At 46.2% G+C, this 57,671-nt stretch carries 52 protein-coding genes (2 of these 52 running past the window's edge); 13 read left to right on the top strand and 39 right to left on the bottom strand.

Features of this window, described 5'->3' with window-relative positions; translation table 11 throughout:
* From AC4OGX_RS18240 to AC4OGX_RS18105, 28 genes are all read right to left on the bottom strand, one after another.
* Nucleotides 1-1,075, bottom strand: partial view of an ABC transporter substrate-binding protein gene (locus tag AC4OGX_RS18240; protein ID WP_493332104.1) — the 5' portion only. The gene continues 233 nt to the left of window position 1, outside the view; only the first 1,075 of its 1,308 coding nucleotides appear in the window; the start codon lies at nt 1,073-1,075; its stop codon lies off the left edge, out of view.
* A 49-nt stretch (nt 1,076-1,124) separates the two neighbouring features.
* On the bottom strand, nt 1,125-2,066 hold the full coding sequence (locus AC4OGX_RS18235; RefSeq protein ID WP_493332103.1) for a dihydrodipicolinate synthase family protein: 942 nt from the start codon (nt 2,064-2,066) through the stop codon (nt 1,125-1,127).
* Between the two features lie 304 nt (nt 2,067-2,370).
* Nucleotides 2,371-3,111, bottom strand: coding sequence for a tRNA pseudouridine(38-40) synthase TruA (gene truA / locus AC4OGX_RS18230; RefSeq protein ID WP_493332101.1), 741 nt, complete (start codon nt 3,109-3,111; stop codon nt 2,371-2,373).
* Nucleotides 3,112-3,196: 85 nt separating this feature from the next.
* Nucleotides 3,197-4,021, bottom strand: a complete 825-nt coding sequence (locus AC4OGX_RS18225) for an energy-coupling factor transporter transmembrane component T family protein (RefSeq protein WP_493332100.1) — start codon at nt 4,019-4,021, stop codon at nt 3,197-3,199.
* Complete coding sequence (locus AC4OGX_RS18220) at nt 4,014-4,862, bottom strand: energy-coupling factor transporter ATPase (RefSeq protein WP_493332099.1); 849 nt, start codon at nt 4,860-4,862, stop codon at nt 4,014-4,016. The genes AC4OGX_RS18225 and AC4OGX_RS18220 overlap by 8 nt, the downstream gene beginning before the upstream one ends.
* Nucleotides 4,847-5,698 (bottom strand): energy-coupling factor transporter ATPase, encoded by an 852-nt coding sequence (locus AC4OGX_RS18215; RefSeq protein ID WP_493332098.1) that lies wholly within the window; start codon nt 5,696-5,698, stop codon nt 4,847-4,849. The genes AC4OGX_RS18220 and AC4OGX_RS18215 overlap by 16 nt, the downstream gene beginning before the upstream one ends.
* 197 nt (nt 5,699-5,895) lie before the next feature.
* Entirely contained in the window at nt 5,896-6,813 is a 918-nt protein-coding gene (locus AC4OGX_RS18210) for a DMT family transporter (protein WP_493332097.1), read from the bottom strand.
* A 23-nt stretch (nt 6,814-6,836) separates the two neighbouring features.
* Nucleotides 6,837-7,355: a peptidylprolyl isomerase gene (locus tag AC4OGX_RS18205; RefSeq protein ID WP_493332096.1), complete on the bottom strand. Its 519-nt coding sequence runs from the start codon at nt 7,353-7,355 to the stop codon at nt 6,837-6,839.
* Between the two features lie 137 nt (nt 7,356-7,492).
* Nucleotides 7,493-8,572, bottom strand: coding sequence for a 2-dehydro-3-deoxygalactonokinase (locus tag AC4OGX_RS18200; RefSeq protein ID WP_493332095.1), 1,080 nt, complete (start codon nt 8,570-8,572; stop codon nt 7,493-7,495).
* Between the two features lie 15 nt (nt 8,573-8,587).
* Nucleotides 8,588-9,703 carry a glycerol dehydrogenase gene (locus AC4OGX_RS18195; RefSeq protein WP_493332094.1) on the bottom strand — a complete coding sequence of 372 codons (1,116 nt, stop codon included), beginning with the start codon at nt 9,701-9,703 and terminating at the stop codon, nt 8,588-8,590.
* 2 nt (nt 9,704-9,705) lie between these two features.
* Nucleotides 9,706-11,232, bottom strand: a complete 1,527-nt coding sequence (gene xylB, locus AC4OGX_RS18190) for a xylulokinase (RefSeq protein ID WP_493332093.1) — start codon at nt 11,230-11,232, stop codon at nt 9,706-9,708.
* A gap of 17 nt (nt 11,233-11,249) precedes the next feature.
* The gene (locus tag AC4OGX_RS18185; protein ID WP_493332091.1) at nt 11,250-12,281 is read right to left on the bottom strand and encodes a zinc-dependent alcohol dehydrogenase; all 1,032 of its coding nucleotides are present in this window, start codon (nt 12,279-12,281) and stop codon (nt 11,250-11,252) included.
* A 29-nt stretch (nt 12,282-12,310) separates the two neighbouring features.
* Complete coding sequence (locus AC4OGX_RS18180; protein WP_493332090.1) at nt 12,311-14,611, bottom strand: pyruvate formate lyase family protein; 2,301 nt, start codon at nt 14,609-14,611, stop codon at nt 12,311-12,313.
* Between the two features lie 12 nt (nt 14,612-14,623).
* Nucleotides 14,624-15,511, bottom strand: coding sequence for a glycyl-radical enzyme activating protein (locus AC4OGX_RS18175; RefSeq protein ID WP_493332089.1), 888 nt, complete (start codon nt 15,509-15,511; stop codon nt 14,624-14,626).
* Between the two features lie 109 nt (nt 15,512-15,620).
* Nucleotides 15,621-16,370 carry a GntR family transcriptional regulator gene (locus AC4OGX_RS18170; RefSeq protein ID WP_493332087.1) on the bottom strand — a complete coding sequence of 250 codons (750 nt, stop codon included), beginning with the start codon at nt 16,368-16,370 and terminating at the stop codon, nt 15,621-15,623.
* A 236-nt stretch (nt 16,371-16,606) separates the two neighbouring features.
* Entirely contained in the window at nt 16,607-17,755 is a 1,149-nt protein-coding gene (gene dgoD, locus AC4OGX_RS18165; RefSeq protein ID WP_493332086.1) for a galactonate dehydratase, read from the bottom strand.
* Between the two features lie 16 nt (nt 17,756-17,771).
* Nucleotides 17,772-18,728, bottom strand: a complete 957-nt coding sequence (locus AC4OGX_RS18160; protein WP_493332085.1) for a phosphotriesterase family protein — start codon at nt 18,726-18,728, stop codon at nt 17,772-17,774.
* Between the two features lie 36 nt (nt 18,729-18,764).
* On the bottom strand, nt 18,765-19,433 hold the full coding sequence (locus AC4OGX_RS18155; RefSeq protein ID WP_493332084.1) for a bifunctional 4-hydroxy-2-oxoglutarate aldolase/2-dehydro-3-deoxy-phosphogluconate aldolase: 669 nt from the start codon (nt 19,431-19,433) through the stop codon (nt 18,765-18,767).
* The gene (locus AC4OGX_RS18150; protein ID WP_493332083.1) at nt 19,434-20,723 is read right to left on the bottom strand and encodes an AGE family epimerase/isomerase; all 1,290 of its coding nucleotides are present in this window, start codon (nt 20,721-20,723) and stop codon (nt 19,434-19,436) included.
* A gap of 33 nt (nt 20,724-20,756) precedes the next feature.
* The gene (locus AC4OGX_RS18145; RefSeq protein WP_493332082.1) at nt 20,757-22,535 is read right to left on the bottom strand and encodes a glycoside hydrolase family 2 protein; all 1,779 of its coding nucleotides are present in this window, start codon (nt 22,533-22,535) and stop codon (nt 20,757-20,759) included.
* A 28-nt stretch (nt 22,536-22,563) separates the two neighbouring features.
* The gene (locus AC4OGX_RS18140) at nt 22,564-23,166 is read right to left on the bottom strand and encodes a phosphoheptose isomerase family protein (RefSeq protein ID WP_493332081.1); all 603 of its coding nucleotides are present in this window, start codon (nt 23,164-23,166) and stop codon (nt 22,564-22,566) included.
* A 33-nt stretch (nt 23,167-23,199) separates the two neighbouring features.
* Nucleotides 23,200-24,282: a zinc-binding dehydrogenase gene (locus AC4OGX_RS18135; protein ID WP_493332080.1), complete on the bottom strand. Its 1,083-nt coding sequence runs from the start codon at nt 24,280-24,282 to the stop codon at nt 23,200-23,202.
* Nucleotides 24,283-24,320: 38 nt separating this feature from the next.
* On the bottom strand, nt 24,321-25,313 hold the full coding sequence (locus tag AC4OGX_RS18130) for an ABC transporter permease (protein ID WP_493332079.1): 993 nt from the start codon (nt 25,311-25,313) through the stop codon (nt 24,321-24,323).
* Nucleotides 25,314-25,325: 12 nt separating this feature from the next.
* Entirely contained in the window at nt 25,326-26,282 is a 957-nt protein-coding gene (locus tag AC4OGX_RS18125) for an ABC transporter permease (protein WP_493332077.1), read from the bottom strand.
* The gene (locus AC4OGX_RS18120; RefSeq protein ID WP_493332076.1) at nt 26,275-27,816 is read right to left on the bottom strand and encodes a sugar ABC transporter ATP-binding protein; all 1,542 of its coding nucleotides are present in this window, start codon (nt 27,814-27,816) and stop codon (nt 26,275-26,277) included. Before AC4OGX_RS18120 ends, AC4OGX_RS18125 begins: the two co-directional genes overlap by 8 nt.
* A 113-nt stretch (nt 27,817-27,929) precedes the next feature.
* The gene (locus tag AC4OGX_RS18115) at nt 27,930-28,967 is read right to left on the bottom strand and encodes a substrate-binding domain-containing protein (RefSeq protein ID WP_493332075.1); all 1,038 of its coding nucleotides are present in this window, start codon (nt 28,965-28,967) and stop codon (nt 27,930-27,932) included.
* Nucleotides 28,968-29,098: 131 nt separating this feature from the next.
* Nucleotides 29,099-30,742, bottom strand: coding sequence for a response regulator transcription factor (locus tag AC4OGX_RS18110; RefSeq protein ID WP_493332074.1), 1,644 nt, complete (start codon nt 30,740-30,742; stop codon nt 29,099-29,101).
* The gene (locus tag AC4OGX_RS18105; RefSeq protein WP_493332073.1) at nt 30,720-32,519 is read right to left on the bottom strand and encodes a cache domain-containing sensor histidine kinase; all 1,800 of its coding nucleotides are present in this window, start codon (nt 32,517-32,519) and stop codon (nt 30,720-30,722) included. The genes AC4OGX_RS18110 and AC4OGX_RS18105 overlap by 23 nt, the downstream gene beginning before the upstream one ends.
* 287 nt (nt 32,520-32,806) lie before the next feature.
* Between AC4OGX_RS18105 and AC4OGX_RS18100 the strand changes: the two genes are divergently transcribed.
* The 5 genes from AC4OGX_RS18100 to AC4OGX_RS18080 all read left to right on the top strand — a co-directional run bounded on the left by AC4OGX_RS18100 (nt 32,807) and on the right by AC4OGX_RS18080 (nt 36,969).
* Nucleotides 32,807-33,745 carry a shikimate dehydrogenase family protein gene (locus AC4OGX_RS18100; RefSeq protein ID WP_493332072.1) on the top strand — a complete coding sequence of 313 codons (939 nt, stop codon included), beginning with the start codon at nt 32,807-32,809 and terminating at the stop codon, nt 33,743-33,745.
* Between the two features lie 16 nt (nt 33,746-33,761).
* Nucleotides 33,762-34,340, top strand: coding sequence for a glucose-6-phosphate isomerase family protein (locus AC4OGX_RS18095; RefSeq protein WP_493332071.1), 579 nt, complete (start codon nt 33,762-33,764; stop codon nt 34,338-34,340).
* A gap of 28 nt (nt 34,341-34,368) precedes the next feature.
* Entirely contained in the window at nt 34,369-35,310 is a 942-nt protein-coding gene (locus AC4OGX_RS18090; protein WP_493332069.1) for a phosphotriesterase family protein, read from the top strand.
* Nucleotides 35,229-35,954, top strand: a complete 726-nt coding sequence (locus tag AC4OGX_RS18085) for a bifunctional 4-hydroxy-2-oxoglutarate aldolase/2-dehydro-3-deoxy-phosphogluconate aldolase (RefSeq protein ID WP_493332139.1) — start codon at nt 35,229-35,231, stop codon at nt 35,952-35,954. The genes AC4OGX_RS18090 and AC4OGX_RS18085 overlap by 82 nt, the downstream gene beginning before the upstream one ends.
* 61 nt (nt 35,955-36,015) lie before the next feature.
* The gene (locus AC4OGX_RS18080; RefSeq protein ID WP_493332068.1) at nt 36,016-36,969 is read left to right on the top strand and encodes a phosphoglycerate dehydrogenase; all 954 of its coding nucleotides are present in this window, start codon (nt 36,016-36,018) and stop codon (nt 36,967-36,969) included.
* Nucleotides 36,970-37,046: 77 nt separating this feature from the next.
* Here the strand turns inward: AC4OGX_RS18080 and AC4OGX_RS18075 are convergent, their stop codons facing one another.
* The 3 genes from AC4OGX_RS18075 to AC4OGX_RS18065 form a co-directional block, all read right to left on the bottom strand.
* Nucleotides 37,047-38,696 carry an aryl-sulfate sulfotransferase gene (locus AC4OGX_RS18075; protein ID WP_493332067.1) on the bottom strand — a complete coding sequence of 550 codons (1,650 nt, stop codon included), beginning with the start codon at nt 38,694-38,696 and terminating at the stop codon, nt 37,047-37,049.
* Nucleotides 38,697-38,792: 96 nt separating this feature from the next.
* A complete protein-coding gene (locus AC4OGX_RS18070) occupies nt 38,793-39,395 on the bottom strand; it encodes a hypothetical protein (RefSeq protein WP_493332066.1) in 603 nt (200 codons plus the stop codon).
* Between the two features lie 20 nt (nt 39,396-39,415).
* Nucleotides 39,416-40,294 (bottom strand): DMT family transporter, encoded by an 879-nt coding sequence (locus tag AC4OGX_RS18065; RefSeq protein WP_493332065.1) that lies wholly within the window; start codon nt 40,292-40,294, stop codon nt 39,416-39,418.
* A gap of 225 nt (nt 40,295-40,519) precedes the next feature.
* Between AC4OGX_RS18065 and AC4OGX_RS18060 the strand changes: the two genes are divergently transcribed.
* From AC4OGX_RS18060 to AC4OGX_RS18050, 3 genes are all read left to right on the top strand, one after another.
* A complete protein-coding gene (locus AC4OGX_RS18060) occupies nt 40,520-41,632 on the top strand; it encodes an ABC transporter ATP-binding protein (protein ID WP_493332064.1) in 1,113 nt (370 codons plus the stop codon).
* A gap of 104 nt (nt 41,633-41,736) precedes the next feature.
* The gene (locus AC4OGX_RS18055; protein WP_493332063.1) at nt 41,737-42,645 is read left to right on the top strand and encodes a PucR family transcriptional regulator; all 909 of its coding nucleotides are present in this window, start codon (nt 41,737-41,739) and stop codon (nt 42,643-42,645) included.
* Nucleotide 42,646: 1 nt separating this feature from the next.
* Complete coding sequence (locus AC4OGX_RS18050) at nt 42,647-43,147, top strand: DUF6106 family protein (RefSeq protein WP_493332062.1); 501 nt, start codon at nt 42,647-42,649, stop codon at nt 43,145-43,147.
* A 91-nt stretch (nt 43,148-43,238) separates the two neighbouring features.
* Here AC4OGX_RS18050 and AC4OGX_RS18045 read toward each other — a convergent pair whose 3' ends face one another.
* The 5 genes from AC4OGX_RS18045 to AC4OGX_RS18025 form a co-directional block, all read right to left on the bottom strand.
* Nucleotides 43,239-45,605 carry a ribonucleoside triphosphate reductase gene (locus AC4OGX_RS18045; RefSeq protein WP_493332061.1) on the bottom strand — a complete coding sequence of 789 codons (2,367 nt, stop codon included), beginning with the start codon at nt 45,603-45,605 and terminating at the stop codon, nt 43,239-43,241.
* 215 nt (nt 45,606-45,820) lie between these two features.
* On the bottom strand, nt 45,821-46,516 hold the full coding sequence (locus AC4OGX_RS18040) for an anaerobic ribonucleoside-triphosphate reductase activating protein (protein WP_493332059.1): 696 nt from the start codon (nt 46,514-46,516) through the stop codon (nt 45,821-45,823).
* Nucleotides 46,517-46,566: 50 nt separating this feature from the next.
* The gene (locus tag AC4OGX_RS18035; protein WP_493332058.1) at nt 46,567-47,148 is read right to left on the bottom strand and encodes a TetR/AcrR family transcriptional regulator; all 582 of its coding nucleotides are present in this window, start codon (nt 47,146-47,148) and stop codon (nt 46,567-46,569) included.
* Nucleotides 47,149-47,337: 189 nt separating this feature from the next.
* Nucleotides 47,338-48,132, bottom strand: a complete 795-nt coding sequence (proC, locus tag AC4OGX_RS18030) for a pyrroline-5-carboxylate reductase (protein ID WP_493332057.1) — start codon at nt 48,130-48,132, stop codon at nt 47,338-47,340.
* Nucleotides 48,133-48,304: 172 nt separating this feature from the next.
* Nucleotides 48,305-48,574, bottom strand: a complete 270-nt coding sequence (locus AC4OGX_RS18025) for an acylphosphatase (protein ID WP_493332056.1) — start codon at nt 48,572-48,574, stop codon at nt 48,305-48,307.
* 121 nt (nt 48,575-48,695) lie between these two features.
* Between AC4OGX_RS18025 and AC4OGX_RS18020 the strand changes: the two genes are divergently transcribed.
* Nucleotides 48,696-49,331 (top strand): GntR family transcriptional regulator, encoded by a 636-nt coding sequence (locus AC4OGX_RS18020; protein ID WP_493332055.1) that lies wholly within the window; start codon nt 48,696-48,698, stop codon nt 49,329-49,331.
* 24 nt (nt 49,332-49,355) lie between these two features.
* Here the strand turns inward: AC4OGX_RS18020 and hypD are convergent, their stop codons facing one another.
* The 3 genes from hypD to AC4OGX_RS18005 form a co-directional block, all read right to left on the bottom strand.
* Nucleotides 49,356-51,731 carry a trans-4-hydroxy-L-proline dehydratase gene (hypD, locus tag AC4OGX_RS18015; protein ID WP_493332054.1) on the bottom strand — a complete coding sequence of 792 codons (2,376 nt, stop codon included), beginning with the start codon at nt 51,729-51,731 and terminating at the stop codon, nt 49,356-49,358.
* Between the two features lie 4 nt (nt 51,732-51,735).
* Nucleotides 51,736-52,644: a trans-4-hydroxy-L-proline dehydratase activase gene (locus AC4OGX_RS18010; protein WP_493332053.1), complete on the bottom strand. Its 909-nt coding sequence runs from the start codon at nt 52,642-52,644 to the stop codon at nt 51,736-51,738.
* Nucleotides 52,645-52,770: 126 nt separating this feature from the next.
* Nucleotides 52,771-53,484 carry a pentapeptide repeat-containing protein gene (locus AC4OGX_RS18005; protein ID WP_493332052.1) on the bottom strand — a complete coding sequence of 238 codons (714 nt, stop codon included), beginning with the start codon at nt 53,482-53,484 and terminating at the stop codon, nt 52,771-52,773.
* A 387-nt stretch (nt 53,485-53,871) separates the two neighbouring features.
* Here AC4OGX_RS18005 and AC4OGX_RS18000 point away from each other — a divergent pair, with 387 nt between their 5' ends.
* The 4 genes from AC4OGX_RS18000 to hydF form a co-directional block, all read left to right on the top strand.
* Nucleotides 53,872-54,120, top strand: coding sequence for a TM1266 family iron-only hydrogenase system putative regulator (locus AC4OGX_RS18000; protein ID WP_493332051.1), 249 nt, complete (start codon nt 53,872-53,874; stop codon nt 54,118-54,120).
* Between the two features lie 72 nt (nt 54,121-54,192).
* On the top strand, nt 54,193-55,245 hold the full coding sequence (hydE, locus tag AC4OGX_RS17995) for a [FeFe] hydrogenase H-cluster radical SAM maturase HydE (RefSeq protein ID WP_493332138.1): 1,053 nt from the start codon (nt 54,193-54,195) through the stop codon (nt 55,243-55,245).
* 44 nt (nt 55,246-55,289) lie between these two features.
* Nucleotides 55,290-56,711, top strand: coding sequence for a [FeFe] hydrogenase H-cluster radical SAM maturase HydG (hydG, locus tag AC4OGX_RS17990; RefSeq protein ID WP_493332050.1), 1,422 nt, complete (start codon nt 55,290-55,292; stop codon nt 56,709-56,711).
* Nucleotides 56,712-56,784: 73 nt separating this feature from the next.
* Nucleotides 56,785-57,671: the 5' portion of a [FeFe] hydrogenase H-cluster maturation GTPase HydF gene (gene hydF, locus AC4OGX_RS17985; protein ID WP_493332049.1), read on the top strand. It continues 331 nt past the right edge of the window; 887 of the gene's 1,218 nt are visible here — the first part of the coding sequence; its start codon is at nt 56,785-56,787; its stop codon lies off the right edge, out of view.

Here is a 57,671-nt window from a genome sequence, read left to right as displayed (position 1 = left end):
CGTATGCACTGTGGGCCTTCTGATTTTCAGTATCCATTAAATAACGGAGGAATTTCCATGCTTCTTCTTTATGTTCACAATTCGTAGGAATAAAGAATCCACCCATATTGACCGCAGATGTCTGAACACCGCTTGCTCCAGCCGGGAGCTGAGCAACTTTAAACTTTCCGCTGTCCATTCCTTCCTGGATCTGGTTTTCAATATTAACTGCATCCAGTACCATCCCGACGTTTCCATCCCTCAATAAGGTTCTGACATCAAAACGTCCAAATTCTTCTACATTTCCCTGAGAGTACTTTGTCATTTCCTGCATGAAGTTTAAAGTATTGAGCGCTGCCTGCTTATTCTCCTCTTTATCATAGGTATACATCTTACCGTCCCATGTCGGGCCATTGATCTCACTTGCAAACAAGGATTCAAAAAGAAATGAAGTTTCTCCTCCTGCTGCTTTTGCATAAACTGCCGCTCCTGCTGCATCTGTTTTCTCTTCGATCGCCTTCTCTGCCGCTAAAAATTCGTCCCATGTCGCCGGCGGGCTGTCAGGATCTAATCCTGCCTGTTCGAATAGTTCTGTATTGTACCAAAGCAGCAGTGTCGTTGCACCACAGGGGATTACATATTGCTTGCCATCATACTGGCCTGCTTCTAACAGAGCCGGATACATATCTTCCTTTAATTCATCATCCATATATGGAGTTAGATCTTCAATCAAACCTTTATCCGCCATATCAAAGATAGTTGCCGGCAAGTGATACATAATATCCGGCAGGGTTTGCGACGATGCCATTACCTGTAATGTCTTCTCTGCATCTGCCCAGCCAAGATCCTGCATATCGATCGTGACGTTTGGGTTTTCCTTTTCATATTTTTCAATGATTGGTTGAAAGATTTCCCTTAATATTTCCGGTGTTCCGGTTCTCATAAAGGTGATCGTCACTTTTTCATCGGAACTCTTATCTTTCTTTTCTGTCTTGGCGTCTTTACCTGATCCCGATCCGCACCCTGCGAGTAAGCTCATTGTCATGGTTGCCGCTAATAAACAACTTGCAATTTTTTTCACATTTTTTATTTTCATACAGGCACCTTCCTATCTACTTTTTTAGAATCAAAATATTTTTCAATCATCAGATAATTCCACACTGTTTCGCTGCTTCTCTTGCTTCTGCCTTTTCTGCTTCACTCAGCGGCACTGTCGGGATACGCACATATCCACCACAAGATCCGGCCAAGTCTGCCATGTATTTCAGGAGTGCGATCACTTTATACTCTCCTCCCATTCCTGAATACTTTACTGCCAGATCCATATAAGGGATCATGGTATTTCTGATTCGCTTTGCCTCTTCATAATTTCCTGTTGAACGTGCATTCCATATTGCGACACTTCGATCAGGCACGATATTACACATACTTGAGATAAATCCTGTCGTTCCTGCTAAAGCTGCATATGGTTCAAGAAATTCACCATGTCCATTTACTACAGAAACCTTATCACCGATCTCCTGTACAACTCTTGTCATCTTAAAGAAAGCCGGTGTACACTCTTTCATACCAACAACATTAGGGAATTCCTTTAATCTCTTTAAAACGGAAATCGGACAGTCTATATTCATAACCTCAAAGTTGTTATACAATAGAATCCCTAAATCTGTATTTTTTGATAATTTTTCATAAAATGCATAAATACAGTTTTCATCCTTCGCCGGATAATAATATGGTGAAAGTGCCATTACACCGGATGCTCCATGCTCCTGTGCGTGCTGTGCGAGTTCAATCGACTCATTTACGTTTGTACTATTGCAGCCTTGAATAATCGGGATCGCATCACCTATCGTATCATAGACCATCTCCAGGATCATCTTCCGTTCATCTGTCGCCATCGCACCGCATTCACCTGTACTTCCGCAGATTACGATAACAGAATTATCTCTGTTCAAGCCTCCATTCAATAAGAATTTCAGGTTCTTTTCATATCCCACTGCATCAAAGTCACCATTCTCTTTAAATGGTGTGATGCTAATTGCTGTAATTCCTTTTAAATGCTCCCTTAGTTCTTCTGGTTTCATCATTTTCCATTTCCTCCTTTTGTTTCCCTTTTGAATCACTCCGCCGCTCTTTCTTTTAATGTCGTTTTGTTTTTTGTTATTTTCATAATATCACCGTTGTGAAAAATTACAATGCTTTTTAGGAAAAAATTTCTTTTTTGTTGAAATTAAATAAAAAATCTTTTCTTTTTTGTGCATAATTATTTTTCATTTCTTTATTTTCTGAAAATTTTTCCAAATCTGTTTATATTTTAGTTTAATCGTCATATTTTTAACAACTCCACTGCCATTCAGGCACAAAAAAAGAACCAGCGTTCACTGATCCTTTTTATCTTTCATATTCAATTCCCACCAGCATCAGTCCCTGCGGAGGTGCCGTCACCCCTGCTGCCTGCCGGTCTTTTGCCTCTAATATATCTTTCACTTGTCCGGGAGTGTAAAAGTTTCTTCCGACACGCAATAGTGTACCGACAATGATTCGGACCATATTATACAAAAATCCATTTCCCCGGATACGGATCGTAATCTCATCTCCGCTTTTTAAAACGTCCAGATCATAGATCGTGCGCACCGTATCCTCAACATTGGTCCGCACATTACAGAAGCTGGCAAAATCATGCTCGCCCACAAGGTATCCTGCTGCCTCACGCATCTTCTCCAGATCCAGATCATAAGAGACAAAATATCTCGTCAATCTCCTGGTCGGATCCGGTACTTTTGCATTCAGTATGTGATACTCATATGTCTTCGTACAATTGCAGTACCTGGGATGCCAGTCAAGAGGAACTTCCTCTGATTTCACCACCACGATATCCTCCGGCATACGCTGATTCAGAGCATAGGCCATCCTCTCCGGCGGAATGCCCGTCTCAGAATCAAACACCGCGACGTTTCCCAGAGCATGCACCCCGGAGTCTGTGCGGCTCGCACCGATCACCCGAATTTCCTCCCCGGTCAGCTTTGACAGCTTTTTATTCAATACTTCTTCGATCGTGATCCCATTCGGCTGAATCTGCCATCCACAGTAATTCGTACCGTCATAGGCGACCGTCAACTTTATTCTTTTCATAAACCCTCTTCTACTTATTTTGTACATAAACAGATCACTGATTCTAATGCCAAATAATAGCTCAAATAATAGCTATTTGAATCATTTAAAAGATCCAGAGATGAAACGGTATATACCGGCCTGCATAAAAGATCACAGCCATATACAAGACCATCACTACATAGGCCATCCGGTCCCGCCTTTCATATATCAGCGGTTTCATCTTGGTCCTGCCGTCTCCTCCTCGGTAGCATCTCGACTCCATTGCCATTGCCAGATCATTAGCCCGCCTAAACGCAGAGACAAATAAAGGCACAAGGATCGGGATCATCGCTTTCGCCTTCTGAATGACATTTCCGCTTTCCAGGTCTGCCCCTCTGGCGATCTGTGCCTTCATGATCTTGTCTGTCTCTTCCAGCAGGATCGGGATAAAACGCAGTGCGATCGACATCATCATCGCAACCTCATGCACCGGAACCTTGATCTTATTCAAAGGGTGGAGCAGTTTTTCAATCCCGTCAGTCAGGGAATTGGGAGTTGTTGTGAATGTCATAATGGATGATCCCATGATCAGGTAGGTAAGACGGACTGCCATAAACACAGTGACCCTCAATCCCTTATCCGTAATGCGGAAGATCCAGACATGCACCAGCTCATTTCCCTCCCTTGTCAAAAACAGGTTAAACAATACCGTGATCATAAGGAGCATAATGACCGGTTTCAATCCCTTTATGATAAACCTCAAAGGCACTCTGCTCACAAAAATGACCAGCCCCAGGAACAAAGTTGCGATCACATATCCCAGGATACTGTTCTGTATAAAAAGAGAGACCAGAAAGAAGAGGGTACAGACAATCTTCACCCTCGGGTCCAGTCTGTGAATCACACTTTTTGCCGGATAATATTGTCCGATCGTAATATCTCTAATCATGGAAACTCCTCATTATCTCTTCTGCTGCTTCTTCCACCGTTGTTGCATTTGTGTTAACATCCATCCCCCTGGCTTTTAGCGCATGCATGATATAGGTTACCTGGGGGGCTGCAAGTCCCACCTCTTCCAGTTCCCTATAATGGGCAAATACCTCCTTGGGCGCATCATCAAACATCTTTTCCCCATGGTTCATCACGATGATCCGGTCCACATATCTGGCAATATCCTCCATGCTGTGTGAGACCAGAATGACCGTCATGTTTGTATTCTTATGCAGATATTCAATCTGGTCCAGGATCTCATCCCTGCCCTTGGGATCCAAACCTGCCGTCGGTTCATCCAGAACAAGTACCTTAGGCCGCATTGCCAGGACTCCTGCGATAGCTGCCCGCCGTTTCTGCCCGCCGGAGAGTTCGAACGGGGACTGCTTATAATACTTTTCAGGAAAACCTACCAGTTCCAACGCTTCCTTAGCCCGCTTTTCACACTCTTTTGAGGAAAGACCTTGATTCTTAGGGCCAAAGCAGACATCACTTAATACGTCCACCTCAAAAAGCTGATGTTCCGGGTACTGGAATACGAGTCCCACCTGGCTCCTTAATTCCTTCATATCATACCCGGCATCATAGATATTTTTCCCATCATAATACAGTGCTCCCGATGTGGCCTTCATCAGGCCGTTAAAATGCTGGATCAGTGTGGACTTTCCTGAGCCTGTATGACCGATGATTCCCACGAATTCCCCCTGCGTGATCTCCAGGCTGATATCCTTTAGCGCCTGCTTTTCATACGCAGTGCCGGGGCTGTATATATAGTTGATATGCTCTAACTTAATTGACATAATGCCTCCACCAACTCCTGAGTCCTTAGGATCCCTTTCGGCAGATCCAGACCTCTTTTCCTCAATTCTTCCGCCAGCATCGTGACCTGCGGCACATCCAGCCGGTACTTTTTCAAAGTATCCACCTGGCTGAAAATCTCCCTCGGCGTCCCATGCATCACAACATGTCCGCTGTCCATCACATAAACCTGGTCTGCATCAATGACTTCTTCCATGTAGTGCGTGATCAGGATGACGGTCACCTTCTTCCGCTTCCGCAGCTCCTGCACGGTTCTGATGACTTCCTTCCTGCCATTCGGGTCCAGCATTGCTGTCGGCTCATCCAGGACGATACACTGTGGTTCCATCGCAATCACACCTGCAATCGCAACACGCTGCTTCTGCCCGCCGGAAAGCTTATTCGGTGAATTGCTGCGGTATTCCAGCATCCCCACTGCCTTTAGGCTGTCCTCGACCCGTTTCCAGATCTCTTCTGTCGGGACGCCTAAGTTCTCCGGGCCAAAACCCACATCCTCCTCAACCACCGTACCAATGATCTGGTTGTCCGGATTCTGGAAAACCATACCTGCCGACTGTCTGACATTCCATAGCTCTGCCGGGTCTTTGGTATCCCTGCCGCCGACCCACATCGTCCCCCCTGTCGGAACAAGGATAGCATTCATATGCTTGGCAAGCGTAGATTTCCCGGAACCGTTGTGTCCCAGGATGGCCACAAACTCTCCCGGGGTAACGTGGATGTCCACGCCGTCAATGGCACGGTTCGTCCCGATCACATTTCCCTCTTCATCCCGTTTCTCATATTCAAAAATCAGATCCTCTGACTGAATCATATCCATATCGGCTCTGCCTCCGTGACTGCCCGTTTACTGTAACAAAAATACTTCACTGTTCATTATTGTACGTTATCAGGTTATTTTTTACAAGACAAATTTCCTGGCGGCACCTCTGACACTGAAAAAGGATGAGAGCTTTTTCTTCTGCGCTCTCATCCTTTTTTCCTCTGACTTGTCACTCGCTGTCCTTTGCACCCTTGCTATGATTTCACAGCTTTCGTGCTGTTGACGATCAGAATCCCCACACTGACCAGGATCAATGCGGATAGATTTTTCAGGGAAAAGATCTCCTCTCCCAGAAAAATTGCCGAAAGTGCGACCCCGAATACCGGAATCGTAAATCCGTAAATAGCCACTCTTCCCACCGGATTATACTTTAAAAGCATCGTCCAGATACTGAATGCCACCGTCGATATCAGTGCCATATAGATCAAAAGAAGCGTAGATTTTACCGTAAATCCTTCTACATGTCCGCCGAGTGCCCATCCGATCACGATCAAAAGGATACTTCCGAACAGGATCTGATAGGACGTGATCGTCATCGGGCTTTCCATGTCGGAGATCATTTTCAACACCACTGTACTGATTCCGTAGGCAATCGTGCAGATCAAAACCATGCCCTCTCCCTGGATCGAAAAGCCGGTTCCCCAGGCACCGGGGGCTAAGTTGATCACTACTACACCTGCCAGTCCCAGGATACAGCCCAGCCCCTTCTGCCAGGTCATCTTTTCATTCTTAAGCATAAAATGTGCCGCCACGATCGAGACAAATGCATTGGATGCGTTGATGATGGAGCCTTTTGTCCCCGTCGTATTGGCCAGACCTACATAGAAGAAAAAATACTGCACTGTAGTCTGTAAAAACCCCTGCCGCAGGATATAAGGAATGGAAGAACGCTTCATTGTCAGAATCCGTTTTTCCAGGATGCATCCGAATATAAAAGTAAGTACGCCGGCGAGGAAAAACCGGTAGCCAGCAAATAATATCTGACTCCCGGTCCCTTCTATTCCAAACCACTCATATCCAACTTTGATACATGGAAATGCACTCCCCCATAACGCACAGCAGATTAAGGCAAGCAGGCAGACAACTGCCGGCTTCTGTAATCTCTTTTCCATCTGTGGTTTTCTCCTATGCCTTTCTATGCCATCTCCGGCTCGTCGTATTCCTCACCGAAGGTATCAACCGTCACTTTTTTCATGACCTGTGCCTCTAACGGCTTGTCACTGTAATCTGTTGCTGTCTCAGCGATCTTGTTCACAACATCCATTCCTTCTGTGATCTTGCCGAATGCAGCATAAGCCCCGTTCAGATGCGGAGAGTTCTTGTGCATGATAAAGAACTGTGATCCTGCGGAATCCGGGTGCATCGCACGTGCCATGGAAAGAACTCCCGGCTCATGAGTCAGATCATTCTGAAAACCGTTCTGGCTAAACTCACCTTTGATCGTATATCCCGGACCGCCCATGCCTGTCCCGTCCGGGCATCCGCCCTGGATCATGAATCCGCTGATCACGCGGTGGAAGATCAGGCCGTCATAGAAGCCTTTCTTTACAAGTGAAATAAAGTTCTTCACTGTGTTCGGTGCGATCTTAGGATATAACTCCGCTTTCATGATATCTCCATTTTCCATTTCAAATGTAACAACTGGATTTGCCATAGTAAATTCCCCTTTTCTTTTAAATTCAATATGACTATTGTAGCGGATAATGGCGGATTCGTCAATCAACTGCGGCAAGGATCCTCAACTCTGATAAGGATTGTATTAAGGATTTCCTGCATAAATAAGGGCATGTATCACAAACCCACCCGCGTAATACATGCCCGTTTTTCTGCTATCACACACATCCCATAGCCAGACAGCGGGATGTGCTCCTCATTCTGGAAGGCTGTCACCTCTTTAAATGTCCCATCCTGTATAAATAATTCTTTCAACGCACTTTTCAGCGGCTCTTTTCCTGCAATTACGACTTTCGTATTCTTGGTCATTGTTAAGGCACGGCTTCTTTTTACCGCAAGAATATCCGCAGCTAATACAGCTCCCATTAGAAAACTAGAACACGCCTCCTGCCTGCCATCCATAAACTGATTCACGATCCTGGTTAAAAAGACGGCACGTGACAGGCTGGTAGCCCACGTTTCCTTCGCTCCGGCTATGAACATCTCTCTGTCATATGTTTCCGGGGCAAACTGCCCTTTTACAGCATCGGTCAACACACTGCCGCAGGTCAGCATAAAGAGCAGCTCACCCGCCATAGAAGTCAGGCAGCCGGTCATCTGCCCTTTCCCGTTGACCGATACAAATTTCGTATGTGATCCGGGCAGGACATACAATGCTTCCTGGGGGAATACCTCCTGCCTTATCCGCCTGATATCAGATCCAGAGGCATCTGTGACAGAATTCTCTGACTTGCACAGCTCCATCAATGCAATCGTCTCTGTCTCCTCCCCTCTCATAATATCCATCTGTTCCAGGTTATCCCGGCCGACCTCTCCCGAAAAATTTTTCATTCCCGGAATAAAGCTGATAGGGATAGAACATATATCCGGCATCAGAACATCCTCTACCCCCTTTGCAAATTCCCTCAAACCTGCCGGGGCTGTCAGATGGGGAACCTCAAGGATGCCGACATTAGATGTCAGCATCCCGCAGGCATAAACCGCATTGACCTGTGCATGTGCAGCCTCAGCTCCCTGCATCATTTCTTTTACCATAGAACTTATGGCAGTCTTCAAGCTGCTGCTATTTCCCTCTTTCGCGGCATCTCTTACACCCACTTCGGCTTTTGCAGCATAAATAAGCTCCTTCTTCTCATTCCATAAAGCAACTCTGGTATTAGTTGTTCCCCCATCGATCGTGATCATATAGTTTTTCATGGCATGCCCCACTGTTTACATTCCCTGATACTTTTGTCCCAGTACATCAGCCATGATAATCGCATCATAGATCATCTGCGCCGTCACCGGGAATGGTTCTACATCCCAGTAGGATTTCAGTGATTCCTGTGCAACTCTCATGATATCCTCTTTTGATGCATCTTTGATCCCCAGCATCTCAAAATTAGAAGGAAGCCCTACCGCATCGAAGAAGTCATAGATCTCCTCGATCTCATCCATACTGCGCCCTTCGATAATCAGCTGTACGAGAATGCCAAAAGCAACTACCTCGCCGTGAAGAAGCTTTGCACAAGCCGGAAGGATCGTGATCCCCTCTGCGATTGAATGCGCCCCTGCACAGCTTGAGTTTTGGACACCAAGACCACTCAGAAGTGTATTTGCCTCAATTACGTCCTCCACATCGATCGTACATAATCCCTTTTCTGCAGCAAGCTTGGCGCTGTACCCCTTTTTCAGTATCGTCTCATGGCACGCCTTTGCAATTGCTTCTACCGCAACTGTAGCGCAGAAACCTTTTCCCACATAGTTTGGAGAATGCGATTCTAAGTTTGCCCTTGTCTCAATAAAGGTAGCCAATGCATCTCCCATGCCTGCAACAAGGAAACGGACAGGAGCCTTAGAGATAATCTCTGTATCAAGCAGGACAAGGTCCGGGTTCTTTACATAATGTCTTGCGCCCACATGCTCTCCACTTTCTGTATAGATAACAGACAGTCCGATCGTCGGCGCATCCGTTGATGCGGTCGTCGGAATAATAATTGTTGCTGCCTTAAATTTATCAGCCACAGCTTTCGCAGTATCCATTGTCTTGCCTCCGCCCATGCCTGCAACAACATTCGGTGCGAACTCTTTTACACTGTCTGCGATCTCATCGATCTTTTCAGAAGTAATCTCACCGCTGAACTCCTGTACGATTACTCTGCTTTCCCCCTCTGCATACATTGCCTCGAATTTCTTGCTGTATGTATCATAGAAAAAGGCATCGACCAGAATAAATACTCTGTCGCCGTAAGCGTCTGTATATTCTTTTAACAGATCCAGCTCGTACTGTCCCTGTACATATCTGCTCGGTGCTCCAAAAGCTCTTGTTTTGTGTGAAATCATTGACATAATTAAATCCTCCTTGACATTTTTTTGTATACATCCTCTAATGCAAAATAGCATGCATCAAAAAGTTCCTTTACAGGCTTATATGCCTCTGCCGCCTTCTTGTCCGACTCCTGTGTCTCATTAACTGATATAAACCTCTCGATTGCCGTAAAATCCTTGAATATCCCAGCACCTACACCTCCGATCACTGCCGCTCCCATAGAACCGGCCTCCTCCAGAAGATCCGGCACAGAGATCTTTGCGTTATAGATATCCGCCATCATCTGGCGCCAGACCTGTCCCTTTGCGCCGCCTCCTATGACAAGAATCTCCTCAATATCCACCTGTGTCCTTAAGATATCAAGGCAGATGCTTAAATTCATGGTGATCCCTTCCAGTACACTTCTTAAAATATCTCCCCGGGTATTTTCAGGTTTTAGCCCGATCCACGCCCCCTTCGCATCCGGATTCCAGCGCGGGGCCCTTTCTCCCAGCATATAAGGAAGAAAGATCACACCATTTGCACCCACCGGACTTTTTTGTATCTGACTGTTCATATACTCATATGGAGAAGTTCCAGCTGCAGCGGCATCACAGCATTCTTTCAGACAGATTGTCTCTTTCAGCCAATTATATGCGCCTCCGGCATACTGCATGGTTCCGTTAGGGGCATATAGACCGGGAATCACATGTGCCCACGTAACAGTCCTCATCTTTTCATCAAAGACCGGCTTCTTGGATGTAGTAGTGATCCAGGCAGAGGTCCCCATACAGCAGTATGTCTTTCCTGGGGCGATAGAGCCGCACCCTATATTTGCAACGGATCCGTCGCCGCCTCCCATAACAACAGGAGTCCCCGGATAAAGCCCTGTCAGCTTTGCGGCCTCCTCTGTCACACCCCCTGCAACAAACGTGGACTTCTGTATTTGGGGCAGTTTATCCCCATCGATCCCGGCATATTCTATCAGCTCCTCTGACCACTTACATTTCTCAAGATCAAAACATGCCATGCTGTTAGCATCCGAGGGTTCCGTAAAAAATTCTCCTGTCAGCTTAAATACGATATAATCCTTTGCATTTAGTACTTTATAAGTCTGTTCGTAGATCTCAGGCTCATGCTCCTTGATCCACATTAACTTCTGTACGCCATATGAGGCGGTATTCCGATGTCCTACGATATGATAAAAATCCCACTGGCTGATATGCTCCCCGATCTGCGCAGCCTGTTTCTGCGCACGCTGATCCGCCCATATGATTGACGGCCTCAAAGGATGCCCCTTGCGGTCCACACAAAGACAGCCCATCATCTGACCACTAAAGCTGACTGCCCCGATCTGGGAGGGATCGATCCCGGAAGATGTGATCAGCCTTTTGCTGGTCTTACATACTGCCTCCCACCAGTCATTGGCATCCTGTTCTACCCATGTATCGTTAAAATAATGTGCCGGATATCCCTGGACCTCACTTTTTATCAGTTGTCCTGATTCCGAGAATAAGGTCGCCTTATTCCCGGATGTTCCTAAATCATGTGCAAGTATATACTTTGCCATGCCTGCCTCCTGTTCATTTAGAAAGTTATGATCCCTTTTTTCATAACTTCGCGGTTAAGCAGCTTCTCGTAAGCTTCCACAGAATCTTCGAACTTAAAGTAATCCGATATAAATTCCTTGATCTCTAATTCCCCTGAACGGATCCACTCCATAACCTGCGCATGGGCTTCCCCTTCTTCTTTTTTACGCGGCATCTGCTGGTATACAACGCTCCAGTTATAGGATGCTTTACTAAAGTCGATCGTAATCTCTTCCTTTTCCGGTACACCATAACAGAGGACCTGCCCCCGGTCCTTGATAAGGGACATTGCCTGATTCACAACAAACGGCAGCCCTACTGCGTCCAGAACATAGTCAACGCCTTCTTCGAAGACCGCATGGATCTCCTTATCCAGATCCTGGGTCTTACTGTTGATCACAATACTTGCCCCCTTCTCCTTGGCAAGCATAAGTTTTTCATCGAAAATATCTACAGCCACGATATTTTTTACCCTGGCAAGGCTTAAAAATTTTATGAAGGTCAATCCAACAGGCCCGCATCCGAACACTGCCACCGAATCCTCAGGCTTGATACCAAAGTAACGGATATTACTCAACACTTCACGGAAGGTTACGATCATGACCGCATCCACCGGATCCAGATCATCATCTAAAACTGTCTGTGCATATGCACAATCCGGTGCCTCCCCATCCGCATATGCCAGAGGATCATGTACAACTGCATATTCGCTCATAGCACCCCAGCCAGATCCCAGATCCCCATATAACTCCGGGTCCGGGTCAACGAAAGGAAGCAGCACTTTATCGCCGGGCTTTAACCCCTTTACATCGGCTCCGGTCTCTACGACCTCCCCAACCCCTTCATGCCCCAGCATGATGGGATAAATATCCTCCGGAAATCCCTTGAATGTCTTGTGGATCAGCTTTACGTCTGTTCCGCACATCCCACATGCGATGGTCTTAACCAATGCCTGCTTTTCGTTGATCCTTGGCTTTGCGATCTCTTGGATCTCCAGTCTGCCTTCCTTGTTTACAATGAGTGTTTTCATCTTCCATCCTCCTATTAATTTAGTCTGAACTAATTTACGTGTTCCGTCCTTCTGATCATCTCATCCTGTGCCTTCCTGCCCATCTCTACAAAAAATGCACTATATCCGGTCACTCTGACGCATAAGCTTCTGTACCTGTCCGGATCCTTCTGCGCCTTTTTCAAAGTCTCAGAGTCCATCACATTTACTTGAAGCTGCATCCCTCCCTTCTGCATATATGTCTTTAACAGTGCACACATTGCTTCAAGCCCATCGCTTCCACTTACCGCAGACGGATGCAGCCTTAGATTAAGCGGACCTCCGGTAATCCTGTCAAAAGGAACTTTGCTCAAAGAGTTTAACATTGCTGTAAGTCCTGAAATATCAGTACCTTCAGCCGGGGACTGGTTTTCACTTAACTGTTCCGCTTCGAAACGTCCGTCCGGTGTAGCCCCTACATATTTCCCCATTGTAGTAAAATCACGGTCTGTAGAATAAGTCGGCCACATCTGATATAAATATTGGGGACCGTTGTATTTGTCAATGGCACGGATAAACATGTCCGTTACGATCTTGGCGTATTTATCTACTTCGTCTATATCATTACCGAACTTTCCCAGCTTCACCTTCCATTTCCTGGCCAAATGCTCTCTGCCGGAATAGTTATCCCTTAACAGCTCTGCCAGCTCTAAAAGGCTCATCTCACCGTTTTTGAATACGATCTGTTCTATCGCATACAATGCATTGATGACTGTGGCAAGCCCGCAGCCCTGCGCTACTATCTTGTGATATTTTGTTCCTCCTTCTGTCCATGTAACAGCATTCTCAACTGTTCCCTTCAAGAAGCAGTCCTCGATCCTGATCTTGCCAAAGGTACATTCTCTCTCCGCTTCCATGTCCATCTCGAAGCCTCGCCGGTACTCACCCATAAGGTAATTAAGCTGCTGTTCATATGCCTCAAGGAAGTCCTCCATGGATTTCATTTCTGTAACGGGCTTAGTCTTCACTCCATAATAGGGTCCTGTCATGAGTCCGATCATTCTGTCTGACAGGCCAAACTCGCAGTCCGTCTCGTACCCATCCGGCTTTGGCTCCATCGGATAATCCCCCTGGTTCAATGCCAGTTCCAAAGGCTTTGCCAGATTCATCCAGAGCTGCCTCAGCCCGCCCTCATATGCCGGGATATTCGGGTCATTGCATCCCCAAAAACCGTAGTCGTATACTTCCGGCTCCTGTACGTTGTAATATTTTAGCGCCGGAATCATCGTATCATCATTGTAAAACACAAGCGTTGTATTATCTCTCATAGCCTCACAGCACAGCTTCCAGAATTCTTCCGGGATTCCCTCGTGATACCGGACAATAATGAATGGATTCCTGAGCTTCAAATCCCATGCTGCTTCCACCATGACGTGTGATAGTTCGCATACTGCAGAGGTTCCGTCTGCGTTGATCCCTCCCAGAGTCAGGTAATTCGGATCATCGAATGCCACCTCCAAAGTCAGTGCTGTAGCATCCAGTTCCGTAGACATATGATCTGTCTGTGCCATGATCTCATTATTTCTGTAATAGAATTCCTCAAGCAGCTCCTTCGCTGTATCCCTGGTCAGGCTTCCCTCCCCGATCCCTTTCTCATATAAGGGGCGAAGGTACTTATCCATCCGGCTGTAATTCAGAACACCACAGCCGCATACCTTCTGCAGGATCAATACAAGCAGCCAGATCTGCTGGAGTGCCTGCTCAAATGTCTCAGCCGGGCCTCTGCTTACCTGACGAAGGTTCTCTGCCAAATGATCCATCCCTGCTCTTTCTGCCTCTTTGGCATAACGTTCATAGAAGTCCATGACTGCGTCATAACAGATAACCGCACCCTCAAGAAAATATCTCTGGTTTTCATTACAGCTCATTTGAAGACGTGCCTGCGCTTTTTCCTTTAATGCCCCGAATCCTTCATTGATGACAGCTTCCCAGTCCGGTGCGAGATGTCCGAAGCTTACAAACCAGTATGGTCTGCAGCGCAGCCATGTCTCCGAATAATAGAATAGTGCCTTTCTGTGACGCTCTTCCAGAGGGATATCCCACCAACGCTTATAAGCCGCCAAAATCTCCTCTTTTTCTTCCTTTGCCGGCATCCGTACCTTTACACTCCCGGCAATCTTCATATCTTTCTCTATAACGACTGAAATATTAGAAAGTATATGACTGAGTGTATGCCCATAACGGACAGCATCCTGCTCGTTCTCGAAAAGCTCTTCACTCTCTAATGTATACTGAATGCGTTCCATAAAGGTTTCATTCGGATCTCTTTTAAACCATGCATCCAGCTTTTCCTCTAAATGTTTTGCAATCATCCTCGTCCCTCCTTATCTTGTTCTCGAACATGTCCCCAAAATCTGCCGGATACGTTCCATACTGGCTTCCTCTGGAGCTTCAAAGGTCTTTAAATCTATTCCTATACTTTCTGCTTTTGGAATTCCCATGGAATGGTATGGCAGCAGCTTTATTTCTACAATGTTAGAATATCCTTTTGTAAATTCCTTTAACAAATATGCATTCTCTTCACTGTCATTGATCCCCTTTATGAGCGGAACTCTGATATGTATTGGAATTCCGCTTTTAAACAGACGCTCTGCATTCTTCAATATCTGATCATTCGAAACACCTGTATATTGTTTATGCACATCTGCATCCATGATCTTCAGATCCAGAAGCACAAGGTCCGTATAAGGGAGAACCTTCTCAAAATGTCCATATGGTACACTTGCTGCGGTATCCAGTGCCGTATGGATCTTCTCTTCTTTAGCCCGCCTGAATAATTCTCCTACAAAGTCCGGCTGTAAAAGAGGCTCTCCGCCAGAGACTGTCACGCCTCCATTTGAATTCCGAAAATAATCGATGTCCCTTCGGACGATTCGGAGTACTTCCTCTGCCTCTTTATCTTCGCCCCATAAGTTCAAGGCGCCACACGGGCATTCCTCTACACATCTTTTGCATACTGTGCACGCCTCCTGGTTCACTCTCTTCTTGTCCCGGACATATACTCCATTGGGACATACGTGCGTACACATCCCACATTCTACACATCTCTCCGGCTGGTATCTGATCTGAATTCCAGTCTCAAACGACTCCGGGTTGTGACACCATGCACACCTTAGACTGCATCCCTTTAGAAATACCGTTGTCCGTATCCCCGGTCCATCATGTACGCTGAATCTCTGTATATTAAAGATTCTTCCCATATTCTGTTCCATTTTTATCCCGCCCTTCGCACGGTATTATGTCACTATGTCATGACATAAGTATATTATAACATATCCTTGCTGTCAACATTATCACACGTTTTTCTGCAAGGATTTCTCACTATTCCGGAAAGACAGTCACCTCAAAATAATTGCGGTCACCGCGGTATCTCGCCAGTGAATATTCGATCACATCTCCAAACACATTGTAACCGGTGGACTCAAAAAACTGTATGGGCTTACCCTGCTTAATCTTAAGCAGCTCTACATCTTCCTTTTCTGCCTCCACTGCCTCGATCCGCCTCTCAACCCGGTATACCGCTGTCTCTGTTGAACTCCCCAAAATCGTATACAGCCGTTCTTTTTCTAAATCATGTTCCAGGATGAAACCACAGGATGAATATGGCAGATAGGTTCGGATCGTTACGATGGGTTCTCCATCCGCCATCCGCTTGCGGAACAAATATACTACCTGATCTTTTTCGTTGATCTTTAATCCCTTTGCGACCTTGGGGCCGGCAGTTATGATCTTTAAATCCAATACTTCTGTGGATGGCACCATGCCTATCCGGGTCATTTCGTCATTAAAGCTCTCCACTTTTTTGATGAAGCTGTGCTCGATCTTCGGCCTTGTAACAAAGGTTCCTTTCCCTTTAACCCGGTAGAGCCATCCTTCCTGCACAAGCTCCGTGATCGCCTGCCTTATGGTGGTTCTGCTGATCTCAAATATGTTACTGATCTCCTCTTCCGTTGGTATCATGTCGCCTGCTTTATAATGATCCTGCTTGATTTCATCGAGTATTAGTGTTTTTAATTGATAAAAAAGAGGCACCGGAATGGTTTTGTCTATTGCCTTATCTCGTAATCCCATTGCTGTTCTCCTTCCTTTATATATAATTTTTGCTTCACACATACACTATACTCGATTTGTCATGATAAAACAACATTTTTAGTACTATAACCCTTGCAAAACTGTGCATATTGTCATGTTTAATCTCTAATTTTTCAAGGTGCAGTCATACCATGGTATACATTATTCTGCAGCTTTTGCTGCAGACCCGCCCCGTTAGGGGCATGTATTGCGGTGTGCCCTTTGGGTATGTTTTTCTACCATTCGGCAATGGAGCCGTCCTGATGGCGCCATACCGGATTTTTCCATTGATGTGGATTCTTATTTTCTTCCAAAATAAGTTCTTTATTTATCTTAAGACCCAGGCCTGCTTCCGAAGGGAACTTTACATATCCGTCCTCAAAAGCATAGACCTCAGGGTTCTTGATGAAGTCAAGGACACCATGCCCCTGATTGTAATGGATCCCCATGCTCTGCTCCTGGATCACAGCATTGTAGCTGACCGCATCTACCTGCAGACAGGAGCTAAGTGCAACCGGCCCAAGCGGACAGTGAGGTGCCAGTGCAACATCATATGCCTCGGCCATTGCTGCGATCTTTAAAACCTCCGTGATACCGCCTGCATGCGACAGATCCGGCTGTATGATATCCACACCTCCGGCATTCAACAGCCGTTTAAAATCATATTTAGAATACAGACGTTCCCCCGTAGCAATAGGGATATTCGCAACCCGCGCAATTTCCCTGAATTCTTCCATGTTCTCACTCAGTACCGGCTCCTCTATAAACATTGGATCGAATTCCTCCAGCTTCTTTGCTAAAATCTTCGCCATAGGCTTATGGACCCGGCCATGGAAATCGATGGCAATACCAAAATATTTTCCACATGCTTCCCGGATGGATGCAACTCTTTCAAGCACTGCATCGATCTTTTCATAGCTGTCGATCATCTGCAGTTCTTCCGTAGCATTCATTTTTACTGCTGTAAAGCCCGCATCCTTTCGTTCCTTAGCTGCCTGTGCCACGTCGCTCGGGCGGTCACCGCCTATCCAGGAATACACCCGCATCTTCTGCCTGCATCTGCCGCCCAGCAGTTCATATACCGGTACATTATACCGCTTTCCTTTGAGATCCCAGAGTGCCTGGTCTATCCCGGCGATCGCACTCATGAGAACCGGACCGCCCCGATAGAACCCTGCCCGGTACAGTTTATTCCAGACATCCTCAATATTGCCGGGATCCTCTCCGATCAGATATGGAACCATTTCTTTTACGCAGGCCAAAACGGTGGCTGCTTTTCCTTCAATGACAGGCTCGCCCCAGCCGCTTAAGCCATCCTCTGTTTCGATTTCTACAAATCCCCATCTGGGGCGCACGAGGTAAGTATGGATCGCTTTTATTTTCATAGTGTCTTCCCTTCTTTCAATCCTCCGCAAAATATGACCGCGGATTTTCCACCAGCAGTATATTGACCTCATCCTCTGTAAAACCACAATCTCTTAGCATCGGGAGGACATAACGATGTATATAGCGGCTGTTATACTTCACATCGTCCGGATCCTGATTGCATTTTGTCTCCCACTCAAAATCCCCCAGATCCACAAAGCTTACATAATCATGGGATATCATCAACTGCCGGATAAAGCCCCGGCTGCACAGCTCCATCAATGTATTTACTCTGTCTTCCAGTGGATTTTTAGCGTCATCACCAAAACGGTCAAGACCAATGTAGCAGCCCCTCTTCAAAAGTTCTACAAGATATGGGATGTTGTTGGTATCGCCGCAATGCCCGATCAAAATCTTTTTCGGGTTGAGACCAGCCTTTTCAAATATCTCCATCTGCGAGATCCCGCTTCTGTTCTTGTACCAGCTATGAGTCGCTACCGGCAGGCCGCTTAACCGTGCGGCCTTAGCATGAGCCTTCAACAGGGTTCTGTTTAATTCTGTCACTCCGGGCCGGTCCGTTCCGCATTTGATCAGACCTGGTCTGATATCTGTGTCTTGAATCCCTTCTTCTATATCCTTCATGAGCCACTTTACAAAATTTCCCTCTGTACGCCGGAACATCCATTGGTTCTCTGTATAGAAAAAACCAGTGCTTGCAATTATCTGCATCCCCGTGCGGTCTGCAACGTCTTTGATTGCATGAATATCTCTTCCCAGACATACCGGTGTCTGTTCCACCATCGTCTGCACACCGGTTTTCTTTGTACGCATTACATCTTCTGAGGCCCACTCTATGAAAGAATCATAATCAAACCATTCCTCAAAAGACATCCTCATGGACCAGTTTGCCTGAAGGACATGTTCATGCATAAGCGTTGTTCCCAATGCATCAACCGATAATGGTCCATTGACACTCTGAATCATCTTTGGCATCCAATACCATCCCCTTTCCCAAGTGCAGCCTGCCTTTTATATAGAGATCCTTTCAACATTCACATTCTCCACATATTGACGGGCAAGTCTTGTGATCTTTTCAAATTCCTCATTTTCCACAAGCTCCTTTCTGGTAAGCAGCCCGCCGACCCCGGCTCCCACAGCACCCGCTTTTATAAAGTCTCTGATATTCTCCGGTGATACTCCTCCTACCGCCAGAAATTCAATGTGCTTTAATGGTGCCTTGACAGCAGACAGGTACGCCGCCCCCAGGTCTGCTATCGGAAAAAGCTTTACCATATCCGCGCCTGCCCGGTGTGCATATGCAGCTTCTGTCGGGGTCATCGCCCCGGGAAGTGATACGAGGCAGGATTTCCGGGTATGGCGGATCACTTCTTCATTTGTGTCCGGCGATATAATATACAATGCTCCCGCTTCCTTCGCCAGCTCCACCTGCTTTGGCGTCATCACAGTTCCGGCACCTGGGATCACTTTCCCTGCAAATTGGGTTTTTACTGCATGGATCGCTTTTATCGTCTCAGGGAAGGACTCCGGGCGGGATTGGTCAAACGTAACCTCCAGCATACGGATCCCTCCTGCATACAGCGCCTCTGCAAGCTTTACACATTGTTCGGCATCAAATCCCCGGGCGATCGCGATCACCTTATGTTCTCTTATGCTGGAAAGCACCTCTTCTCTGGTCATTTACTTTCCTTCCTTTCCCACAGCAGACTGTCTGATCTCAAGGATCTCCTCGAGTCTAAGCAGTGTCTCAAGCATAGCTCGTCCCGTGTGATACATTGCCTTCCACGGATTTCCGATCTGTGCCTCTATCGGTGTCCCGTCATGTTTTAAAAGCTGTCTCCATTCTCCGATCTCGTGGTTGATCATGTATGTTGTATCAAACTCCCACGTCTTAGCAAATGCCTCTGCATAACGTTCCTTAGCCTCATGCTGGTACGCATCTAAGAAACCAACCAGAACTTCACAGTTCTGCCACCATTCCTTATCCTTAACAAATGGCGCTCCTATGTGAGGCCCATCCCGGTATACGCCTCCTAACTCATGATCAAAACCATATTCCAAAGCATGGTCCACAAGCCTTCGAGTGATTTTCAAAAAATGATCCTGTTGATACCCCAGTATCTGCCCTGCCCGATTCAAGAGCCATGCCAGTTCTACATTGTGCCCGTAGGAAGTCGTATCTGCGTTAGCAGCAAGTACTTCTCCTGTTTCACGTTCCGCATTCCAGGTCCGTTTTATCTGAATTGCCGGCCTCCTGTTAAAATGAATATCAAATTGATTACATCCGCATCCGTTTTCCAGATCTACCATTTTAGTCAGGATAACATCCGCCACTTCCTCCAGCTTTCTTCTATGTATTTCAAGCCCTGAACATTCATAGAGTGTGGTGAATGCCTCCAGCATATGCATATGGATATCCAGAGACTTCAGGTCTCCGGCCTCAGCACCTGTCCCTGACAGCCTGAAGTCCTGTTCCAGATTCTCATAGTATCCGCCATTCGCTGTATCTGTGCAGTACTTCTGCAGCAGGTCAAATGTCCGCGAAGCATACTCAAGGCCTGTCAGATCCCCGCCTGCCAATGTATATTCTGAAAGTGCATAGATCGCAAAGGTCTGTCCGTATACCACTTTTCCCCTGTCCCGCACCTCACCGTCACGCTTCGTCCTCCAGAACCAGCCTCCAAATTCTGGGTCCCAGAAATGAGTGATCAAAAATTGCACACCCTGCTCTGCCCTGGTCAGGTATTCCGCTTTTCCATACTTTCTTGCATAGGCAGAATATGCCCAGATCATCCTTGTCTGTGTGACAATATATTTATCCTCATCTTCTTTGACATTCCCTTTACTGTCGTAACATACCAGGTAGCCCCCGTACTCTTTGTCGACCCCGTTTTTCTCCCAGAACGGCAGCAGCTCATGATCAACATGCGTTTTTACCTGCTGGTATTTTTCCATCAAAAGTTCTCTCATAGACATCCCTTTCCTTCCCGGTATCCCCAAGAATCATTCTGCCGACGTACAGTTTTTAAATACCTGATAAATTTCTCTATTGAGCTGCCTGACTGTCTTTTCTTCTACTTTTACGATCTCGCGGTCATATGTCAAAAGGCCATTCACCTCTTCTTCAATGTCACTGACCTGTGTATATACCGCCGCACTAAGGCCTCTCGGTATATTAGGGATGATATCTCTGCGTATCAGCTTCTGGAAGCCTGCAGTCAGTTCTTTTTTTGTCTGATAGGTCCGGTATCCATAAACCTCGCTGCAGAAGCTGTGACCCGCAACCGGTTGTGAATACCCTCCGTACTCTGTCAAGGCTATGGCACGGTCCTTCTTCTTTCTCACCCGCAGCTTCCTCCAATAATTGTGGATACTGAACATATCTCCGCCACCCTGGTCAAACCATCCGCTGGCCTCGTCGATCAGCCTGGAGGGATCCATCTTCCGTATCCTCAGTACAGCCTCACCGGCATCGAACTGTCCCCACCCCTCATTAAAAGGGACCCAGGCAGCGATACAGGGAGCATTATAAAGCCATGCGATCATTCCCTTAAGTTCCCTGTAATACTGTTTTCTCCCAGCCTTGTTCTTACGGGCAAATGCCCTGTATTTATTGTCCTTTACAAGCCGGCCGAAGGGCATCCACAGATTCGGCATGGTACAGATGAAATGCATATGATATCTGCTTCCCCCGTTTACCATGTCCTGCCATACCAGCATTCCGATCCGGTCACAGTGATAATACCACCTCAGCGGCTCGATCTTAATATGTTTACGGATCATATTAAACCCCAATGACTTCATCTGAAGAATATCAAAGCTTAGTGCTTCATCCGTCGGTGCCGTATACAAGCCGTCAGGCCAATATCCCTGGTCCAAAAGCCCATTGTGGAAGTACGGCTTATTATTTAACATAAAACGCAGGATTCCTCTTACATCCTTTTCCATAGAAAACTTACGCATTGCGAAATAGGTGCGGATACGATCCTCTCCTGCCTTGATCTCTGCATCATATAGATGCGGGCTTTCGGGTGACCAGCTCTTAAACTGCGGGATTTGTATCGCACACTTTTCCCCTGCTTTAAAGGATTCTGATAGGATCTCCCTTCCATCGTCAAATATCTTTACCCGCACATCTTTCTTACAAGGAACGCTTGTGAATATTTGGAAAGCAACTGAACCATTATCATATAAAGGCTCTATCTTCATGTACTTGACGTAACACCTCGGTACGCTTTCCAGCCAAACAGTCTGCCAGATCCCACTCTGTGCCGTATACCACATGCCGCCGCGCTCCAGCTTCTGCTTCCCCCTGGAAAACCAGGATGTGTCTGAATAATCTTTTACGGTGAGTGTTAATAGATTACGGCCTTCCTTTACAAAGTTTGTAATATCAAAATCAAATGGAAGATATCCTCCTTCATGTCGTCCCACCAGTCTTTTATTCAAAAAAACTTCACAGATCTGATCCACCGCTCCAAAATGAAGCAGAACCCGGTCTATCTGGAAATCCTTTGGAAGTTCAAATTCTTTTCTGTAATGAAGAAATTCTTCTGGCTTCACCTGCCTATGTACACCGGAAAGGAAGGCTTCCGGGGAAAATGGCACCAGGATCTTTCCGTCATACTTCTGTGGTTCTTTTTCTTCCTCATTGATCGCATAATCCCAATAGCCGTTCAGATTCAAATAACTGTCTCTTACCATCTGCGGACGAGGATACTCCTGCAGGGGCTTGTCTGTATCCGGCTCCTTTGCAGATCTGGTGAATAGCTGATGATTCATCTGTCTACCTCCTGCACCAGGGCTTTTTCTATTCCACATTTCTGTGGTTTGCTTCCATGTCCTCATAGGTCAATCCCAGCTCATCTTTGATTAAGATGGAAACAATGTCCATCAGCAGATACAGATGCTGTTCATACAGGTTTCCCATCGGCTGTATCGTAGGAACTACATCCTTTTGTCGTGGTGTATCGGGATCATTGTTATCTGTTCCCATGTATACGGTGGCTGGGATAAAAAGTACATAATCTGCATAATTCTTTACGTTACTGCCATCTGGAAGCCCTGTTATCATTGCCACCTTTGCCCCGGTCTGCGCAGCCCGCTCTTCAATACGCCTGTGAATCCCGACATCACCAAAACCATCGGATATGATAAGCAGGTCGTTCTTATGCATTCCGACTGTCGTATCATCCATCAGCCAATATGCAGACTTTCCCAGATGAGCAAGACGCATTGCAAACCCACGCAGTGAGATTCCCTCACGTCCTGCACCATGAACAAAAATCTTGTCTGACTTTACGATCAGATCAACAAACCCTTTCAGCTGTTCCAGATCAAGTTTTTCAAATACGGCCCTATGCTCATCCAGGATCGCCTTGTAATATTTTTGGTATGTATCAATATAATTCATGATAGCCCCCTTACCGGATAGATCTCGTATCCTCTAATCTAAGACAGACAGGCTGTCCTCATCCTTTGTGACAATGATCTTGACTGCCTTCCTGCTGCGAACAAGTTCAAATCCTTTCTTCCAGTCCTCTAATCTGATATGATGGGAAATCATTCCCTTAAGGTCTACTTTGCCAAGCTCCAGCAGACGCATTACATTTTTCCATGAATTATAATCATACCCAAAATGTCCGATCAAAGAGACTCCTCTGTCTGTAAAAGGATCCAGCGTCTGTGCATAAGGGCGTTTATCATACCCGATCCTTACGATCCTGCCTCCGGTCTGAACGAGCTTTACAGCCTCATACATAACTGCATTGACCCCCGCAGCATCGATACAGACTGCTGCCATATCCCCTTTTGTAATCCGTCTTACCTCTTGACAGACATCCTGTTCATCAGACTTTATGATGTGGTTTGCACCATATTTCTCAGCAATCTCAAACCTTTCTGCATCCGCAGCAAGACCGACTGCAATGATATTCGCACATCCGGCGGCTGCCGCAATCTGGATCGCAAAAAGTCCAAGGGGTCCCACACCATACACGATGATATCTTCGCCCGGAAGAACTCTTCCCTCCTGTACCACAGCCTTATAGGCATTACAGATCGGATCTAAAATCGCAGCTTCCTCAAAGCTTACATTTTCCGGTATTGCAAATAGAGCATTCGGATTCCTTGCAAGCAGAGTGCCGGAAATCTTCACATAATCCGTAAAGCCTCCGTCCATTCCATAGCCCATCCCAAGACGGTCGGGACAGCTTAAGAACTGTCCGTTTGCACAGGCATGGCATTTTCCGCAGACATACCCTGTGTTATCAGAGACGACCCTGTCTCCCACCTTCCAGTCCTTCACATTCTTTCCAGTCTTTGCAACAATGCCGGAGAACTCATGCCCCAGGATCACCGGACAATTCAGATGGTTGGGATGGTCTCCGTTATCGTACGCAATGTCTGACCCACAGATTCCGGCAGCCTTAATTTCAATCAGGAGGTCCTCCTCTCCAATTTCAGGGACCGGTACTTCTTTAAGCTCTGTTTCCCCTGGTCCCGTTCCATATTTTACTAATGCTAACATTTGGCATCCCTCCTGCTCTTTACAGATCTCTTAAAGTTTTATGCAGCTTCTTTCTCTTCCTTATGAACGTGTTTTTTCCCTCTCCTGATCTTTAAGACATCAGATTGAACGCCTATAGAAATCAGTACGAGGATTCCCATGATAATATTCTGCCACCAGGAATTCAGATTTCCTGCATAGTTAAATATAGTGTTTATCGTAGCAATTACCAAAATTCCAAAAAATGTACCGCTGAACTTTCCCTCTCCGCCCGAAAGCTTAATTCCTCCCAGCGCGCACATAGCGATCGCAGTCGTCTCCCAGGTATCGCCGGCCGTAGGCTGTGCCGTATAAAGCCGGTCAGCCAGCAGCATTCCCGCCAGAGCGGCAAAGAACCCGCACATGACATAGCAGAGGATCTTGATCTTATCGACCTTAAGTCCCATCATCTTCGCTGCTTCCTCATTACCGCCGACTGCATAGATCCCCATGCCGAACTTTGTATTATGTGCCACATGCATACAGATCAGCGTAGCGATAACCAAAAAATAAACCAGGATATTGATCCCAAAGATCTTTGCGTTTCCCAATGCGATCAGCACATCATTCCCGACTGGCACAGGTTTTTTATTCGTCATCAGGAGCACGATCCCTCTGACTCCAAGCATCGTAGCAAGAGTCGCCACCCAGGAGGAGATCCTCATCTTCGCCACCATGAGCCCGTTTAAGAGCCCGCAGAAGATTCCAGAAGCCAGCCCGAGAATGATTCCAAGCACCGGATTATCTGCCCCATAGATCGCCATCACAACTCCACCCAATGCAAGCACCGCACCGACAGACAAGTCGATCTGGGCCAGCAGGATAACAAATGTCATTCCTAGTGCCAGGAAGCCTCCATCGCTGGCAGCCTTGCGGAACAGGTTAGCAACCGAATCAAACGAAGCAAAGCTCCTGTTTGAAAATACGATGCTGGAGAAAATAAACAGAATCAAAAACGCTGCAATAGAACTTTTTGAACTGAACCTGTTGTAGATATTTTTTACCTTATTCATTTCGCGCCCTCCTTATGCAGCCTTCTCTCGTTGAATATATACAGCGAAGATGATAATGATCGCTTTCAGCACCTGTGCATATTCATACGTGATGTTGTTCATGTTGACTGTGATGGTAATTAAAAGCATGATCAAGGCTCCGATCACTGTACCAAATATCTTGGCACGGCCTCCTGACATGCTCGTCCCTCCTACTGCGACTGCTGCGATAGCATCCAGCTCTGCAAGAAGTCCAAGGGAATTCCCATCGGCTGCACCGATCTTCGCTGTGGCAAAAATGCCTGCAATTGCTGCAAGCACAGCACTGGAAATATAAACGACCATCAGTGTCTTAGTGGAATTGATCCCCGCAAGATGTGCAGAATATGGATTATCTCCCACAGCCTGTATATGTCTGCCCAGAATCGTTTTTTCCAGCACAAACCAGACGATCGCTACCGCCAGAACGATGGGGATGATCTGGATGGGGATCCCGCCTATTTTTGCAGTGCCAAGTGTCTTAAATGCATCACCGTTACTGCCGGAGATATAGATGATCTTTGCATCATTTAATATCTGCGCAACACCCCGCACACCTATCATTAACGCAAGTGTTACGACCATGGCCTGTACGCGCAGCTTTCCAACCATGAAGCCTGCGATCACGCCAGAGACCGAACATACTAAAATAGCTGTTATGCAGGCGATCCCCACACCAAAGGGAAGCATTTTTACTGTTACGATCCCGGCCAGTGCCATGACAGCTCCTACAGAAATATCAATTCCGCCAGTAGAAATAACCATCGTCATGCCCATACCTGTCAGAATGATCGTACAGGACTGGATAATGATATTCCTGATCGTGCCCATGCTAAAGAAATTAGGTGTAATCACCGCATTCAAGACAAGAAATACGAGCAAAAGAATCGCCGCGCTGTACTTTTTTAAGACAGCAACTGTATCTGCCTTTGTCCTTACTGTATTATTCATTTGCTGCACCTCCAATACGCTCCAATTCTCCGCCGCCTTTCGCAATGATCTCCATCACCTTGTCCTGATGGATATCATCTCCGATCAATTCGCCTAATTTTCTGCCTTCCCTCATCACGACGACACGGTCACAATTTCTCTCCAGCTCTGCGATCTCTGATGATATCATCAGGATACTGATTCCCTGGGATGCAAGCTCCTGGATCAGCTCCTCTATCTCCGCTTTTGCACCAACATCGATCCCGCGGGTAGGCTCATCCATGATCACCAGTTTCGGATTCATGCACAGCCATCTTGCCAGCAGTACCTTCTGCTGATTTCCCCCGCTTAAATTTCTGATGGGCTGATTCTGTGACGGTGTCTTGATCGCCAGCCGTTTAATATACTCGTCTACGATCTGCTTCTGCTTCACAGCAGATACAACTCCCCATTTACTGATCTGCGGAAGCAGGGCTATCGTCATATTCTCGCGTACTGACAGATGGGGGATGATCCCTTCCACCTTTCTGTCCTCTGTGCAAAAGCCCATGCCGAGCTTAATCGCATCCTTTGGATTCTTAAACTTCTGCTCTTTTCCCATCCAAAAGATCTCCCCCTCATCTGGCTGTGATGCCCCGAACAGAACTTTTCCTAATTCAGTCCGCCCTGATCCCAGTAATCCTGCAAGACCTAGTACCTCGCCTCTTTTAATGGTGATTCCCAGTCCGTTCAGACGGGTTCCCTGCTCTATGCCCTTTAGTTCAGTAAGGGTTTCCGCCTCTTCAAGGGCATATCCCTGCTTCGTACGCTCAAGCTGTTTTGCTTCTTTTCCGATCATATGATTGATCAGCCTGAGCTGGTCGATCTCATCGATGCTTACTTCCCCGGATAATGTACCATCCTTTAAAATGGTAACATGCTCGCAGATTTCGAAAATTTCATCAAGACGGTGACTGATAAATATAACAGCGATATTTCTTGCTTTTAACTTACGGATAATATCAAATAGAACACGCACCTCTTTTGTATCAAGTGAAGAAGTAGGCTCATCCATAATCACCAGCTTTGCATTTACTGAGATCGCACGTCCGATCGCTACCATCTGCTGGATGGCAGTACCATAAGTAGAAAGCGGGACGGTCACATCAATATGAATTCCCAGATCTGCCAGCACATGCTCGCAGCCCTCGATCATTGCCTTGCGGTCCACCAGTCCCATTTTTGTCCTCGGCTCTCTGCCAAGATACATGTTCTCGTATACTGTCTGGAAAGGCACAAGGTTTAACTCCTGATAAATCGTGCTAATGCCCTCATGCTGCGCTTCCAGAGCAGTCTTTGGATTGATTTCTTTTCCTCCGAATTTGATCGTGCCTTCATCCTTCTGATAAATACCTGTGAGCGTTTTGATCAGGGTTGATTTACCTGCTCCGTTCTCGCCCATTAATGCATGGACCTCTCCCTCTGCGACAAAGAAGTCCACTCCCTTCAAGGCGCGTACGCCGGGGAAGTTCTTTACGATCCCCCGCATCTCTAATAACATTGTCTCTCTGGCCATATGTCCTCTCCAATCATAGCAACGACCATTCTATTTATATGTTTTATATAGACAGAATGGCCGCTGCACTATTTAGTATCTGCCTTATGTAACAGCATACCGTTTTTCAGTTTTTAAAATCCTGAGTCTACGCTTGCATTGTCTGTTGTGTATAGCGTGTCTTCGTTTATATAAGACTCGTCAATGGTCTCACCGCCTGCAAGTTTTGCACAAAGTTCAAAAGCCGGCTCACCAAACAGAGGGGAACAAGAACAGGATGCCAGCTGCTCTCCTGCAAGAATAGACTCCATAGCAGCCTTAGGTCCGTCGATTCCGACTACATAGATATCTTTCCCTGGTGTGTAGCCTGCCGCTTTGATCGCAGCAATGGCTCCCTGTGCCATATCATCATTATGGCAGAACACAGCATCGATCTCATCGCCCTGAGCCTGGAGGATATTCGCCATAACATCCTGTGCTTCATCCATCACGTAATTTGCTACCTGGTCTGATACCACCTTAATATCAGTGCCTTCGATCGCATCCATGAAGCCTTTCTGACGGTCATTTGTAGAGGTTGCTCCCTGTGTTCCCTGAAGAATCGCAACATTTCCTTTACCGCCCAATGTTTCTTTAATAATATTTGCACACTGCTCTGCTTCCCATACGAAGTCAGACATGATCTGGCTTGTGTAGAGCTCTCCTGCCTTGCCATTGATGGAACGGTCAACGAGAATGACCGGGATATCTTTCTCCATGGCTGACTGCAGAGCTGCCTGGAGTCCGTCTTCCTCCTGCGGAGCAACGATCAGATAATCCACACCCTGTGCCACCATGTCCTCAATATCAGATGCCTGCTTTGCGATATCTGCAGAAGCATCTGTATAGATCAGGTTTACGCCATACTTGTCCGCTGCTGCCTGCATGGATTCGGTCTCCGCGATTCTCCAGCTATTTCCGTTATCGCACTGTGAGAATCCGATCGTCTTTCCCTTGAGTACACTCATATCTACTTCACCGGAGCTGCCTGACGAAGCCTCCTGCTTGTCCTCGTCTGCCGGTGCTTCCTGCTTGGTATCCTTCGCCGGTGCCTCATCCTTCTTCTGACCGCACGCAGCAAGCGAAAGCCCCATTGCCAACACAAGTATCACGCTCAAAATCTTTTTCTTCATACCTTTCTCCTCCTTAGATTCATTTGTTATGGTTAAGTATACTGAACAGCTCATTTATTCGGAATCCAATATTTCATAATTTTCTTTCAATATTTACGAAGGATCTCTATTTGGTGCCAGAGACAGATAGCCTAAAAAATTCTTTCAGAAGGTTCCTTCGGTTTGTATTCCTTTCGGAAAGAAGAGGGACTCATACCGCACAGGCCTTTGAAAACAGTGCTGAAATAGGCGGGCGTCGAATAACCGCAGGCGTTTGCCACCTCATAATTTTTTAAGTTTGTGTGGGTCAGATAGTACTTGGCCTTCTCGATCCTTACTTCTGTCAGATATTCTATGAATGTTTTCCCCGTTTCTTTCTTGAGTATAAGGCTTAGATAGGAGACACTGATATAGGCATAGTCGGCAACATCCTTCATGGCAAGATTCTCCTCCATGTAATGTGTCTCAATATACTCTGATATACGTTTTAATACGCCCTGCATTTTTGCGCCGGACACGCTGCCGAAATATTCGTGGATCAACATACATACCTTTCCGGTCTCTTCGATCATTTCGCGCCGCTTGCGCTTTTCGATGATACGGTGATAATACTCCATGGGATCACCGATGATCTCCTTGATGTTTCCTCCCACTTCCTCCGGAAGTTTGATCAGTTCAAAAAACACATTACTCACGATCATAACGATCTGCATGTAAGATACAATATTTTCCTTTGTAAGCCTCTCATGAAACTCTTTAAGGCAATGTTCGATCCCCTCCTTTGTTCCGCTTCTCACCTCAAAAAACAACGCCTGTGCATCGTAATTCATATATTGCAGTGTGCTGCTTGACTTTCCATCTGTGTGAAGGATCTGTCCCCAATTTTCCATAAAATGTTTTTCACAGATCTCCCGGGCATTCAGATAGGACTTATACAATCCTGTCAATTCCTTTGCAGTCTTTCCAAATATCAGTTGTAAATGTTCCATGTCATCCTGCCTGACATCAAAGAGTGCTTGTATATCTTCTATCATTTCTTTTACTTCCTGAACCGAATTATGTACAATACAGAACACCCTCTCACAATTATTAGAACGAAGGACATCCACATGCTCTCCTGCCTCTGTCTTCCTATAGGCCTCCATCCTTTTTTCCACCATCTGCTCAAACTCCCCATCCATCTCGATAATTTCCAGATAATCACAGTCGATAGAAACTATCGGGAAATTCTGCTGTTCCAATATTCCTACTGCATAATACTTACCCTTGACATGCTCCTCGATCTTCTCCACGATATCCTCTGCCTCTTTTGGCGTCTGCTTGCGCAGCAGGATTCTGGAAAACAGCGTTTGGCGCAGTGTGCCCACCCCCTGCCTGCTTATATCTTTAAGCCGTGTGATCTCCCTCTGCTTCTCTCGTTCTGCCAGAAGTGATTCCGCTGCCGCTTTCATGACTGAGTGAAGCTGTGCCATATTGACAGGTTTCAGTATATATTCATACACTCCTGCCTTTAACGCTCTTCTCGCATATTCAAATTCATCATATCCGCTGATAATGATGATCCTGATTTCCGGGTATTTCAGTTTAATGTGCTCCGATAACTCGATCCCGTCCATATGAGGCATTTTTATATCCGTAATCACAACATCTGGGTGTACTCTCTCGATCAGCTTCAATGCCTCAACTCCGTCTGGGGCATCCCCTGCTAATTCAAACCCCAGTTTTCCCCAATTGACGCAGGTCGTCAGTCCGTCCCTCAAGAGTTCCTCATCCTCAACTATGATGATCTTCAACATATTCTCCCTCTCCCTTCTTTGGTAAGGTCACATATACTTTTGTCCCCGCCATATACTTACTTTCAAAGTGCAGCCCATACCGTTCGCCATAATTTGTCTGGATCCTTCTCTGCACATTGATGACCCCATATGCATTGGGATCGAAGTCGATCCCCTGCTCCATCATATTTTCAATTTCTCTAAGCCGTTCGGGCATCATTCCCATTCCATCGTCTGTCACAGATATCAGAAGGTTGTCATCTACAGCTCTGATCGTGACCCGGATCAGTCCCGGCTCTCCTTTTTCCTTGATCCCATGATAAAGAGCGTTCTCTACGATTGGCTGCAGGATCATCTTTATCACATAATATTTTTTTAATTCCTCCGGCACATCTGTTTCATAATTCAGCAGCCTGGGGTAGCGGATCTTCTGGATCGCAACATAATTCTCTACATGCTTAAGCTCCTCTCCCAATGTGATCTCTGTACGCCCTCTGCTCAAACCGATCCGAAGGAAGCTTGTCAGAGACATGATCATCTCCTCCAGCTTATCCAGACGGTTCATCCTCGCCATCCAAGTGATCGAATCCAGTGTATTGTATAAAAAATGTGGATTGATCTGAGACTGCAGTGCCTTGAATTCTGCCTGGCGCAGTTTTTTCTGGTTCTCCTGCTCCTGTCCGATCAGCTGATTAATCTTTCGCACCATATGGTTAAAGCTGCGGGCCAGCTCTCCGACCTCATCCTTCCCCGCATAATCTACATGAACGCTGAAATCCCCCTTTTCTACCTTTTTCATTGTTGTACGGATCTCCCTGATCGGCTTAGATACCTGATTTGAGCCAACTATAGCGAACAGGATCGCTATAAAAGCAAATGCACCGATCAGGATGAATATGGAGGTGCGCAGTATCCCGGCCTTGGCATACATCTCCTCATAGGAGATCAGACCCATGATCTTCCAGCCGCAGTCTGCAATCTCTGCAACAGAAACCAGATATTTATCGCTGTTTACCTTAATATCCTTCGTCCATGAATCAGATTCGATCGCGCTCTCTGCAACCGCTTTACTGATCGCTTCTGTTTCCCGGACATCCTCATCTGAACTGGAATAGATGATCTTATTGTTCTCATCTAATATATACGTTGTACCCTTGAACACAAGCCCGCTTTCTTCGACCTGTCTTAACTGCTCCGTCCTGATCTCAGCAACTACAACGCCCAAATTCTTTGTGGACGCACGGTCTTTGATCGGCACGGCTATACTGATCGTGGAAACATCCAGGTTATTGACGATAATGGACCCCATATGCGGCGGCAGAAAGAGCACCTCCTCTGTTTCCATGACCTTCTTATACCACGCCTTCTCAGAAAAAACATTATCCCGAAGCCCATAGCGCGTTGACCGGTAAATAGCACCATTGTCTCCCAACACAAAAATGCCGCTCACATCATCCAGAAACCGGTTTCTGTCATATAGTATATAGTTATACATAACACGCTGCTTATATAGTGCCTGTTCGGTAGCCGGCAGCGGGACCCGCAGTGTTGTCTGTATGTCCACATCTCTTGCCACCTGCTCTGCCTGTTCCAATGCCTTTGTCAGGATTCGGTCCGTATCAATATTCATCTGCCGAATCGTATTTTTGACAGACTCCGTTGCCGTATCATAAATGATGCGGATCGAGATACGGTAAAACACGATCATGCTGCCGATCACCAAAATAAATAGTACTGTAAAATATGCCAGCAGCTTACCTTGAATGGAATGTTTCCATCCTGAAAACCTCTCCTTCATTTCTCCACTCCTTTCTTAGACTTTGAATCTTATGACTCTCATTCTCTGCCATTATTTTGCTCATCTCGCATCTCACAACGCTTTGTCATTTCATTATATTGTCATGACATATTACTTGTCAATTACATCCCTATTTTCTTACTTTTTTTGCGATACTTTTTGTTTTGAAAGAAAATAGCTGATTTCTATCATATTTTAACATCCTCTTGACATTATTTTTCCCATAAGTTATTATGTCACTATGTAATTATGTAATGACATATTATTTTTGAAAGGATGGTTGAACAATGAAGAACAATTATACCCCTGCTGTCGAACCGACTCTCTACTTTATCGGAGTAACCACCAAACAATCCTCTATCATGAAGGTTTTTCCGAAGTGGGCCGAAGCGCTAGGATTGAATGCCGTTATCAAGGGGTTCGACTTTGCCCCCCATTCCTCCGCCAGGGAATACCGCGAAGCAGTAGAATTTATCAAGCATGATCCTCTTTCTCTTGGTGCGCTGGTAACTACGCATAAAATCGATCTGTTCAACACTTGTAAGGATCTGTTCGAATATGTTGATCCTTATGCCGAACAGCTCGGAGAGGTATCTTCTATCTCTAAAAAGGACGGTAAGCTATGCGCACATGCGAAAGACCCTATCTCCAGCGGACTTGCACTCGAGGACTTTGTTCCTGACAACTACTGGGCAGATTACGGCGGAAATGTGCTCCTTCTGGGTGCAGGCGGAAGTTCTCTGGCGATGTCGGTCTATTTTGCACAGGAGAAATTCGGCAATAATGTTCCCAAGAAGATCATCATTGCTAATCGGAGCATCCCGCGTCTTGAGTCTGCGAAAAAGATTCTTGACGGTATCCGTCCGGAGATCCAGTTTGAATATGTACATAACCCAACACCAGAAGATAATGACCGAACACTGGCTTCGCTAAAGCCTCACTCTTTGATCGTAAATGCCACCGGACTGGGCAAGGATCTTCCGGGTTCTCCTCTCACTGATGCTTGTGTTTTCCCCAAGGACAGCCTTGTGTGGGAAATTAATTACAGGGGAGACCTGCTGTTCTACCGACAGGCCATGGACCAGGCAAAAGAACAAAATCTCCGCGTAGAAGACGGATGGATCTATTTTATCCATGGCTGGACACAGGTGATCGCCGAGGTATTCCACATTCAGATCGAGGGCGAGATGTTAAACAAGCTAAGTGAAATTGCAAAAATGGTATAAAACCGGAGGTAGTACAATGAATCAATTTAATTGGGATCAAGGCTTTTTAGTAGATTTTGATCTGCAGAGCGGACGTTCTGACAACGCGAAGACAACAAAACGCACCCTGTCACAGATGAAGAAGATGTTCTGCGACAGAGAGGCCGCAGAGAAACTGCTCGAGACGGAGGATCCTCTCATTTATGAATTTCATGAACTTGGCTGCCCCGAAAGAGCAGGGGATCTTGCCTTTGGAACCACAATTCTTTATCCTGGCAGGGTCGGCAGTGAATATTACATGACTAAGGGGCATTTCCATACCGTGTTAGAAACTGCAGAGGTTTATTACACCTTAGACGGAGAAGGCTTTATGGTGCTGGAAGATCCTTCGGGGGATACCATGGAGCTGGAGCTTTCTAAAGGACAGGCAGTCTATGTTCCCCGCTCTTACGCACACCGCACCGTTAACACAGGGGAAAAACCACTTATACTTTTCTATACCTTTGCCGCTGATGCGGGACATGATTATGGGACGATCGAAACAAAAGGATACCATAAACTGATCGTGGAAAAGGACGGAAAACCCGTTATTATAGACAATCCACATTGGAAGTAAAGATACAGGTGACTCTATGCGAAATATAATGACAGTACTTGGGCCGATCAGCGGGAATGAACTGGGTTTCTGCCAATGCCATGAGCATATCCTGCTCAGCAAAGGGCGTTCTTTTGAGGTCAATCCTGCACTCTGCATAGATGATATAGATAAAAGTGCGCTGGAACTCATCCGTTATAAAAGAGCCGGCGGACATTCCATCATCGATGCACAGCCGGGAGGATGCAGCCGTATGGCATCCGGGCTTGCAGACATTTCTGCTTCCTCTGGTGTCAATATTATTGCTTCCACCGGGTTTCACAAGCTGCTGTTTTATCCGGCCTCTCATTGGATTCACACCGCCACGGAAGAAATGCTTACTGAATTTTTTATAGAAGAATTGACAAACGGGATGTATACAGACATTGATCATGTCTTCCAAAAATCCCAATGTCCTTCCCGTGCCGGAATCATCAAAACTGCATTGGATACTGAAGGTCTTACCTGCAGATATCAGAAGCTTTTTGACGCGGCTGTAAAAGCAGCTCTAGTTACGGACAAAAATATCATGATCCACGTAGAGCAGAATACAGACCCCACAAGACTCCTTGATCATCTGCTCTCACTGGGTGCAGCCCCTGCCAGATTGATCTTCTGCCACATGGACAGAGCCTGCCCTGACTTTCAGCTGCATCTGGATATACTCAGGCATGGCTGTTATCTGGAATATGACACAATAGGCAGGTTTAAATACCATAGCGATGAACATGAAGCCGGGCTTATCAGAGACCTGATCCAGGAAGGTTATGAGACGCAGCTTCTCTATTCCCTGGATACGACACGAGCCCGCCTAAAATCCTACGCTCAGGATGCCGTTGGATTGGACTATATCCTGACAACATTTAACCGATTACTTTTGGATGCCGGCATTACGCAGGAACAGCTCCACCTCATATCTGTAACAAACTGCGTACAGGCACTCACCCTTTAGAAGAAAGGAAGGTATTTTATGAACTCACTTATCTCACAGATCGAAGAAAAAAACTTGTACCAGTTGTAAAGCTGGACCGTGTAGAGGATGCTGTCCCGCTGGCTCAGGCCTTATGTGATGGGGGACTTCCAGTTGCAGAGGTCACATTCCGTACCGAAGCAGCCTATGACTCCATAAAGTCTATGAAAAGGGCTTTTCCCGATATGATCGTAGGTGCCGGAACTGTAGTCAATGTAGAGCAGGCAAAAAAAGCACTCGATGCAGGTTCCTCCTTCATCGTCTCCCCGGGATTTTCCCGTCCTGTTGTAGAATTTGCCATTGACCATAATGTGCTGGTACTGCCCGGGACCTGTACACCCACCGAGATCATGGCAGCAATGGAATACAATTTAAAGATCGTGAAATTCTTTCCTGCAAAACAATATGGCGGGCTGGATACGATCAAAGCGCTTGCCGCTCCTTTCCCCTCTGTCCGTTTTATGCCGACAGGCGGGATCAGTGCAGCCAACCTCCTGGAATATCTGGCATTTCCAAAAATTATAGCCTGCGGCGGCAGCTGGATGGTTAAGGATACATATATCAATGAAGGCAGATTTGATGAGATCAAAAATCTCACTGCAGAAGCCGTTTCTCTCCTGAAATAACTTAGACGGCCTAAGCTGACGGCTCATAAAGATCTGATAACTTTAGAAAGGATAGGTACCTATGAAAATATTAGTAACACCAACTTCCCTTCAGCCTGGCAAACCCTCAGAGGCACTTGAGACCCTGAAGTCCTACACCGATGACCTTGTCTTCAATCCAACCGGCAGGCCATTAACGGAAGATGAACTAATCCCACTTTTAAAAGATTGTGACGGTTATCTGGCCGGACTTGATTTTATCACGAAAAAAGTCCTGGACGAGTGTTCTCACCTGAAAGTTATATCACGTTATGGCGCAGGTTACGACCGCGTTGATATTGCTGCCGCAAAAAAAATGGGCATCATTGTAACCAATACTCCGGGCGTGAATGCAGAGGCTGTTGCAGAGCTTGCCATGGCATTGATTCTCGCCGCAGCGAGGAAAGTACCTCATTTAAATTCAACAACAAGAGAGGGAGAATGGCTCCGTTCCACCGGTGTTGAATTAAAGCACAAGACAATCGGTATCATGGGACTTGGAGCGATTGGAAAGGTCGTTGCCCGCTGTGCGAAAGGATTTGAAATGAATGTGGCGGCATACGATCCTTTTATAAATGAGCAGTATTGCAAAGAGCATAATATTTTGGTATGCAGCTTTGATGAGCTGCTGGAAAAGTCAGACGTGATCAGCCTTCATCTTCCTCTCATGGATTCCACAAAGCATTTGATCGGGAAAGAAGCCTTTTCCAAAATGAAACCGAGTGCAATTCTTGTCAATACCTCAAGAGGGGGCATTATTGATGAAGCTGCAGCTTACGAAGCGTTAAAAGAAGGGCGTCTTGGCGGACTTGGACTGGATGCCTTCGAGGTAGAGCCGCCCCATAACTGTGCACTCTTTGAGTTTCCGAATGTTGTGGTGACCCCTCACACGGGTGCACATACCCAGGAAGCAACGAAGAATATGGCACAGGCCTCTGTTCAGAACCTGATCGATGTTCTGGAGGGCAGGGACTGTCCTTACATTGTAAACAAATAGCACATAAAAACCGCCGCAGAAGGGAGCATATCAGATTCTCATTCGTTTCCTCTGCGGCGGTTCTTTTCTTTTATGTATTAAAATTCATACTTATACACCCTATATATGAATTTTTCCACCCCCATCTTATAGCTTGCCAGAAGATGATGCTTCTCGTCATACTCTCTAAACTCCCCTGCAAACCCGGAGTTTGTAACAATCTTACCATCCACTTCCTGTACACTGCCTACATAGCCGGAATAAGGCACTTTAAAGGATTCTGCAAGCTGGAAGGTCCTGCTGTTCTCATCGACCAGATATTTATAATAGTATGAAGTACTGCCATCCTTTGCCCCCGTATTCGTCAGCCCCACACTGTTCCAGTCAAAATCCGGCCTTGACTCGCTATAACCGATATTATTGTTATACAGATACAGATAATACTGCCCGTCTTTCAGGGTATTGTCTTTGACATATGTAACAGAATGCTGTCCGCCCTGGATCGTAAAGTCCCCACTCTTTGTAAACAACAGGTTCTCATATCCGGTCCCGGACCAGAACTTGTCCGCTCCGATCATATACTCGATCTGAGGTGACTGATACAGGCCGCTGACCTTAAAGATCGTCGATGTCTCCCTGGAGCTCAATAGTATCTGTCCATTCCCCAGCCATTGGATCGTGTTGATATGCATCCAGTCCAGATCGCCATCCGCATTTTTCACACAGGAAGCCTTGTAACTGCCCAGAAGATCTCCCAGATCCAAAACTTCCGTGATCTGCCCGGTCTGAACATCCAGCTTCACTACCACATCCTCCACACTGTCCTGTCTGCCATCTGTAGCCAGGATCAGGATATTGCCTTCATCATCGAACACATAATCATGGTGCAGACTGTAATCTCCCAGATCATAGACCGCCACGACCTGTCCCAGACGGTTCACTGCTGCAATCCTCGACTCGGAAATACTATAATACATGGTATGCTCGTCAAATAAGATCCTGTGGCTCCGGTAACCAAGCAGAGGGACTTCCCCGCGCAGGATTCCGTCATTGTCATAATAATACATAAAATCCAGATGGGAATCATCATTGCCTAGCACCACGTACAATCCGTCTGAAAGCTGGTCCGCTGCCTCTTCCTTGATGTTCGTTTCAAGCTTGACCTCCTCATTCCCTAACAGGCTGCCCATATTATAAGCATAGGAACGCTTTGTGACTCTTCCATTCTCCTCTGTGATCGTAAATGTGACTTTATTTTCCATGTCAGGGATCAGACCCAGCACCTGAAATTCGTGCTCTGTCTGATATTCCTTCTCCTGCGGTACCTTGCGTGTAAAGTCTTTGATCTCCTTATCCGAAACACTCACCGTATAGGTGATCTTCGCCGGATTCTCCGTCTTAAAGTATACATATGCTGACTGCGTGTTCGTGCCAAATGGATTATACTGGATCAGCATATGGTCCATTGTGTATTCATTTTCCTTCTTTTTGGCTTCAATCTGTTTCTCTGTCTCTGCCTGCTCAGCGGTATCATAAACCTGCTCTATCTCCTTGAGCTGCTTTTGTTCTTCTTCTGTCAGTGCCTCAGTCTGCTCCTCATCGGGTGTCCCCAATATTCTGCCTGCCGCGGCCTCCATAGCGGAGATAGCCGTAGTCCCGCCAAAAATACTGACTCCAGTAAATGCCAGGACGAGCAGGGCAATCCATTTTGCCTTCTTTCCATGCGCTTCCTTCGGTTTTCTTATCATATCATATTTCCTTTCGCTGCAAATGTGGTCCCATTCCAACCTTTGAACACTAACATTGTAAAAGAAAATTGTGCCCATTCTATGAAAACTTTGGAATTATTTTCTTAAATACCTGATCAATCCACCCTTTTCTTCGTATCCTGTATTCCAGAGGTCCTTTAATGAAAAGGTCGAAGCCTCCCCGTAAGTAGCCACGGTGATCAAGAGATCCGACTCTGTTTCCTCATAGCCATAGCACAAAAACCAATGCCACACAAAGTCTTTATACTCTGGGTCTGTGTGACGCAGCATGAGATACGGCACCGGGAAGCCGGCGTCAATCTGCTCTTTGATCAGAGCCGCCGCCTCTTGATGTGTATGCTCTCCTGCAAATTCTTCCATTTCAAGCCGGGTGTCCCCCACGTCTTTTAAATAGTTAGAAAAACCATCTATGAACATGCTCAGTTTTTTCACACCGCCTGCCCTCGGTTTGATATAAGGCTTCATCTTCATGGAAAACTGAATATAATCTTCCTTCTCAAGGTTCTGCACATCAAATGGATACAGATGCCTCTGTCCCTGATGCAGTGCAAAATAGATACAACTGTCACATGCTGTTGCTGCCGCGCATCCTCCTACATGCATGACGATATTACGGAACCAGTCCTGGTTCCCTCCAATCTCACCATCTATTGTAAAATAATCCAAAATCTTTTTCATGTCTGCCTCCTGAACTAAATTTATGCCGCCTCGTTTGAGATATCTTCTTTCGAGGATAACCTTGTAGAATAGAATACAACACCTAAGATCACTGCTCCGCCTATCAGCTCCTTAATCCCGGGCTTTTCACCTAAGAACAGAAATGCCGCAATGATCCCATATACGGATTCCAGCCCGGAAATGATACCTGCCGTCTGCACTTTCACATGTCTTAATCCTTCTATATACATAGTATGTGCAACTGCTGTAAAAACAACCCCCAGTAAGATCAGGACCACAATATCTCTTACAGTGACAGAAGGCTTAAGTACAAATAGTGTCGGAAGCAGCACAAAACTGGCTGTTGCCTGCTCATAGAATGCCGTCACGCTGCTGGTGTATTTTTCCATAAAAAGACGGTTTAATAGGGACAGGACCGCATATGTAAAGCTGCAGATCATTCCCCACACCACTCCCTGCGTCATGGCGTTGCCAAGTTCAAATTCCGGCACGATGCATAGGACTCCCAGAAGCATGATGAACGCAGAGACCACACTGGATGCTCTCAGTTTCTCATGAAACAAAACAGGCTCCAAAAACGTAACAAATAAAGGGAAGGTGGAAAAAGTCAGTGTCCCGATCGCTACCGTAGAGGTCTGGATCGACTGCATGAATGTCGTCCAATGTACTGCCAGAACAATTCCCGCCGTAACCATCAATACATAGTCCTTCCGGCTTTCCAGACGGATACTCCCCTTTTTTACCTTTAACAGGATAAACAATGACAAAGACGAAAAAATAACACGTCCAAGCACGATGATTACAGCCGGCAGCTGTACCCACTTGGCAAACAGGCCAGCCAGCCCGAACAGCAGGACTGCTAAATGTATTGACAACAGACTCTTCTTTTGGTTCTCCATCTCTGTCTCCTTTATGATTCTAATCTATTTTACACCCTAAGTTTGCTGTATTAGTATATCACACTCCTCCTCATCTTCCAAATATCAAAATGAATATAGCAATCTGGTTGAAATGTACACTTTTTTTTCTTTTTTTTGGTCACTCGTGATATTGTCCTTGTCTCCTTTTTTTACTATACTAATCACAGAAAACAACGAAACCCTATTTTCAAGGAGGCTATTAAAATGGCAAGTTTATCATTAAAAGGAATTCAGAAAATATATCCTAACGGATTTCACGCAGTTAAAGATTTCAATCTGGATATCGATGACAAAGAATTTATCATCTTTGTAGGACCATCTGGATGCGGTAAGTCTACAACACTTCGTATGATCGCTGGTTTGGAAGATATTTCCGGCGGTACATTGGAGATCGACGGAAAGGTTATGAATGATGTAGAGCCTAAGGACCGTGATATCGCGATGGTATTCCAGAACTACGCTCTGTATCCTCATATGACTGTATATGACAACATGGCTTTTGGATTAAAGCTCCGTAAAGTTCCAAAAGATGAGATCGACAAAAAGGTTCGTGAGGCTGCAAGAATCCTGGACCTTGAGAAATTATTAGACCGTAAGCCAAAGGCTTTATCTGGTGGACAGAGACAGCGTGTTGCTATGGGACGTGCTATCGTTCGTAATCCTAAGGTATTCCTTATGGATGAGCCTCTTTCCAACCTGGATGCAAAGCTGAGAGTTCAGATGCGTATCGAGATCTCCAAGCTTCATGAAAATCTGGGCGCAACAATCATCTATGTAACACATGACCAGACAGAGGCTATGACACTGGGAACAAGAATCGTTGTTATGAAGGACGGTATCGTTCAGCAGGTAGATACACCTCAGAACCTGTACAATACACCTTGCAACCTGTTCGTTGCCGGATTCATTGGTTCACCTCAGATGAACTTTATGGATGCTGTTGTGAAAGTGAACGGAGACAATGTAACTCTTACAGTTGGAGAGCATGTCCTGAAAGTTCCTGCATCCAAGAAGAAACCTCTGATCGAGGGCGGTTATGACGGAAAGACAGTTGTTCTTGGTATCCGTCCTGAGGATGTACATGATTCAGAGACATTTATCGCTAACTCACCTGACAGCGTGATCAAGTCTACAATTAAGGTATATGAGCTGCTTGGTGCAGAAGTATTCTTGTACTTTGATGTAGAAGGCACACAGATGACTGCACGTGTTAATCCTCGTACAACACTTAGAAACGGCGATGCTGCAGTATTTGCTCTGGATATGGAGAAGATCCACGTATTTGACAAAGAAACAGAGTTGACGATTGTAAACTAATGTTCTAGAATAAGAATATGGAATTGAGAGGGGCTGTGCTATTGAAGTGCGGCCTCTTTGATTCTATCTGATATACCATAATTATACAAACATAGGAGACACATATGGCATCTGCACAGGAACTTGACAAGGCATTAGCAGAACTAAAAAGAATAACAGGCATCGCTTTAGATGTAAAGGCCAGGACTCCGGAGGAAGTAGAGCTTGCACTCACACAGATCCATTGTCTTTCTCTTGCGTATAAGGAGAAATATAATAAAAATCATTTTCTCCAGACACTCATGACAGACGGGATCCCCTCTTATGACGTTTTTGAACGTGCGGCCCGCCTGCATATCGATGCTGAGGCTCCCCGGGCGCTTTTTTTGGTGGAGACAAAGGGTCCGGTTGATGAAACGATCATGGAAGTCTTAAAGAACCTATTCCCTTCCCAATCCAAGACATACCTGGTCAGCATGGGGGAACGCAGCCTTGTGATACTCCGGCCTTTAAAGACAACGGAGACAGCTGAGGATATCGGACGGCTTGCCCATATGATCGTGGATACCTTGAATATGGAGGCTCTTACCTCTGTCCAGACTGCATACAGCGGCACTGTTGATACACTTATGGAGCTGGCTAACGCATACAAAGAGACAAGCCTTGCACTAAAGGTAGGAAAGCTGTTCTATTCTGAACAGACCATCTTTCCCTATAACCAGCTCGGCATCGGCAGACTGATCTATCAGCTTCCGGTTTCGATCTGTGAGAACTTTTTAAAGGAAATCTTTGGCGGTGAGGTCCCCAGGACCTTCGATGAGGAGACAACTGCCACGATCAACAAGTTCTTCCAGAACAACCTGAATATCGCCGAGACGTCCCGCCAGCTGCATATGCATAGGAATACGCTGATCTACCGTCTGGAACAGATCGAGAAACGAACCGGCCTGGATATTCGGAAGTTTGAGGATGCTATGACTTTTAAAATAGCTACTATGGTAATCAATTATTTACAGACAGAAAGGAACTCCTGATATGAATGACGCTTTTTACGAACAACTGGTAGCCCGCAAATCCCGCCCAACTGATACAGTGATCCGGATCGCAACGATCGCTCTGCTTGCAGTGATTCTGCTTTTCACGTTTCCTCTGCTTGGCTTTTTGGGAATATTGATCACAGTCGTGCTTGCTTTTCTGGCATATTACTTCGTATTTCCGAAATTGAATGTAGAATATGAGTATACCTTACTGAATCATGACATGCAGGTGGATGTGATCTACAATAAGTCCAAAAGAAAGAAATTACTTACTTTTGACATCCAGCAGGCCGAGATCATTGCTCCGAAAGGATCACCGAGACTGAATTCCAGCCATCCTGGAAAGACTCTTGATTTTTCTTCCGGGGATGCGAATGCGAAGGCTTATGCCATCATGATCTCTTTGGATCAGAAGAATACCTGCATTCTGATCGAGCCGGATGAGACAATGCTCCGCCATATCAAAGGATGGATGGGTTCCAAATTCTTTATGGATTAAAGCTTTTCTATAACATACCGAGGGCGCAGACAATCATCTGTCTGCGCCCTCGGCATATTGTTCTGTCATACCCTTTTGGTATACATGTTTTCTACTGCTCGTCTATATAAGCCTTGATATTAGAAGCATTTGCCATCTTCTGTACACCCTCGCTGTCGATCACGATCAATGTCGGGGCCTGCATGACTCCGTATTTCTTCACAAGGTCCTTATTTTCCTCGGCATCTACTACTTCATAGGAAATGTTGGCATCCTCCAGATAGTTGGTCGCAATTTTACAGTTCGGGCACTTCTTTGTCGTAAACAGAAGAGTCTTTGTCTCTCCCTGAGAAGCATGCAGTTCACTCTCTGCCTTTTTCGCTTCCTGTGTTCTGACATTCAGGTGGGAATTTGAAATATCGTAAACCTTGCGGTCCTTGAATTCCTGCGCCTTTCCATCATTCCAGTTCTTTACCGGACGGTAATAACCTGTGATACGGCTGTATACCTCTGTCTCCTCTCCACAATGCGGACACTTGAAATGTTCCCCGGTAATATACCCATGGTTCTTGCAGATAGAATACGTCGGTGACATCGTATAGTACGGCAGCTTGTAATTTTCTGCGATCTTCTTAACAAGAGAAGCCGCTGCCTTCCAGTTCGGAAGCTTTTCTCCTAAGAAGGTATGGAATACAGTTCCTGACGTATACAATGTCTGTAATTCATCCTGAATATCCAGAGCCTCGAATACATCCTCTGTATATCCAACAGGCAGATGAGAACTGTTCGTATAATATGGTGTCCCATCGCCCTCTGCCGCTGTGATGATATCCGGGAACTGCGCCACGTCATGCTTTGCCAGACGATATGTCGTAGACTCAGCAGGTGTTGCCTCCAGATTATATAGATCACCGTACATCTCCTGATAGTCGGAAAGTCTGTCTCTCATATGGTTTAGTACTGCTTTTGTAAACTCCTGTGTTTCCTTAGAAGTCATATCTTTTCTGATCCATTTTGCATTCAGTCCTGCTTCATTCATACCGATCAGACCGATCGTTGAAAAATGGTTATCAAAGGAACCAAGGTATCTCTTTGTATATGGATAGAGTCCCTCCTCCATCAGCTTGGAGATGACCACTCTCTTTGTATGAAGGGAGCTTGCAGCAATATCCATCATCTTGTCCAGTCTCTTATAGAATTCCGCTTCATTCTCAGCCAGATAGGCGATCCTTGGCATATTGATCGTAACCACTCCCACAGAGCCTGTACTCTCACCGCTTCCGAAGAAACCGCCGGATTTCTTACGAAGCTCACGGAGATCCAGACGCAGACGGCAGCACATGCTTCTGACATCACTCGGCTCCATGTCACTATTGATATAATTTGAAAAATACGGGGTTCCGTACTTAGCCGTCATTTCAAATAAAAGGCGGTTATTCTCTGTATCAGACCAGTCAAAATCTTTTGTAATGGAGTAGGTCGGTATTGGATACTGGAATCCGCGTCCGTCAGCATCTCCCTCGATCATAGTCTCTATAAAGGCTTTATTGATCATATCCATCTCTGCCTTACAGTCACCATATGTAAAGTCCTGCTCCACTCCGCCTACGATCGCCGGAAGATTAGCAAGGTCATTGGGCACTGTCCAGTCTAATGTGATATTGGAGAACGGTGCCTGTGTTCCCCAGCGGGACGGAATATTCACGCCATAGATAAAGGATTCCACACATTTTTTCACTTCCGGATACGTCAAATGATCTGCCTTGACAAATGGTGCAAGGTAGGTATCAAAAGAAGAAAATGCCTGTGCACCGGCCCACTCATTCTGCATGATCCCCAGGAAGTTCACCATCTGGTTGCACAAAACGCTTAAGTGCTTTGCAGGAGAAGATGTAATCCTTCCCGGAATTCCTCCCAGCCCCTCCTGGATCAGCTGCTTTAAGGACCAGCCTGCACAGTAACCGGTCAGCATGGACAAGTCATGGATGTGAATATCGGCATTCTTGTGTGCCTTTCCGATCTCATCATCGTAGATCTCCGACAGCCAGTAGTTCGCAGTGATAGCTCCGGAGTTGCTTAAGATCAGTCCGCCCACAGAGTAAGTCACCGTAGAGTTTTCCTTTACCCTCCAGTCTGTGATCTTGACATAACTGTCCACGATCTCTTTATAGTCAAGCAGAGTAGAATTCAGATTACGGATCTTCTCTCTCTGCTTTCTGTATAAGATATAACCCTTTGCGACATCTGCATATCCTGTCTTTATCAATACAGATTCGACACTGTCCTGGATATCCTCCACGGATACAAGACTTTCTTTTACTTTTGGTTCAAAATCTGCCGTTACCTTTAATGCAAGCAGATCAATAATGTCCTGGTTGTACTCCCTCTCCTGGGCTTCAAATGCTTTCCTGATCGCCTCGCTGATCTTGGACAGATTGAAGTCCGCTATTGTTCCATCTCTTTTTGTAACCTGATACATATTGTACGGTCGCCCCTTTCTTTAAACGATGCCAGATAATTTTTGCCCAACCATTCCAGTTGGGCATCTAAGAGTATTCTATCACTGCCCTGGTATCTTGTCAACAAAAGAACAACAATATATAGTGTCAACTTTTGAGTTTACAACTACATATTGTTGTTTATAAATTTATTGTATTATCAGAATATTCTTTCTATAGAAACTTTCCCGACCTATTATTCTACACCGCGCAGCTTTGCATTCGGTACGTTCCTTTTCACGATCTCCAATGCCTGCTCCATAATATCCTTATTGTATGCCCTCAGACCATCCCGGATCAGATCCCCTGAGTCAACAAAGCCTTGTAGATAATACCTCTCGGCTCCCTTGAGCCAGCGCCCGATCGCAGCAAAGTCTTCCCTCTTATGAAATTCTCTGACAACTGTCGTCCGAAACTCATATGGGACTGCTCCAGACTTGAGATAGTCTACACTTTGAAGAATATTTTCCAGGTTATACCCTTCAATACCGATCGTTTCCCCATATTTATTCGGGGCATTCTTAATATCCATCGCCACATAATCCACAAGCTCTTGTTCCACTAACTGTCGCAGTCTGGTTATAATGCTTCCATTCGTGTCAAGCTTCACAGAATACCCCAATTCCTTCACCTGTTTAATGAAATCCATGATATCCGGCTGCAGAAGTGGTTCTCCTCCTGTGACACAGACTCCATCCAGAACTCCACGGCGCTTCCTTAAAAATGCCAGGATGTCCTCCACAGGAATATCATTACCGGGATTCACATGCGTAACAAGTGACGCATTGTGGCAGAATGGACACCGGAAATTACAGCCTGCGGTAAAAACCGTGCATGCTACCTTGTCCGGATAATCTAAAAGCGTCAGTTTTTGTAATCCTTGAATATTCATCCGAAACCTCCTGGTATGGCCTTTTTATTTTCATTTTAAGAAATGATACTCTAAGCTTTAAAATGTTCCATCATAACGGGCATATATTCTCTGCTGTACTCTCCCAGCGAATAATCTCCTTTGCTCAGACACCAGTCTGAGACCAGCGCACGCTCACACAGGGAATAATATTTGGTGATCTCACTGATCGACTTGTCCTGGCGGATCTGCCCCTTCTTCTGTCCATCCTCCACCACTCTGGAGATCAGCCTGTAATATACCCTGTTCTGATCCAAAAGGTGTCTCTGTCCCTTTGCGATCAGCTGCGTAGAATACAGAGACGCCAGCAGATCGATACTGATCTTCTCCTCGATCATGGAATGGACTTTATAGTTGAGATACAAAAGCTTCTCATAATTATCCATTTCCTGATCCATTCCTGCATATAATTCCTCATAATAATCATCCAGAACCGTGGACAGCGTACTCAGCAGTTCATCCTTAGTGTTAAAATAATAATAAAAAGAACCTTTGGAAGTTCCCGATAATTCTATGATATCATCCACTGTTGTGTGATCATAGCCTTTATCATGGAATAACTGCCATGCCGCCGATACGATCCTTGCTTTCACACCCTTATTTTCCGTCTCCATAATCACTAACCTTCTTTTCGTAAATTTCTTATTTACTATTCTACCATAAAAAACAGAACGTGCAAAGGATTTCAAAGGGGTCAGACCCCTTTGAAATAATTCCCTGTAGTCACTGCTTTACGAAATCACAAAAGACCGGCCCCGCATCAGCAGGAACCGGCCTGATATTCATAATGATATGAGGTTAAATTACATATTCTTAGAAATCTCAGCGCAGGCTTTCATCGCTTCAATCACAGCGCTTCTAAAACCATTCTTCTCCAATACACGTACCGCCTCGATCGTAGTTCCTGCCGGAGAGCATACCATATCTTTTAATTCTCCTGGATGTTTTCCTGTCTCAAGAACCATCTTCGCACTTCCGTAAACTGCCTGTGCAGCAAATTTATAAGCCTGGGCTCTCGGCATTCCATCGGCAACTGCTGCGTCAGCCATTGCTTCAATGAACATGAATACATATGCCGGGGAGCTTCCGCTTGTAGAAACAACGACATCCATCAGTCGCTCCGGAATCACCTCGACCTTACCGAACGCACTTAAAATGCTGACTGCATAGTTTCGCTCCTCTTCTGTCACATATTCATTGGCACAAGCCGCTGTCATACCCTCGCCTACCATAGCCGGTGTATTCGGCATAGTGCGTACGATCTTCACCTTTTTTCCGAACTGCTCTTCCAGCCAAGCCAGTGTTTTTCCCGGTGCGATCGTGATGATGATCTGCTCATCCCTTACATAATCCTTGATCTCTGCAATCGTAGAGGCATAGAACTGCGGTTTTACAGAAAGCACGACCACCTCTGCTTTCTCGATCACCTCTTTATTATCTGCCGTTACATTGATGCCATATGCAGCTTTTGCTCTTTCCCTGCCTGGTTCAAAGATGTCGGAACCGATGATCTCTTCCGGTTTGAATATCCCTTCTTTGATGATGCCGCCCATGATCGCCCCAGCCATATTACCTGTACCGATAAATCCTAATTTCATAATGCTCCTCCTTGTCTGATTCGTCCAATATTTCACAATGTGCCTCAAAGGGGTCAGACCCCTTTGAAATTCATTTGTATACAATATATTATTTTGTATACATTTTCATCTCTTGGATACAATATAACATTTCCCTTATCAGAAGTCAATCTATATCCGTAAGAAAATTCCCTTACCTCACCGTAAAGCTGCTCTCCGTATCCAGTGGTATTTCTTTTGTATCCATCCACTCGATCGAAATAAAATGTCCCTGGTTCAACCCCACCAGAAGCTTATTGATCATGGGTTCCCGTCCCTGGACCTCCATCAGCACAGTGCCATCCCATTCGTTCTTCACCCAGCCGGTCAATCCCAGCGACTGGGCGAGGTATTTTGCAGTGTAACGAAAACCAACACCCTGCACCCTGCCATAAAATACAATACGTTTCCTTACTTCTGCCATGTGCTCTCACCCCATTTCCTTACATCTAAGTTGCAATCTTCCTTGATTTCCTATATAATTTGTATACAGTAACCCATTTCGTATACAATTAAGATTCTAAATACATCACAGAGGTACCATTATGGCTGAAAAACATGTTTCCCTGGCGGATCAGGCTTACGAGACCATCCGCACCAATATCCTAAACCTGACTTATCCTCCCGGTATGCAGCTGACTGAGGCCAGGCTTACTGCGGATCTGAATATGAGCCGCAACCCTGTACGCACGGCAATCAAGATGCTGCAGTCCGAAGGCCTGATCGTCACCGATTATTATAAATCCATGACAGTAAAGGAGATCACTGACAAAGATATCCGTGAGATCTACCAGCTCCGTGAGCTTCTCGAGGGCAGTGCATTCCGTCTGATCTTCACCTCCGGGCGATTCGAAGAGTATTCCTACCGCATCGAGGAAAAGCTTGTCCGCATGTGTGCCGCAGCCGGTGACATTTTCCAATGGGAGATCGCCGATACTAATATGCATATGGAGATCGTAAGTATCCTCGAAAATGACCGGATCAACCGGATCTATGAAAACAACCTTTCCGAATTGATCCGCATGGGACTCAATTCGGTCAGAAACGGGATGGATATCGCCCAAACAAATGAAAACCTTAAAAAGATGGTTCTTCTGATGCGTGAAAATAAGTACGAAGAGGCTTATGCCATCCTGAAAGCGGACCATTTTACAATAGGCAAAGAGACTGCTCTGGGTTAACCAGGACAGTCTCTTCTTTTTATGTTAGTTGAAGCTCTGCTCCGTTCTCTCAATGATCTCATCCTGCAGTGCCTTACTCAGGTTTCTGAAATGATCACTGTAGCCTGCCACACGCACGATCAGGTCTTTATAATCTTCCGGATGTTTCTGTGCCTGGATCAGTGTCTCTTTATCAATAACATTGAACTGGATATGATGTCCGTCCATATTGAAATAAGTACGCACTAAGTTCGCCATCTGCTCCAGACCTTCCTCTCCTGCGACAACGCTCGGAGTAAACTTCTGGTTCAGCAGTGTACCGCCAGTCTGCAGATGATCCATCTTTGCGCAGGACTTCACGACTGCTGTCGGTCCGTTTGTATCGGCTCCCTTCTCCGGTGAGATCCCTTCGGAAACAGGTTTGTGCGCCAGACGTCCGTTCGTACTTGCCATCATCACATCGCCAAAGTAAACATGGCATGTGGTCGGCAGCATATTGATCCGGTACATTCCACCCAGCATATTCGGTCTTCCGGTCACCTGGCTTCTGTAATACTCAAATACAGACTTCATGATGCTGTCAGCGTAATCGTCATCATTGCCATACTTCGGAGTCTTATTGCGGACAAGGTTCAGGATTCTGTCATGCCCCTCAAAGTTATCATCCAGTGCCTTCATCAGCTCTGCCATGGTGAACTTCTTCTCTTCATAAACATTATATTTTACTGCTGCAAGGCAGTCTGTGATCGTACCGATACCAACCCCCTGCAGGTACTTGGTATTGTATCTTGCACCGCCGCCATTGTAGTCTTTTCCTCTTGAGATACAGTCATTTGTAATGATAGAAAGGAATGGTACCGGCATGTTTTCTGCATAGATCTTCTCGATGACATTGCTTCCCTGGATCTTGATGTCGATGAAATACTTCATCTGCGCCTTGAATGCATCGAAAAGCTCATCATATGTCTTGAAATCCTCTGCATTGCCAAGCTTCAAGCCAAGCTGTTTGCCTGTCATCTTATCATATCCATTATTCAGTGTCAGTTCGAATACTTTCGGGATATTAAAATATCCGGTCAGGATATAAGCCTCGTTTCCAAATGCCCCCGTCTCTACGCATCCGCTTGTACCGCCGCGTCTGGCATCTTCCAGTGATTTTCCTGCATTTAACAGCTCCTGGATGATCGCCTCAGTATTGTAAAATGCCGGCTGTCCCCAGCCCTTTCTGGATATCTCACATGCACGTTTTAAGAACTTCTGCGGTGTCTTTCTGCTGATCTGGACGTTAGAGCTTGGCTGCAGCAGTTTCATCTCATCCATGCAGTCCAGGATCAGGTAGCTCACATTATTAACGCCGTTCTCTCCGTCCGGTGTGATCCCGCCTGTATTCAGGTTTGCAAAATCTGTGTATGTGCTGCTTTCCTTTAACGTGATCCCTACCTTCGGCGGCGCCGGCTGGTTGTTAAATTTCACCCACAGGCATTCTAACAGCTCCAGTGCCTTCTCGTCATCCAGGCGGCCTTCCTCCACATCCTTCTCATAGAATGGGTTTAAGTGCTGATCCAGGCGTCCCGGGCTGTATGCATCCCATGGATTTAATTCACTTGTCACTCCTAAATGTACAAACCAGTACATCTGGATCGCCTGCCAGTACGTCTCAGGCTTGTGAGCCGGTACCACATCACAGTTTGCTGCGATCTGGAGCAGCTCCTCTTTCCTCTTCTCGTCTGTTTCCTTTTCAGCCAGCTCTCTTGCATAAGCGGCATATCTCTCACCCAGGATCATGATCGCATCACAAGCAAGCTTCATGCCCTCTAATTCATTTTTCTTATCCAAAGCCTCCGGATCATTCATAAAATCCAGGCTGTCGATAGACTTCTGGATGTCCTCTTTATAATCCAGGAACCCTTTCTCGTAGATCTTTACAGAACCAACTGTATGTCCTGGTCCTCTCTGCTCCATAAACTCAGTGAAGATACCAGCCTCATAGGCATCCTTCCACTGCGGTGTCATCTGGCGCAGGATCTTGCTTCTCATGGAGCGTTTCTCCCAGTATGGGATCATTACTTCTTCCTGGATCTTATAGTCCTCTTCTTTGACCTTGAAATTGATCAGCTCACGGTCATTCATGACATGCATATCCTCAACAGTATGACAGCAGAGCTCCGGGAAGGTCGGCGCAGCCTGAGGGGAGTCTCCCTTTTCTCCGACGATCAGCTCTCCCTCCCCGATATATAAGGTTTTCGTTGAAAAATAGTCTTTGAGTACCTGCCCGCGAAGCTCCGGTACTGACAGCTCGCCCTCATACTTCTTGTAAGTCTTCGTCTCACTGAGTGCGCGCTCTAGATCGATGTGCGCAGGAGTCTCCAGACTTAACTTTCTAAGGCTTTTGATTCGTGCATTCATTCCTCTTTCTTCCATGTTCTTAACCTCCTATTTTTACATTATGGTATCCGGCTTGCTGGAATAGTTCCACAAAATGATTCATTTCCTCATTACTCGGTGCATGCAGGTCTGTTCCCTCATAGCACATCCCGGCTTTCTGGTACTTCCCTGACCCGGTGTTATGGTAAGGCAGCAGATTCACCTGTGCGGCATGGATGTTCTTATCCTGCAGGTATGCGATGATCGCATTCATCGCTTCATCCGTTCCGTTCACCTCTTTGATCGTTGGGATACGGATATAGATCCTTGCTCCCGCCTGATTCAGCTTTTCCAGGTTTTCAAGGATCAGCTCGTTGCCTGCGCCCATATAGGCTTTATGTATCTCGTTGTCCATGGTCTTGATGTCATATAAAAATGTGTCCACATAAGGCAGGATCCGCTCGAAATTCTCATACGGCGCCTGTCCGCATGTATCGATCGTTACAGAGATCCCGATGCGGTGAAGCTGTTTGACAAGCTGTTCCACATAATCCATATCGGCAGTCATAACTTCGCCCCCGGATAAGGTCACCCCTCCGCCGGACTCCTCATAAAACATCTCGTCCTTCCTAAGCTCCTTAACTAATTCATTAATGGAATACTCTCTGCCTGCGATCTCACGTATGTTCAGGAGGCAATGGTCAACACATTCTCCGCATGCCGTACACTTTGTGCGGTCAGTCACAGCCTTTGCATCCTTTAAACTCACTGCCCCGTTGGGACAGGCTGCTGCGCATGCTGCGCACCCTGCACACTTCTCCTGGTCAAAAAGCAGTTCCTTCTTATAATTCTGTGTCTCTGGATTATGACACCAGACGCACCGAAGACGGCATCCCTTGAAGAAAACCGTCGTGCGTATCCCATCTCCGTCATGGATGGAATACTTCTGAATATCAGTGATCAGACTCATGATAACAACCCTCTCTTAGACTTCTTGTGAACAACACTTTTCATCGTGTTAGACTATTGTTCGTACTATAGTCTAAAAATACCACAAACCACGTTGTTTGTCAAGATTTTATCAATGCATCCTTTCCTAATATTGGATCGCATCTTCTCTGGTCATCCAAAAATGAATTCCTGTTGTGGAATCATTCCACCTGTCCTCATCAAAGTCAGACACCTCTACCCATTCCCCCGTCCGGTAAACAAAATTTTCATCCACAGTGGACCAGGCCTCTTTATAATATTGGGAGCAGTCAACACTTTTTATGACCAGTACCTTTGCCTTACTGCATCGGCAGGAATTCCTGGTTGCCGAGGTCCGCTTCGCATCCGCAGGAATCAAAAGCTCAACGATCCTGTTATCGCAGCATTTCTTATAACCGATGAAAGGTCCGGTTTCCGGGCAGTATAAGCGGAAAAACTTTGTATTCTCGTCTGTTATACAGCCTTTCAGGTCAGCCTTTTCCAGCACCGCGCAGAATAGGTTCGCACCGCGGATATCACAGCCGCTCATATCGATCCCCCGAAATGCGCCGGATGTCAGATCTGCATCCCGCAGGACTGTCCTGCGAAGTGTACAGCCCTCAAACCATGTATTATTCAGTATGCTGCCCGACAGATCAGCTTCGTCCAAGACCACATTGTAAAAGGAGGAGCGTGAAAAATCAATCAGGCGCAGGTCAGTCCCTGACAAATCCATATTTCTCAGGACTCTATCCTTAAGATCTAAGAGTTCACCCATCCTGTCAGACTGCCGGTACGCCTGTACCGCCATAAGCAGTTCTTCCTTTCGTAATTCCTGCATCCTCAATCCTCCCCGCCATTATAAGATCATATATAAGATCATAAATATGACTGCATATGTCACAGAAGCCTTTCTTTTATCATACCATAATTTACTTATGTAATGCTGCCGATTACCGCGCCTCATTTTTGACCATTTTGCACAAAATCAGAAACTTTCCACACTCCTTATTGTGAATTATGATCCATCATGTTATAATTTAATTCTAATTTGTTCTGATTACGAAGGGCCGCACCTGAGTAAAAAGGCGCACAGATGAATACAGCAAAGGCATTTTCCGTGGGGATATTATACCCTTTTTCCCCGATTTTCTGCCTTTATGGATACCTGCGCCTCTTGGTGCAGGTATTTTTTCGTTATTGGAAATAAGGAGGTTATCGACATTATATGGAGACGAGAATAGCCCTGATCGGAATCATCGTAAGCAATATGGATTCCGTGGATGAGCTGAACCACCTGTTAAGCCAGTATGGACAATATATTGTAGGCAGGATGGGAATCCCATACCGCGAGAAGGATATTTCCATCATCAGTATAGCGATGGACGCACCGAACGATATCATCAGTGCACTCTCCGGCAAGCTTGGAATGCTGCCGGGAGTCAGCACAAAGACAATCTATGCAAAGCCGAAGTAGAAAAAGGCTGCACACAGGATCGATCGGTAAGTGAAACAATACAAGATCCAAGATAATAATTCAGAGGTGAATATGAAGCAATTAATCGAAAAACTCGAACAAACCCGCTCACTTACAAGAGAAGAGTGGACTGCACTCATCCGCGGACGGACACCTGAGACTGCAGCATATCTATTTGAGCGGGCACGTGAAGTCAGACACAGATACTATCAGCACGATGTATATATCCGGGGGCTGATCGAATTTACCAATTACTGCAAAAATGACTGCTATTACTGTGGAATCCGCAGGAGCAATCAAAATGCCCACCGTTACAGACTTTCCAAGGAGCAGATCTTAACATGCTGTGATACCGGACACCGCCTCGGTTTCCGCACTTTTGTCTTGCAGGGAGGGGAAGACGGTTACTTTACGGATGAGAGAATGGCCGATATCGTAAGGGAAATCCATACCCGATTTCCAGACTGTGCGATCACCCTTTCCATTGGGGAGCGTTCTTATGAAAGCCTGCGTCTTCTCTACGAGGCGGGAGCAGACCGCTATCTGCTGCGCCATGAGACCTACGATCCCCGGCATTATGAGCAGCTCCATCCTAAGCCGCTTTCTGCTGAACACCGCAGGCAGTGCCTCTGGGATCTGAAAGATATCGGTTATCAGGCAGGGACCGGATTCATGGTCGGCTCCCCTTACCAGACTGCAGAAAACCTGGCAGACGACATGCTGTTTTTAAAGGAGCTAAACCCGCAGATGGTAGGGATCGGACCTTTTATCCCTCATCATGACACGCCTTTTGCCGGCCAGCCCGCCGGAACACTGGAATTGACCTTATATATGCTGGGTCTGATCCGCCTGCTTCTTCCCAAAGTGCTTCTCCCATCTACCACGGCACTGGGAACGATTGCCCCAAACGGCAGAGAACAGGGAATTCTGGCAGGTGCCAATGTGGTCATGCCAAATCTTTCTCCCACAAACGTGAGGAAGGATTATCTTTTGTATGACAACAAAATCTGCACCGGGGATGAGGCTGCCGAATGTAAAGGCTGTATGGAACGGCGTATGAACACGATCGGATATCAGGTCGTGACCGCCCGCGGCGACTCACTGAACACGGATACAGAGCTATAGAAACAAAATTATGAATTCAAAAAAGAAAAATGGAGGGAACAAAAATGTATGATGTAAATTCAAAATGTGCAGATGATTTTATCAACCATGAAGAAATCCAGGAGACTCTGGCCTATGCAGATGAGAATAAAGGCAAAGTGGAGCTGATCGATTCTCTGATCGAAAAAGCAAAGAAGAAAAAGGGGCTGACCCACAGGGAGGCTTCTGTCCTGCTTGCCTGCGATATTCCTGAAAAGAACGAAGAGATCTTTCGGCTGGCAGAGCAGATCAAAAAGGACTTTTATGGCAACCGTATCGTCATGTTTGCTCCGCTTTATCTCTCCAACTACTGCATCAACGGCTGTACATACTGTCCATATCACATGAAGAACAAGCACATTGCCAGAAAGCAGCTTTCCCAGGATGAGATCCGCCGCGAGGTTATCGCACTGCAGGATATGGGACACAAGCGCCTGGCACTGGAAGCCGGAGAGGATCCGGTTCGCAATACCATGGAATACTATCTGGACTCCATCAAGACCATTTACAGCATCAAGCATAAAAACGGCGCGATCCGCCGTGTCAATATCAACATCGCGGCAACGACCGTGGATAATTACCGTCTGCTCAAGGAAGCCGGCATTGGTACCTACATCCTGTTCCAGGAGACTTACCACAAAGAAAGCTATCTGGAGCTTCATCCAACCGGGCCGAAGCATGACTATAATTACCACACCGAGGCAATGGACCGTGCCATGGAAGGCGGCATTGATGACGTCGGAGTAGGCGTTCTGTTTGGACTGGACAAATACCGCTATGAATTTGCCGGACTTTTGATGCATGCAGAACACCTCGAAGCTGCATTTGGCGTAGGACCTCATACGATCAGTGTTCCTCGTCTGCGCCACGCAGATGATATTGATGCAGATTCTTTTGACAATGGAATCGATGACGATACCTTTGCTAAGATCGTTGCCTGCATCCGAATCGCTGTTCCATACACCGGAATGATCATTTCCACCAGAGAGAGCCAGAAGTGCCGTGAGCGTGTCCTGCATCTTGGGATTTCCCAGATCAGCGGCGGTTCCCGTACCAGTGTGGGCGGATACTGTGAGCCGGAGCCGGACGATGCTAAATCTGAGCAGTTCGATGTCAGTGATACCAGAACCCTTGATGAGGTTGTACACTGGCTGATGGAAATGGAATATATCCCAAGCTTCTGTACTGCCTGCTACCGCGAGGGACGTACCGGGGATCGTTTCATGTCCTTATGTAAGAGCGGACAGATCCAGAACTGCTGCCATCCGAATGCTCTGATGACATTGAAGGAGTATCTGATGGACTATGCTTCCCCTGAGACCAAGGCACTCGGTGATAAGCTGATCGAAAAAGAAGTGCTGAATGTACCAAATGAGAAGGCCCGCGCCGTTGTCCTCGAAAATCTGCGTCTGATCGAACAGGACAACCGCAGAGATTTCAGATTCTGATACGTTTTAGTACAGATTATGATATGTTTTAGTACAAGATCCCAGAAACAATTGACTGCACAGGAGGTTACCTATGAGTTTAAATTCCACACCATCTTCCGACCGGGTACATATCGGCATCTTTGGCAGGCGCAATGCAGGAAAGTCCAGTATCATTAACGCCATTACCGGACAGAATCTTGCGATCGTATCCGATGTCAAAGGAACGACCACAGATCCGGTCTTAAAGGCAATGGAACTCCTTCCCCTGGGACCGGTCGTCATGATCGACACCCCGGGGCTGGATGATGAAGGTGAACTGGGGACGCTGCGGATCCAGAAGGCTTACCAGATCCTGAATAAGACGGATATTGCGGTACTGGTCGTGGACGGATCAGTCGGAATGACAAAAGAAGACCACGAGATTCTAAACCGGATCCGTGATAAGAACATCCCATATGTGGTCGTATTTAATAAAGCAGACATCCGTACCTGCATTTCTGCAGGCGGATCTTTTGCAGAGCTGCCGGATATCCCCCGGGAGAATCTCATTGCTGTCAGCACAGTAACCGGAAAGAATATCTGTGAGCTGAAAGAACTGATTGCACGCCAGGCGCCTGCGGATGAGGAGAAGCTGCGGATCGCAGCAGATTTTATAGAGCCCGGTGATTTTGTAATCCTTGTTGTCCCCATCGACAAATCTGCTCCAAAAGGACGTCTGATCCTCCCGCAGCAGCAGACCATCCGGGATATTCTGGAAGCCGGCGCCGTGTCCGTTGTTGTGAGGGATACAGAATTACAGGAGACATTTGAACAGCTTGGAAAGAAACCCGGCCTTGTCATCACAGACAGCCAGGTCTTTGGAAAAGTCTCAGCTATTGTACCAAAGGAGATCCCGCTTACCTCCTTCTCCATCCTGTTCGCGAGGTATAAGGGAAACCTTAAGACCGTTGTGAAGGGAGCAAGAGCATTAGACCTGCT

It is taken from the genome of Faecalicatena sp., assembly GCF_058819085.1.
The sequence above is the reverse complement of the archived record's forward strand: the minus strand, read 5'-3'. Positions and strand labels throughout refer to the sequence as shown.

Coding starts and splice junctions, on each gene's coding strand:
- AC4OGX_RS18235 (WP_493332103.1), bottom strand. CDS start 2,066: ATGATGAAACCAGAAGAACTAAGGGAGCATTTAAAAGGAATTACAGCA.
- truA (WP_493332101.1), bottom strand. CDS start 3,111: ATGAAAAGAATAAAGTTGACGGTCGCCTATGACGGTACGAATTACTGT.
- AC4OGX_RS18225 (WP_493332100.1), bottom strand. CDS start 4,021: ATGATTAGAGATATTACGATCGGACAATATTATCCGGCAAAAAGTGTG.
- AC4OGX_RS18220 (WP_493332099.1), bottom strand. CDS start 4,862: ATGTCAATTAAGTTAGAGCATATCAACTATATATACAGCCCCGGCACT.
- AC4OGX_RS18215 (WP_493332098.1), bottom strand. CDS start 5,698: ATGGATATGATTCAGTCAGAGGATCTGATTTTTGAATATGAGAAACGG.
- AC4OGX_RS18210 (WP_493332097.1), bottom strand. CDS start 6,813: ATGGAAAAGAGATTACAGAAGCCGGCAGTTGTCTGCCTGCTTGCCTTA.
- AC4OGX_RS18205 (WP_493332096.1), bottom strand. CDS start 7,355: ATGGCAAATCCAGTTGTTACATTTGAAATGGAAAATGGAGATATCATG.
- AC4OGX_RS18200 (WP_493332095.1), bottom strand. CDS start 8,572: ATGAAAAACTATATGATCACGATCGATGGGGGAACAACTAATACCAGA.
- AC4OGX_RS18195 (WP_493332094.1), bottom strand. CDS start 9,703: ATGTCAATGATTTCACACAAAACAAGAGCTTTTGGAGCACCGAGCAGA.
- xylB (WP_493332093.1), bottom strand. CDS start 11,232: ATGGCAAAGTATATACTTGCACATGATTTAGGAACATCCGGGAATAAG.
- AC4OGX_RS18185 (WP_493332091.1), bottom strand. CDS start 12,281: ATGAAAACACTCATTGTAAACAAGGAAGGCAGACTGGAGATCCAAGAG.
- AC4OGX_RS18180 (WP_493332090.1), bottom strand. CDS start 14,611: ATGATTGCAAAACATTTAGAGGAAAAGCTGGATGCATGGTTTAAAAGA.
- AC4OGX_RS18175 (WP_493332089.1), bottom strand. CDS start 15,511: ATGGAACAGAATATGGGAAGAATCTTTAATATACAGAGATTCAGCGTA.
- AC4OGX_RS18170 (WP_493332087.1), bottom strand. CDS start 16,370: ATGGGATTACGAGATAAGGCAATAGACAAAACCATTCCGGTGCCTCTT.
- dgoD (WP_493332086.1), bottom strand. CDS start 17,755: ATGAAAATAAAAGCGATCCATACTTACCTCGTGCGCCCCAGATGGGGA.
- AC4OGX_RS18160 (WP_493332085.1), bottom strand. CDS start 18,728: ATGCCAAAGATGATTCAGAGTGTCAATGGACCATTATCGGTTGATGCA.
- AC4OGX_RS18155 (WP_493332084.1), bottom strand. CDS start 19,433: ATGACCAGAGAAGAGGTGCTTTCCAGCATAAGAGAACATAAGGTGATC.
- AC4OGX_RS18150 (WP_493332083.1), bottom strand. CDS start 20,723: ATGAGAGAACTTTTGATGGAAAAATACCAGCAGGTAAAAACGCATGTT.
- AC4OGX_RS18145 (WP_493332082.1), bottom strand. CDS start 22,535: ATGAATCATCAGCTATTCACCAGATCTGCAAAGGAGCCGGATACAGAC.
- AC4OGX_RS18140 (WP_493332081.1), bottom strand. CDS start 23,166: ATGAATTATATTGATACATACCAAAAATATTACAAGGCGATCCTGGAT.
- AC4OGX_RS18135 (WP_493332080.1), bottom strand. CDS start 24,282: ATGTTAGCATTAGTAAAATATGGAACGGGACCAGGGGAAACAGAGCTT.
- AC4OGX_RS18130 (WP_493332079.1), bottom strand. CDS start 25,313: ATGAATAAGGTAAAAAATATCTACAACAGGTTCAGTTCAAAAAGTTCT.
- AC4OGX_RS18125 (WP_493332077.1), bottom strand. CDS start 26,282: ATGAATAATACAGTAAGGACAAAGGCAGATACAGTTGCTGTCTTAAAA.
- AC4OGX_RS18120 (WP_493332076.1), bottom strand. CDS start 27,816: ATGGCCAGAGAGACAATGTTATTAGAGATGCGGGGGATCGTAAAGAAC.
- AC4OGX_RS18115 (WP_493332075.1), bottom strand. CDS start 28,967: ATGAAGAAAAAGATTTTGAGCGTGATACTTGTGTTGGCAATGGGGCTT.
- AC4OGX_RS18110 (WP_493332074.1), bottom strand. CDS start 30,742: ATGTTGAAGATCATCATAGTTGAGGATGAGGAACTCTTGAGGGACGGA.
- AC4OGX_RS18105 (WP_493332073.1), bottom strand. CDS start 32,519: ATGAAGGAGAGGTTTTCAGGATGGAAACATTCCATTCAAGGTAAGCTG.
- AC4OGX_RS18100 (WP_493332072.1), top strand. CDS start 32,807: ATGAAGAACAATTATACCCCTGCTGTCGAACCGACTCTCTACTTTATC.
- AC4OGX_RS18095 (WP_493332071.1), top strand. CDS start 33,762: ATGAATCAATTTAATTGGGATCAAGGCTTTTTAGTAGATTTTGATCTG.
- AC4OGX_RS18090 (WP_493332069.1), top strand. CDS start 34,369: ATGACAGTACTTGGGCCGATCAGCGGGAATGAACTGGGTTTCTGCCAA.
- AC4OGX_RS18080 (WP_493332068.1), top strand. CDS start 36,016: ATGAAAATATTAGTAACACCAACTTCCCTTCAGCCTGGCAAACCCTCA.
- AC4OGX_RS18075 (WP_493332067.1), bottom strand. CDS start 38,696: ATGATAAGAAAACCGAAGGAAGCGCATGGAAAGAAGGCAAAATGGATT.
- AC4OGX_RS18070 (WP_493332066.1), bottom strand. CDS start 39,395: ATGAAAAAGATTTTGGATTATTTTACAATAGATGGTGAGATTGGAGGG.
- AC4OGX_RS18065 (WP_493332065.1), bottom strand. CDS start 40,294: ATGGAGAACCAAAAGAAGAGTCTGTTGTCAATACATTTAGCAGTCCTG.
- AC4OGX_RS18060 (WP_493332064.1), top strand. CDS start 40,520: ATGGCAAGTTTATCATTAAAAGGAATTCAGAAAATATATCCTAACGGA.
- AC4OGX_RS18055 (WP_493332063.1), top strand. CDS start 41,737: ATGGCATCTGCACAGGAACTTGACAAGGCATTAGCAGAACTAAAAAGA.
- AC4OGX_RS18050 (WP_493332062.1), top strand. CDS start 42,647: ATGAATGACGCTTTTTACGAACAACTGGTAGCCCGCAAATCCCGCCCA.
- AC4OGX_RS18045 (WP_493332061.1), bottom strand. CDS start 45,605: ATGTATCAGGTTACAAAAAGAGATGGAACAATAGCGGACTTCAATCTG.
- AC4OGX_RS18040 (WP_493332059.1), bottom strand. CDS start 46,516: ATGAATATTCAAGGATTACAAAAACTGACGCTTTTAGATTATCCGGAC.
- AC4OGX_RS18035 (WP_493332058.1), bottom strand. CDS start 47,148: ATGGAGACGGAAAATAAGGGTGTGAAAGCAAGGATCGTATCGGCGGCA.
- proC (WP_493332057.1), bottom strand. CDS start 48,132: ATGAAATTAGGATTTATCGGTACAGGTAATATGGCTGGGGCGATCATG.
- AC4OGX_RS18025 (WP_493332056.1), bottom strand. CDS start 48,574: ATGGCAGAAGTAAGGAAACGTATTGTATTTTATGGCAGGGTGCAGGGT.
- AC4OGX_RS18020 (WP_493332055.1), top strand. CDS start 48,696: ATGGCTGAAAAACATGTTTCCCTGGCGGATCAGGCTTACGAGACCATC.
- hypD (WP_493332054.1), bottom strand. CDS start 51,731: ATGGAAGAAAGAGGAATGAATGCACGAATCAAAAGCCTTAGAAAGTTA.
- AC4OGX_RS18010 (WP_493332053.1), bottom strand. CDS start 52,644: ATGAGTCTGATCACTGATATTCAGAAGTATTCCATCCATGACGGAGAT.
- AC4OGX_RS18005 (WP_493332052.1), bottom strand. CDS start 53,484: ATGCAGGAATTACGAAAGGAAGAACTGCTTATGGCGGTACAGGCGTAC.
- AC4OGX_RS18000 (WP_493332051.1), top strand. CDS start 53,872: ATGGAGACGAGAATAGCCCTGATCGGAATCATCGTAAGCAATATGGAT.
- hydE (WP_493332138.1), top strand. CDS start 54,193: ATGAAGCAATTAATCGAAAAACTCGAACAAACCCGCTCACTTACAAGA.
- hydG (WP_493332050.1), top strand. CDS start 55,290: ATGTATGATGTAAATTCAAAATGTGCAGATGATTTTATCAACCATGAA.